Below are 47,490 nucleotides of genomic sequence, written 5' to 3' on the forward strand. Positions count from 1 at the left end.
AGCTTACGGTATACTCAAATCGGCCATCTGAATTCGTTTCACCCACGGACTTACCCGACACATAGGTAATAGTCACATCCTTAATGGGCAAGTCATTTTCGGCTTCAAGAACCACACCCGAAATTAGGGTCGGCGTAGCACCGAATGCTACGACAGCAAAAAATACCACAGACAGAAAAACGATAAGGCGTCGAATACTCATACTAGTTAAATTAGAAATTTTATATTTCGGTATACCATGCTCAAGATTTATTTAGTACAGATGGAAGCGGTTTTAAACGATAAAACCGCAAACTTCAGGAAAGTCCGTCAACTATTAGACGAATGCAATCCCAGGGACGGCCTTATCATTCTCCCTGAAATGTTCGCCACAGGGTACATTCCCGAAGAGCCTGCCAAATATGCAGAAGACTTCGGCCATGCAGATGCAGGACTCACCGCCAACTTCTTGAGCACACTGGCCGACGAAACTGGATGTGCAGTCCTTGGCGCTGGAATTTCTACAGTTCCCAATAAAGGTCAGAACGCCCCCCTGATGCAAAACCATTCCAGCCTTTATCTGCCCGGTCGCAAAGAGGAAGCCGCCTGCTATAACAAGCGAAAGCCCTTCTTCCCCGAAGTGGATTTCATCCCTGGCGATTCCGTTAGCTTATTCAAAATAAACCAGTGGAATGTCGCCGCCGCCATCTGCTACGACCTGCGTTTTCCGGAACTGTTCCGCGACGCCGTAAAAGCCGGGGCAAGACTCATTACCATTCAGGCAGCCTGGCCCGTCATTCGCAAGGAACACTGGATCACCCTGCTGAAAGCCCGCGCCATCGAAAATCAGGTTTATGTAGCCGCCGCAAACCAATACGGAAATTCCATGATTATCTCCCCCACCGGCGAGGTTATCGCCCAGGGAGAAATGGGAGAAAAAGTGATCCAGGGGACCATTTTATCGGCTCCGCAAGAGGAATACCGCAAGGCATTTCCCGTCCTGAAAGGAATAGTCTAAATTGGAATGATTTAAATCACAATATCAAAACAACGTCATTTTCGGCAACTCATTGAGTATCAACAACTTACAGAATCTTTTGAAAAATTTTTCTTTGAAAATGTGATGTAGATGACAGCCAAATGTCAAAAATTAATTGTATCTTTCTTCATGTAAAACGGATATCAACGTCAAAAAAGAGAGAGAGGTGCATCATGTCAAACGAAAATAAGTTGCAGTATGTCAAGGCGTTGATTAAAGCAGGAGTTACCCGCGAACTGGTCCTCAAGATTACCTCGATTTCTGGCTACCAGTATTCTCAAATTCGCCGCGAACTCGCCGCCTAAAAAGCCAAGGCAATTTAGCTTCAAAAAATGAAAATAATCCTTGTTATACCCGCGCAGCCTGCCACCCTAAATCAGGAACGGCAGGCTGTGCTTTTATCATGCTTTCGCGACGGATCCCTGCTTTTAGAAGGCAAGGACGGAAAGAAACCAGCCCAGTTCTATATGTCTATCAAGGACAATTTTCCCTGGAGCGAATTTCTGAAGAAGATGATGGTGGCCTGGCAGTTGAGCGACTACTCAGGCGTTCCCAACGAGTTTAAGCCACTGAAGAGAATTCCTCAGTTTGTTTTAGACGAAATATTGAACGAGACTCAGGAAAATCAGCTGAAAGTTCTTGCCGCCCTAAGGCAGCAAGGTTACTTCGGGACGCTCCCGCAACGCAAGGACAAGTAGGGAGTCCCTGAGACCCGAGGCACAGAGACCCTGAGACCCTGAAATAAATTCAGGGTGACGTTCTGGGTGACGTTTGGATTCTAAAGGATCAGCATGCCGTCGCCGTAGCTGAACAGCTTCAGGCGATTTTCTACAGCCATCTTGTAGGCGGCCAGAGTGTTTTCGCGGCCATAGAAAGCAGACACCAGCAAGATTAGGGAACTCTTGGGCCAATGGAAATTGGTAAGCAAGCCGTCTACGATCTTGTAGCGATAACCCGGATAGAAGAACGCGTGAGTGACACCGCTCTGGGCACGGACAACGCCGTTGTCGTCGGCGATGGTTTCTACCACGCGGGTACTTGTGGTACCCACGGTAACAACGCGGCCACCGGCGGCTTTTGCCTCGTTAATGATGCGAGCATTTTCTTCTGTAAGTTCGTAGTGTTCACCGTGCATCTTGTGCTGAGTGAAATCCTCTACAGAAATATTCTGGAAGGTACCGGGTCCCACATGCAGTGTAACTTCGGCGACCTTGACGCCCTTGTCCTTTAGAGCCTGCAGCATCTCTTCGCTAAAATGGAGGCTTGCCGTAGGAGCGGCAACGGCACCGGAATACTTGGCAAAAATAGTCTGGTAAGCCTTCTTGTCTTCTTCGTCATCGGGGCGGTTAATGTAGGGCGGCAGGGGCACGTGTCCCTGGGCATTCATCACCGCTTCCAGTTCAACGGGCGTTACGGCAAAGCGCAGAACACGGGAACCGTCTTCGTTGATAGATTCTACAGTGGTCTTAACGCCAGCGATTATCAATTCGCGGCCCACCTTAAAAGCCTTACCCGGGCGAACCTGAGCCTCGTAACGGGCAGAACCATCTTCGGCAGGAATCATGGCCTGCACCAGCAAGGTTTCTACTTCGCCGTCATGCATGGTCTTTCCATAAAGGCGGGCAGGAATCACCTTGGTGTTGTTCACCACCAGGCAGTCACCGGCCCTGAAAAGATCTACGATATCGGCAGCCTTCATGATATGACGTTCACCACCGTCCTTAGGGCAATGCAAAATGCGAGTCTTGCCCTTGCCCGCCGTGCGGCTGGCAATCAGTTCGGGAGGAAATTCAAAACTGTAGTCAGAAAGATTATGTTCCATGGTTACGCATCCATTTCGGCCAAAGCCTTCAGCAAACTTTCACGAACCTTATTCTTGAGGGATTCCGGCTTAAGAATAGAGATTTCCGTAGAAACACCCATGAGCCAAGTAACAAAATCAGGGGTGATGCGGAGTTTTACATCCACAACCATATTGCCGTTCTTATCGAGACGGCGGGTTGCTTCCGGGAAGAAGTGGGAACGTTCAAACTGAGTCTGAAGCCACTTGGTCTTGACCAACAGGGAAACATCTTCAGGAGTGATTTTAGAATCGGTATACTTGGCGAAAGCATACTTATAATGGATCTTCGCATCGAAGGGTAGCTTAGGTGCGGGAACATTCGTAATCGTCACGTTGGAAATTTTTTCGAACATGAAGTTCTTGAACACCTGAGTTTCTTCATAAGTTTCATCTGCGGCTATCAGATACAGGGTATCCATACGCATAATGACCTTGATAGGATTCACTATCTTCGTCTCTGGTTTTTCAGAAGAGGCGGAGTGAGTGTAATTTATGCGGATCATGGAACCATCGTGAATGGCTTTCAGCACCTTGTTCACCATGGAATCCTGCAATTTATTATCGCAGAAAGGACCGTAATCCAGAATGTAGTCCGGGTCCGTAGAAATGGCATCGGGTTTGAAGTCTTCGGGATCGGTGGTCTGCATGGAATCAATCACCTTTTCCAGCAGTTTGATAGTCTTCAAGTCGGCCGCGTTAGCGACAGAAAGGCTCTTCTTGACCTTTTCAAGTTGACGAACCACTTCCTGGTTGAAGTTCATCTCCTTGTCAGTTTGAATAACATAATAAGTTTCGCCATTTTCCTTAAACTTACGGAGTCCGCAGTTTTCCTTGGCAACGACATCCAGATGACGGAATACCGTACGAGGGCCGCAATTCAACAAAGAGGCAAGCTGTTTTACAGTGACCTTACTTTTTAGGAAGCCCTTGATATTATTGATTTTTTCGTAACCACTTGCCATAGGATTTCTCCAGTTACAGAAGTTTTAAACGGTTTTCAATGGAAGCGGTCTTTGCCTTCTTTACCACAGACAGGAACGCAGCCTGTTTTTGAATAACAGAACGCACATGACCTTCCAGCAGGAATTTTTTGTTCACGCAGGAAACCTTTACCACAGCCCCCTGCATAATGGAATGCAAGGCCAGATCCGTTTCCAGTTCCTTGCACAGCATTTCATTTTCAACTTGATCGGCAGGAATCACGGAAATGGCACAATGAAGCGCCAACACACCAGAAATTTCAGCCACCTTATTTTCCAGATCCCTGGAGTAATATTTTTCGTTGCAATAGGCGGAAACTTCTACATGGCCGAATAGGACCTTTACATCATAATTGAACAGGTGGACATTGGGTGATTCCAGCAAGGCGATAACCGCACGTTCAATTTGAGTATCCGTGATGTAGGAGTCCGTCTGGATTCGGGTAAAGTCAACACAACCACGCACCTTAGGGAGGCCGTTAATGCAAGCCTTCATGGCACGTTTAATGGAAAGGTTGCGGACCATTCCCTTAAGGTAAACCACACCCTGCCCCACTTCAATGGAAACCTTGGAAGCATCCTGCGGGAACACCTGTTTTACCTTGCCCAACACCGCCTGGGTAAGTTTATCGTTAGGCGCATTCTGAGCCTGCAACGGCAAGGTAATGAACAACAGGGTTTTGTCTTTTAACAAAACAGCCAGCTTGTCTTTTTCGCCATCGTTCACCATGCCCACGGCAACGCCGAACTGGTCGCGAATGGTATGGTAGACCTGATCTCCAAGAAGCGTGTGGGCACTTTGTGCCGGCAGCAACCGGTAACCATCCGTAGACTCTTCTTTCTGGATTGTCACCTTGGGGCATTCTACCTTTTTTTCGGGACCGCTACCATAATCCAGAACCATGATATCTTTTTCGGGGCCCTGGAAGACACTTTTTACAAGACCAGGCTTAAGACTCTTCTTGAAGTAGAGCCAGTTACCCGGAGCCACACGGTTATGCCCGAAAATCTTGGCGTAGTCGGAATTGATGTGTTCCTTTCGGCAGAAACAAAATTCGTTAGAAAAGGCAACAAAAAGGGCCGTGCAGCGGGTACAGCAGCACAGCACCGGAATATGAGGGTCCAAGCCCCCATAAGTGGTATAGTTTTCCTGGGCAAAAATATCGTGGTCCGTTACCTTCTGGCAACGGCAACAGAATAGCCTCTGACTGTACAACCTATGAGGAAACTGAACACGCATTGATTGAGTGGTTAGTGGTCAGTGGTTAGTGGTTAGTGGTTACTGTTTACTAACCACTGTTTACTAAACACTATTTGTTACCCCATGAGCGGGAGGGCTACGTCGATACGGCGGAGGGTTTCTTCCTTACCCAGGAGTTCGAAGAGTTCCCACAGGCCAGGACCAGCGGTAACGCCAGAAACTGCCAAGCGGGGAGCGCCCACCAGTTCGCCCACCTTGTGGCCGATGCGTTCTGCCAGAGCATAGAATTCCTTTTCGATGACCGGGGTCTTGAAATCTTCGATGGAAGCCAGCATGTCGCGGACCTGCTGGCAGAGAGCCTTGGAGCCGACCCCAAAGTGCTTCTTGGCACCCTTTTCGTCGTAAGTTTCCGGAGCCTTGAAGAAGTAGGTGGACATGTCAGCCAGATCCTGCACGAAGTGTGCGCGGGGCTTCAGGTTCTTCACAATTTCCAGGAGACGTGCTTCAGGTTCGGCGCTCAGGTCGAAGCCCTTGGCAGCCAGACCTTCCTTCATAATGCCGAGGAGCATGGCGTCGTCGCACATATGAATGTGCTGGCCGTTCATCCACTGCAGCTTCTTTTCATCGAAGGAAGCAGGCTTGGGGTTGATGCGTTCCAGGGTGAAGCAGTCAATCATTTCCTTGATGGTCATGACTTCACGGTCGTCACCCGGATTCCAGCCCAGGAGAGCCAGGTAGTTGACCAGAGTTTCGGGCAGGTAGCCCAGGTCGCGGAAGTCGCCCACGGAGGCAGCACCCTTACGCTTGGAAAGCTTACCGCCATTCTTGTCGAGAATCACCGGCAGGTGGCACCATACAGGAGGTTCCCAACCGAAGGCCTTGTACAGCAATTCGTGCTTGGGAGTAGAAGAAATCCATTCGTCACCGCGGAGCACGTGGGAAGTACCCATCAGGTGGTCATCGCAAACACTTGCGAAATGATAAGTGGGGTAACCGTCGCGCTTGATGAGAACCAGGTCGTCCAGCAGTTCATTCTGGTAAGAGATGTGGCCGCGGATCATGTCGTCGAATTCGGTGACGCCAGTTTCGGGAACCTTGAAGCGGATCACAGCCTTTTCGCCAGCGGCGATGCGGGCTTCAGCTTCTTCGCGAGGAATGTTACGGCAGTGGCGGTCATAACCGGTCACGGAGACGCCGGCCTTTTCCTGTTCGGCACGAACTTCCTGGAGGCGTTCTTCGGTGCAGAAGCAGTAGTAGGCATCGCCGGAGTCCAGCAACTTCTTGATCTGTTCGTTATAGATGTGCAAGCGTTCGCTCTGGAAGTAAGGACCGCAATCCTTTTCGCAACCCGGACCTTCGTCCCACTGGAGGCCAAGCCACTTCAGGTCGCGCATCAAGTCGTGCAGTGCAGTTTCGTTATAACGCTTACGGTCGGTATCTTCGATACGGAGGTAGAACACGCCGCCCATGGCCTTTGCAAAGAAGTAGTTGTAGATAGCAGTACGGGCACCGCCAACGTGGAGGTAACCGGTGGGGCTGGGGGCAAAACGTACACGGACGGGACGCTTGTTATTGCAGCAATCGCACATATTGTATTCCTTTTTTAGGGCAGCCGCGCAAGAGATCTTGTCACAGCTCCATAGTTTAAAATTTTCTATGTCAAAATTTAGCAATTTCAAAAAAACAAGATTTCCTCGCAGTCTCCCACGAGGCTAACAAAGCACCTACATAAAATGTAAAACCAATCCACGAGCAGACAATTTTAGCGAATATTTTTCCCAATTCCATCACGTTTCCCATTGAGCATCAACAAATTGACTCATATGTTTCTACATTTCACCTGCAATTTATTCATAGCGAATTTGTCTTTTGGCAAATCCGCGTAGCCAAAGGATCGATATGGAAGCTTTAACCGCTTTTCTTGATACCATCGATGGCTATGTTTGGGGAATTCCCCTCATTGTCGTCATCTTGTTTGTAGGCCTCCTCCTCACGGTCCGTCTGGGCTGCCTGCAGGTGGTAAACCTCCCCAACGCTCTGCGTTACATGCTCCACAACGAAAAGGGCGGCCAGGGCGAAGTCTCTAGCTTCGGCGCACTTTGCACCGCACTTGCCGCAACCATCGGTACAGGTAACATCGTGGGTGTGGCAACCGCTATCGGCACCGGTGGCCCGGGCGCACTCTTCTGGATGGAGGTAGCAGCCTTCTTCGGCATGGCCACCAAGTACGCCGAAGGCGTTCTGGCCGTGAAGTACCGCAAGATGGACAAGGACGGCAAGGTTCTTGGCGGTCCTTTCTACTATATCGAAACAGGCATCAAGGAACGTTTCGGCTGGAATATGAAGTGGCTGGCAGTGCTCTTCGCCATCTTCGGTGTCTGTGCAGGCGTCATGGGCATCGGCACCATCACCCAGGTGAACGGCATTACCAGCGCCATGGCTCGACTCACTCCTAACGCAGCTGAATTCGTGAACATCGGCGGAAACTCCGTCAGCATCACCACCGCCATCGCAGGCGTTCTGGTCACCGCATTCTCCGCCTTCGTGATTATCGGCGGTCTGAAGCGCATTGCCAAGGTTTCTACCTATATCGTTCCTGTCATGGCAATCCTCTACATTCTCGCTTGCATGCTCTTGCTCATGATGAACTTCGCTGCTATTCCCGAAGCGGTCCAGACCATCGTCCGCGCAGCCTTCAACCCCAGCGCCGTGACCGGCGGTGTGGTAGGCACCATCTTTATCGCCATGCAGAAGGGTATCGCCCGCGGTATCTTCAGTAACGAAGCTGGTCTCGGTTCCGCACCTATCGCAGCGGCCGCCGCAAAGACCAACGAACCGGTCCGTCAGGGCCTGGTCTGCATGACCGGTACTTTCTTCGACACCATCATCATTTGTACCATGACCGGCCTTGCCATTGTGGTTTCTGGCGCTTGGGATCCGAAGCTTGGCCTGGAAGGCGTGAACATCACCATGGAAGCCTTCTCCCGCGGTCTCGCATTCTTCCCCGGTGGCGCAACCATCGCTCCTTACTTCCTGGCAATCGCTCTGGTGTTCTTCGCATTCACCACCATTCTGGGTTGGGCCTACTATTCTGAAAAGTGCCTGCAGTACCTGATCGGCGGCAAGAAGAAAAAGGCAATCCTCGCCTACCGCTGGATTTATGTTGCTGCAATCTTCGTCGGTCCCTACCTGACCGTAAGCGCCGTTTGGACTTGCGCTGACATTTTCAACGGCCTCATGGCATTCCCCAACTTGATTGCCTTGATTCTGCTGAGCGGCATCGTAGCTCTCGAAACCAGGGACTTCCTGGATCGCTTGCACGACGGCAAGGTGGGCGAATAAAAATCAATGATTCAATAGCGCAGAAACCAAGCGCTAGAATTAAAAAGAACAGATGGCGACGAACCATCTGTTTTTTTTTACTGTCAGTTAATCCTCGTAGTGTCCCTTACAGGAAATCACGTCGACGACGTCTCCATTAACTCGGTACACCAAGCGATTCACATCATCGATTCGACGACTCCAGAAACCGGATAGTTTACCTTTCAAAGGCTCCGGTTTGCCGATTCCATCTTCGGCACTTCGTTCAACATCCTTAAGGAGTTGATTGATTCGTTTCAGGGTTTTCTTGTCTTGGGACTGCCAGTAGAGATAATCTTCCCAGGCTTTATCAAACCAGTTCTTCTTCATCATCCCCCCCAACTTCAATCAGTTCATGAACAACCCCCTTCCCAGCCTTAATGGCCGCAGCGCCTTCTTCCAAGAACTTCATATTGCTTTCGCTATAGAAGGGATCCGGAAGGGAAATTTCGAAAGGGATGCGATTCTCCCTGAGAACCGCCTTGACGAACAAGTTGAGGGCAGAGGACGTAGACAGCCCCACCTTTTCGCAGAACTTGTCGAAACGTTCCTTGTCCTTGGTTTCGATTCTTGCGGAAATTGTAGAAAGGGCCATAATTAAACCTCCATTTTCCGACAATGTAATACATTCGCTTGCATTTTGCAAGCCATCACAACATTTTACTGATATTTCAGCCATCCTTTTCCTTTTTCACGTTATGATTTCGCAAATCAAGCCTTGTTATGGCCTGAAGCAAGAAAGTGTTCCTGCTATTTTCTATACACGTTTTTAAAGGGAAAAATGTTTCACATTCTTGCGTAAAATGATTGTAAAAAAACTAATTTGAAGCGCACAATTACCAATCTCCTTTCATAGGCGGTCACATGGACAAGAAATTTGCAGTGGTTCTCCCGGCCGGTGGCCTGGGCAAGCGCATGGGCGGAAACATTCCCAAGCAGCTGATGCTTTTGGGCGGCAAGCCTGTTTACCGTTATTGCCTTGAGACGTTCCTGCAGATGGACGAAATTGCCGAAGTGGTGATGGCTGTACCTGTCGACTGGAAAAGCCATTTTGAAGATGAACTTTTCGGGGCAACATCAGGCAAGAATAGCGCAGGCCTCACTCCAGAAATGCGAGCCAAGTTGAAGATTGTTGTAGGCGGCGCAGAACGTTGGCAGTCCGTAGAAAATGGAGTCAACGCCCTGACCAGTTCTGCGGAATACGTTCTCGTTCACGACGTCGCCCGCCCCTTTATTAGCAAGGAAATCATTCTTGACGTTTGCAACACCTTGGTGACCAAGGGGGCATGCCTTGTGGCAAAGCCTGCCGTAGACACCATCAAGATCGCAGCAGACGGCCGCGTTGAAAAGACCATCGACCGCAATACCGTCTGGATGGCACAGACCCCCCAGGCAGCCCGCATCGACGTTCTTAAGTCGCTGTACAAGCGTATCGCTGCAGAGCCGTTGAACTTTATTCCTACAGACGAAGCCAGCATTTTGGAATTCTTCGGAGAAACCGTCTACATCGTCAAAGGCGCGGCCGCCAACGACAAACTGACTATGCCCGAAGACTTCGAAATCTTCGCCGCAAAGCTGAAGTAACAAACAGGATTCTCATATTATTTTATTACATTGGTAATTCAGTATATTGGAGTTTTGGGAAACTCAACCTTGTTGGTGAATTAGGATATGAACATTTTAAGAGTCGTGGCATTTATCGGCGCGTTGGCAGCATTTTCCATTGCCAGCCAAACCGTATCCATTTTTGTGAAAGACCCTGCAGAATTAGAGAATCTTCAGCAGAACTTGGAAAACATCAAGACCGAATTAGGCGAAAGCAATCCTCAAATTGACGAGCTGTTGACCCGAGCATCCAAGATTGCAGAAATGAACAACCGCTGTTCCATGATTTCCATCAACGACGTGCTGGACGAGGAATGCGGACATTTCTATTCCGTGGACCTGCCCGAATTCGAAGCCCAGTACATGGAACTGACAGGTGAATTAAGCTTGAACGCCGTTAAGGTTGGAAACACCCTGGCAGAGCGCACCGAACAGATTCAGGTCTGCGCAAACACCCTGGGCGGAATTCTCGTTTCCAAGGAAAAGATGTTACGCATGGATGGCGAAATCGCATTGGAACCTTTGAATCTAGAAGGGGCCTTTGACGCGACCTATGATTTCAACCTATACTTTGATGCAGAGCGCATGAAGGTGCAGCAAAACCTGCTGGAACGCTGGGTGGAAAAGTGCAGCGAAGTCGTAGTCCGTCAAGCACACGATGAATTCGCACCCCTATTCGTCGATCGAATCAAAGTAATAAATGACTCTCTAGAAAAGAACAAAGCCAATATGAAGATCGTGCTGGAACCTGAATACCTGGATTTTTATCTGGATATGAACAGACCGGTTGCGGGTTCCTACTTTCTAAACGGAGCGCAGATCTTTAATGTTGAATCCCTACCCTCCGGCAGAAACTTCTCGCACATCATCGTCAGTGCAGTAGACAAGAAAGTGAACCTGCCCCTGGGAACCGACGGCAAAATGCAGAACTTTAGAGGCCGTGTGGAATTCACAGCCGCCTACCAGGAAAAGGACCTGATGGGCCGCTGGATTTGGGGAAGCCAGAAGGACATTCGACGCGCCAAGGCGAAGGGAGATATTTCCTCTGAAATTGTTATGGGTGATTCCACAAAACCTGCACCAGTCGTCAAGAAGTTGGCTTCCATTGACACAACTGCACTCATCACTTCTGTAGCAGATTCCGCAGTCCAGGAAACACCGAAGGATGTTGCCGCCAACGATGCCGCCAAGGACGCTTCCGCACAGGACAAGGGAAGCAAGAAATCCTGGATTCCGCCCGCTATCGCAGGGGCTGTCATGATTGGCGGTGGTGTAATGGCCGCAGTCTTCAACAGCAAGGCCAAGAAGGAAAGCGAAAAGAAAACGCTTACCCGTAAAGAATACGACGACCGTTGTGATAAGATTGAAAACGCACAGACGTTGCGCGCCGTTGGTTTTGGTATAGCCGCCGTGGGCCTTGTAGGCATAGGCGTCACACTGCTTTTCTAAGGAGAGGATGATATGAAATTGAATAATCTGAGCAATCCCTCCCGTGTCATCCTGAGCAACCTCGCCCGCGTCATTCTGAGCAAAGCGAAGAATCCAGTCCTTGCCGCCTCCCTCGTCGCATTTGCAGCCTGTTCCGACTACCTGGAAGACTTCCAGGACAAGTATGACGACGGCAATGCCTTCGCCGAAATAACCAGCGACAGCGACAATGGTGACGACGACGGCAGCAGCGACAGCAAACTCAGTTCTTCCAACGGTGGCGACAGCGACGTCGAATCTTCCGACAGCACGGACAGTTCCAGTTCCGCTGCCGACCCAGGCAGTTCTTCTTCTGTTGCAGAATCCAGCAGCAGTGCTTTCAAGCCTTGCACCGGCACCGTGATTTATGACGCGGAAGAAGATTCGGTGTATAATAGATTTGGTCGAAAATTTATTACGTTTGTCCAAGAGTATGGCTCAGATTGGAGCAAAACAAGTCCAGACGGAGTAACAGCATATCTTCCTCAGGAGGGCTTATTAATAATGCCTTTGGTAGAATCCCCAGATACCATGAATATTGAACCTTGGGGTGGATTCTGTGTTGAATACACTGGTTCAGGAGTTCTACATGCTAACGTCGTCGATGGGAGTAGCGCTAATAAACCTATTTTGCTTTACAAAGAGATGCCTAATACAAATGGCGAAAAAAGTTCATTCACATGGTCATGGAATGAAAATGTAGGTTTGATGGAGAAACAAGAAGACAATGGCAGCTCAGAAGGATTTTCAATAGAAAAGGTAGAATCAATCAATTTTATCAGCTATTTGGGTAATAGTTCTATAACCATTCATAAAATCACAACATTGAAGCCCAATGTTTCTATTGACGAATACTTAAAATGCGACGGCTCGACTATTACACCACAACATATCGAATACTGGTCGTCCTTAGGTTCTTTTCAGGAAAGAACATATCTAAAACCCGGTAGTGAATACAATATTACTTTATTAGGAAACAACACTGTTCTTGTGAATCATCCAGACGATCAGGTAAGGTTGGCCCAAGCCAAAGGTTTCTGTATAGAATATTCTTCAGACAAAAATTTCTTGTTATCATTTCACCGCTACGAGACGAACGGCACACTTACAAATGATAGTGCAAATGTCTCCATTTACAAAGGGGAGAAAAAGATTTCTTACATACTATGGCAGGATTTAGAAAGAAGATTTGGTAGTTTTTCTTCAACTAATATACATTTACTAACATTCAGTGCTAAACAAACCGAAAACGACACAACAAATATATTAATCAGTCGAATGACTCTAATCAATTAAAAAAACAAGACAAGTCAGTATATAAAAAAGGGACTGATGAAGAAATCATCAGTCCTAATTTTTTTCGATTCACACTCATTTCCATCTTCGAGCGTTAATTCCAGTACCGATCAGCATTAAGAAAATGATGGGAATGTATTTACAAAACAGTTAGCTTTAACTAACTTTAAGTCATCGGAAGGAGGGTCACATGTCAGCCTTATCTCAATACCATGACTTAATCTTGTGCGTCGTTTCCGCCCTGGAAGCAAGAGATTCCTACACCAGTTTCCATTCCTCCCGCGTAGCGGAAATGGTGGAAGCCCTTTGCAGGTTTTTAGGCATCACCGGCGATCAGGAAGAACTATTCCATATTTCGGCACACTTGCATGACGTTGGGAAAATTGGCATACGCGACGACGTTCTTTTAAAAGCAGGACGATTGAATGATGAAGAATGGGAAATCATGAAATCCCATTCTTTGCAAGGTTACGAAATTTTACGGAAGGCAAAGCTATTTGAGAACGTAGCTATCATTGTACGCGGACACCACGAACGCTGGGACGGTAAAGGTTATCCCGATGGACTGTCCGGCGCAAACATTCCCCTGGGTTCAAGAATTATCGCAATCGCCGATTCCATCGACGCCATGATTTCGGACCGTCCCTACAGAAAGGGCATGGATGTGTCCATCTGCAGAAGCGAAATAGAAAAGAACGCCGGAATCATGTACGATCCCGACGTGGTTAAAGTCGCTTTGGAAAATTGGGATGATTTAATTAAATCGGGCACTGCCGTCTGCGCCATGCAGAGTTAAGTTCCAATTTTAGTCATACTTTTGGCACAAATAGCCATGGTAGAAGCATTGTGCAAAAATGCCGACGTGGTGGGAGAAAGGAATCCGAAGAATCCACCCGCAAGCAAACCCGTATTAAAGGCGACGATGAACTTATAGTTGGATTGGATTCGATCCATCAGCTTTTGGCTCAGAACGCGAAGCTCAGCCAAGTCTTCCAGATTTTCCCCTCGGAGAGTAACGTCCGCAGTTTCCCGGGCAAAGTCGGAAGCATCGCTCATGGCAACAGAAACGTTTGCCGCAGCCAAAGCGGGAGCATCGTTAATGCCATCCCCCACCATAATGACGCGTTTGCCTTCTGCTTTCATCCGTTCCACGTAATTGTGTTTGTCTTCGGGCAAAACTTGTGCGTAGAACGTGTCTATTCCCAGGATTTCAGCGGTACGTTCCGCAGCCTTCTGGCTGTCGCCGGTGATCATGACCACATTCTTGATGCCCGTTTCTCGCAGGCGTTTGATAGCGACGGCAGCCTCTTCTCGCGGAGGGTCGCTAATGCACAAGACACCAGCCAACTTGCCGCCAATACCCAAGTAGATGACGGATGCGGCACCGCCCACTTCTTCGATGGTCGCCTGCTGTTGTTCCGTCACGAGAACCTTTTCGTCTTCAATAACAAAATGCCTGCTACCGATGACAGCCCTCTCACCTCTAAGGGTTGTGGCAATACCATGAGCCACAATGTACTTTACATCCGCATGCTCTTCGGCATGATCGATGCCACGTTCCGCGGCACCATTTACAATAGCGCGGGCCATGCTGTGAGGGAAATGTTCCTCGATGCAGGCAGCTATCTTTAAAATTTCTTCTTCGGAACGACCACCAAAGGCAATAATCTTCTGAAGCTTCGGTTCTGCCTTGGTCAAAGTTCCCGTCTTATCGAAAACGACAGTATCAGCCAAGGCAAATTCCTCAAGATACTTGCCACCCTTTACCGTCATATTTCTATCGGCGGCCTCACGCAAGGCTGAAATTACGGAGATAGGCGTAGAAAGTTTAATGGCGCAGGAATAATCCACCATCAAGATGGAAACGGCCTTGGTAATGTTCCGGGTAAACAGAAGAGTCAAGCCAAATCCCAGGAAACTGAAGGGGACGATGCTGTCAGCCAAATGCTCTGCGCGGCTCTGAATGCCAGCCTTCAAATCTTCGCTATGGTCAATGAGCTCGATGATTTTCTGAATCTTGGTGTTGTCATTCACCGCACGGACTTCCACGACGATGGAACCTTCGTCTAGGAGGGTGCCCGCAAATACTGTCTTTCCCGCATTCTTCAACACAGCCTTTGATTCGCCCGTCATGGTGGATTCGTTCACTAAAGCTTCGCCTTCTACAACTGTTCCATCCACAGGAATCATGGCACCATCGCGGATTCTCACCAAGTCACCCGGCACCACGTCCTTCAAGTCAACTAAGGTGTCCACGCCATTTTTAACCACCCAGACTTTGTCCACTTTTACAGCAAGGCTGCCCGTAAGCGCTGTGCGGGTGCGAGCCTTGGTGTAATCTTCCAATAAGCCAGAAACCCCTAGCAGGAACATAACCGTACCTGCGGACTCATAATTTTTCTGGAGCATGGAGGCTCCAATGGCGGCACCATCCAGAACTTCGACGGTCAACTTACCTTCTGCAAGAGTGAATAATCCCTTAGCCACATATTTGAGGCCGCGGAAAACCGTTATGGCCGTTCGAATCGGCAAAGGAACAAACCAGCGCATCAGATAGCGGCGAGCTATCATTTTGCACAGGCTGTTCTGGAAATTGTCATCCAGGGATTGCAACTGGTAATCCGTATCCGGATCCACTTCGGGCAATTCCCTCGGTTTTAAGGCAGTTACAAAATCCAGAATCATCTGGCGATTTTCAGCAGTTATTTCTGCAGATTCATCGCTGCCATAGTTCAGCAAAAGGCTTCCATTGGCACTATGGATTACCGCAGACTTTACGCAAGGAATCCCCACGCAAGCCTTATGGATACGGCCTTCAAACTTAGGTTCAAAGGCGTAAGGACCACAGCGAAAACGGATACGCCCCGGCCGATCGTATGCGATTCTGAATTTCATAAACTTACCTACACAAGATGACTTGACAAGAAAAATTACTTGTCCAAGCCTGCTTCGGACTTGGCGTCGTTGCAAATGTCGTTAGCTTCGTCTTTCATATCCTGGAAGGCAGCCTTGGCATCGGCAGAGAACTTCATGCCGTGAGCAAGGCCAGTTACAGCAAGTTCACGAGTTTTCTTTGCCTTGAGCACTTTCTTGGTAATAGCGGAGCCAACAGCACCAGCAACCACCAACCAGAACTTTTCATTTTTGAAGATAGACATAGGTTACTCCTTGTTAATTTTTAACTAAGTTAGACACTCTAATTTTGTTAGCCAATTTAACTTTGTTAGACCAGCTAACTTTTATTTTAAGCCAAAGCTAAAGCCTTGCCCTGTTCCTGACACTTAGCCTTTGCGTCGTCATCGGGAGCATTTTCAACAGCCAAGGGTTCATCCACAAGGTTCAAGCCCGCGGCAACTGCATCCTCTTTCCAGGGAGTCATATATTCGCCGCCGCCCCAGCCGTATGAACCGAAAAGAGCCACCTTCTTGCCAGCAAGAGCAGGTTTCATCTTTTCATAAAGAGGCTGAAATTCGCTGTCTTCCAATTCTTCGGCACCCATGGCAGGGCAACCTAGAGCAAACTTTTCAAACACCGCTGCAGAATCTGCAGAAAACTCGGTGGTATGAAAAATTGAAACGTCTCCGCCGACAGCTTGTGCGCCAGCAGCAATTTCCTTCGCCATCATTTCGGTATTTCCGGTTCCGGACCAATAAATAACTGCAATTTTACTCATTTTATTTTTCCTTTTTTTTAGTAAATCAACTTGCGACAGTCAAGCGTTCCAAGGAAGCACCCTGTTCAAATCGAGTCCAAAGAATCTCCTTGCATTTTTTAAAGACCTCAAAAATATGCATGGAATTTTGAACGTCGTTATAAACCTTCCAACAGCCTATTTGCTTGTAATTTCTGCCTCCGTTGGCGATAAAATCCCGCACATCATCCAAGGGATATCCCAGAAAAACCCCTACTTCATGGGGAAAACAAACAGATTTCATCATGCGCTTTCGAAACGATTTTAGCAAGGAATCCACATCGAATTTCGCATACCCGAATCTTTTCAGGAAATTCTGGATTTCACAAGAACAGGTAAGAGATCTAAGCGCACAATCCCTATAGACATAGATGTAATAACAGCCTCTTTTCTCTGCAACAACCTTGACAAAAACGCCTTTAGGATTCAAAACCTTATTCCAGCGGGAAAGAAGATTGCATAACAGAAGGCCGTCGGCAATTTCAAGGCAGAATAAATTCCCCACCTTTACGCCAGCTAGTGTAGGCGCACATTGCCGAACGAGACATGAATCAAACATTCTAGCCATAATTAGATTAGTCTAACTTTAATTTTTTGCCAAATATATCCCGCCCGCGGCATTTACCGGGGCGGGAAACCCTCCAGCTCAATGAGGTAACATAACTTTGAGCTGGCGGAGGTTTTATGGCATTTTCTTAAAAGGCGAAGACGGTTTCCACACCAAGCTGCAAGCTAATGTCGTCATTGTCGCCGTAGTCATCACCCAGGGGCTTATTCAGCATACCGAAGCCGGTAATTTCAAGACCTTCTACAGGGGCAAAGTAAAGACGGAGGCCTGCAGCAAAGGAACCCAAATCCTCATCGCTATCCAAGGTGTTGCTGTGGTATTCCAGCGGGATTCCCAAGGTAAGAGCGCCCACCAAATTCAGGCTGGGTTCCACATAGGCAAAGAAGTATTCCGGGATTTCTTCACCGTGATCGATGGGAGCATCTTCGTCAAAGAGAGCGTAGAATGCGGTTGCCTTGATGTTAAAGCCACCCACTTCAAAAGAGGGTTCCACCAGGAAGGCATGAGTTGCACCCGGTTCATCTTCACCAAGGGCATCCACATGGAGACCATACACGGCGTGGAATCCGAAGCCGCCAAATTTCAGGTTGGCATCCACACCAGCGTGGAGTTCATTGTGTTTCGGTTCCTGATAGGACTTGTAATCCACATAGGGGCGCAAAGTGTGTTCACCTAAGCCCAATTCATAAGCCAAGTGAGCGTCATAGGCGACGCCTACGCACGTTTCCTCACCATCTTCTTCAGCGCAAACTTGATTATCGTTGTCACCGCGACCAAAGCCGAGGCCAAAAACAAAACCATTAAAGTCAACTTCAACTCCTCGAATATCGTGTTCAGCCATACCAGCGGCATTGTCGGCAGGATCGTCGTAGCCGTAGTAGTTCAGGAAAGCTCCCTCAGAAAAAGTCAAGTCACCGGCCTTGACCACAAAATTTTCGCTCTTGGTGTACTGAACGAATGCGCCATTGTAAATAGCGGCAGGATCAGTAGATTCGCCATCCGCTTCTAACTGCACCTCTGCAGACCACTGGTCATTAAACTTCACACCCACATTAAAATCAAAAGTAGAGGCATAGTTATGGGACTTTGGACCATCGCTAAAAAGATCGCCGGTGTAGGCATCGAATTCCACTTCACCAGAGAAAGAGACTTCAGGGCCCTTAGATCCCTCGACTTCGCTCGGGATGACAGTCGATCGCTCTTCGGCGTGGGCGGAAACTGCGGCGAGGGAAACAGCCATAAGGCCAAATGCTAAACGAGATTTCATTATTACTCCTTAGGGTAGATGTGTGTGATTTAAAAATCTTCTTGCCAAATTTTTGCAAATATCGTGCCATTGAAAAACACCTTGTTTTAGGCGATTTTCCTTACATAGCATGAAAAAAGAGAAAACTTGTTTACGAAAGATTGTCGTGTTTAAAATTAAAATATTAGACTAGTCTAACTCAAGGTTTGTAAATTAGGGCCGTTGGAGGAGACACGTTCCAACGGCCCCGATTTACGTTTTTGATTTAATAGCGATTCTCGATTCTTTTTCGCTAGTCTTCAAAACGCTTCTGCTTGTTTGCCTTGATACCGAAGAGCTTCAGGAAGATTCCAGTACCGATCAGAACAATGACTGCGGTAACGATCCAGTGGGTTTGTCCGCCAACAGGTATCTGGTAGAGCAGCACTGCAATGGCCCAGGCAAGAAGCGTTTGAACCGTAGCCATAAGGATTCCAAGACCCAGACCGATTTCACGAACCACAACGCCCATGGCAGCAAGGCAAGGTACATAGAGCAGGATAAATACCAGGAAGGCAAACACCTGCCAGTTGAATCCATCGTGACCACCGTTGTGGAAGTAGGAGCGGAGGTTTGCATAGATGTCGGCGGTTTCGCTCAGGTCGCCTTCTTCAAGAGCCCCCATGGCATCTTCATCCAATTCGATACCGGCAGCGGCAAGCTTTGCAAATACAGCTTCGCGAGTCTTTTCGTCCTCCTCTTCTTCGCCAAAGGTTTCAATGGCAGCAAATTCTTCGCAAGTGAGAGACTTAGATTCAAGAATCTTGTCCAAAGTTTCCTTCTTAAGTTCAGCAGCAGCCTGGCCTTCCAATTCCCCAGAGGTACCCAAGATGTCGGTAAGAGATCCAACCACTTCGCTGAGGTTTGCAGGGATAGAAGAAACTGCTTCAATGAATGCAGCCTTGAGATCAGGAGCACCATCTTCCTCTTCTTCGGCGGGGCATTCATCGACACCGGCGATAAGAGGCTTTTCTTCTTCGGCGGGAGCTTCTGCAATCGCAGCGACTTCGGCGGGAGCTTCTGCAACTGCGGCGGTTTCGGCAGGTTCCGCACTGGATTCTTCGCTTGCGCTCAGAATGACGCTAGGAGAGTCGCTCGGAATGACAGCGGAGGATTCGCTCGGAATGACACGGGATGCGGTTTCGCCTTCGCTCAGAATGACGTTGGAGTCAGCAGAAGCAGCAGTGCTGTCGGTAACAGCCACACTTTCTCCTTCTGGTGCCGGGGCGGTTTCAACAGCCGGGGCTTCCTCAGCGACAATTTCTGCGGCTTCAGAAGGTGCAGCGGGTTCAGCCTGAGGGCCTTCCACCGCTTCACTCTTCGGGGCCATGGCGTAGAGGGAGTTCATGGTACCGATAACGGCTTCCTTAGCCAACAATCCGGTAAAGAGGGAAACGGATGCGGGCCAGTTGTCTTCTTCAACGCCAAAGGGTTCAAATACAGGCGTAATGGTCTTACCCACAGAAGAAAGCAAACTGTTTTCGGAATCTGCGTTACCGGCGGTAAACTTGCCATCCACATAGCCAAAGGCATTGAGGAAGCCAAGAACGGCCACAGCGATAGTAATCACCTTACCGGCGCGAAGCACGTAGTCCTTCAGCTTGAGCCAGGAATGAATCAGCAAGGACTTGATCTTCGGCAAATGATAGTTAGGAAGTTCCATCACGAAATTGCTGGACTGACCCATGAACAAGGATTTCTTCAGGAACAGACCGTAAATGATGGCGAACACAATACCCACCAGGTAAAGCAGGAACACGATGGTTCCAGCCTGCTTTCCGAAGAAGGCTGCAGCGAACAGAGCGTACACCGGCAAGCGGGCGCCACAGCTCATGAAAGGCACAAGGAATATGGTGAGGAAGCGCTCACGCTTACTTTCAAGAACGCGGGAACCCATAATGCCGGGAACGCCACAGCCAAAGCCCACCATCATAGGGACAAATGCACGACCGGGGAGCCCAAGGAATCGCATAAAGCGATCCGCCACGAAGGCGGCACGAGCCATGTAGCCAGAGTCTTCCAGGAAGGTCAGGCACAGGAACATGAAGAAGATTACCGGAATGAAGGTAGACACGGTCTGGATACCGGCGCCAACACCATTGGCAAGAACTGCAGAAACCCAGGCGGGCGCACCAATCACATCGCTAAGCAAATAGCCCAGGCCATCCACAAAAATGGCACCGAAAGAAATATCAAAGAAATCAATAAAGGCGCTACCGATGGTCACGGCCACCCAGAACACCAGGTACATCACCAAAAGGAAGATGGGAAGAGAAAGCCAACGATTCAAAAGGATTGCATCCAACTTATCAGAATGCGTTTTCTTGGCGCGATCACCAACGATTACCGTACCGGCGATTTCGTGGGCCATGCTGTAGCGGGCATCGGCCATGACGAATTCAGATTCTTCGCCAAGCTTTGCAGTAACTTCATCCCTGTTCAAGGCAACACCGGCAGCAGCAAACTTGTCTGCATAGCTGTTACTGTTACCCAGGTACATCAAGGAAACCCAACGGGGTTCTGCGTCTAGCAACTTTGCCACAGGAGCGACCAGAGATTCCAATTCCTTCACCACATTCTCCACCTTGTCACCATAGGTGAGACCGGCAGGGATGGCAATAGGGCTAGAGATAACATGGGCCATCTGGCTAATGAAATTGGTAATGCTCTTTTCGTTCACCGCAGAAAGAGGAATGGCGGGAACCCCGAAACGCTTGGAGAGTGCTTCAAGATCAATATGGAGACCGCGCTGTTCAGCGATATCCATCATGTTCACGGCGATGACCATAGGCTGCTGCATATCCACCAGCTGGGTGGTCAGGAACATGTTACGTTCAATGTTCGTGGCATCGACGATGTTTACAATCAAATCGGCTTCGCGAGTGAGGAGGAAATCGACAGCGGCGCGTTCGTCCTCGGAGTTTGCGAAAATGGCGTAAGTACCCGGAAGGTCCACCACACGGATGTGGCGAGCGCCCAGGTCGAAGAAGCCTTCCTTCTTTTCTACAGTGACGCCAGGCCAGTTGCCTACGCTTTGGCGCGAGCCAGTCAAGGCATTAAATAAAGCAGTCTTACCGCAGTTCGGGTTACCTGCAATAGCGATTGTAAACGGTTTTGGTGACATGATATTCTCTTTTCTTTAGAATCCCGCGGATCGGGTATTAGATTCTCTTCAGGTTCAACACATTGCCTTCTTCCCTACGGAGGGAAAGGCGGTAGTTCAAGACACTCACTTCAATGGGATCCCCCAGAGGAGCAATCTGCATCACTTCCAAAGTGACGCCGCGGACAAGGCCCATGGAAAGGAGCTTGGACTTATAACGGGCATCGCCTTCGTTGTAGCCAACAATTTCCACCTTGTCGCCTTTCTTAAGTTCAGAGAATTTCGGCTCGACGTTCCACTTCTTGGTTTTACCGTCGCAGCCACAGCCGCAATTACAGCTCATTTTTTGTTACCCTTTGCAACCTTCAACTTCTTTACAGTTGTGATTACAGTTTCCGAAGGCTTCATGAAGTCTTCAATTTTAGACAGAGTCTCTGCCGACAGGATATGTTCCATACAGCAAGCGTCCTTATCAGCAATAGCTTCAGAGACACCGAGACGAATTAAAAAACCTTTCAAAAGAATGTGACGATTCAGCACATCGGCAGCAGCCTTGCGACCTGCATCCGTCAATTCAATACCGCTATAAGGTTCCTGGGTGACCAAGCCAAGCTTTTTCAATTCCAGGATGGCCTTTGCCACAGAAGGCATTTTAACCTGCAGGGCAGCGGCGATGTCTTTTACGCGAGCGATGCCATGAGCCAGGCGCAGCATGTGCACCATTTCTAGATAATCCTCTAGGCTCTGGCTGAGCTTTACGTGTTCGTTTTCCATTGTTACCTCTTTTTGTTAGCCAGAACTAAATTTAGTAAGCCTAGGCTAATTAGTCAAGGCTAAATTTGATAAAAAAATTATCTTTAACTAACTTTTGTTAAAAATCAGACTTTTACACACCCTACGTCCCCCCAGTATCTAAAATGTGTTCGTATTATTTTATTACATTCACACAAACAAGCAGACGGTTTTTAGTTAAAGCCGCCTGGGCTTGGCGGTTTCTAGGATATGAACTTTTTGAACATTGCAAAACTTATGGTCATACTGGCAGCAGCCTCTTTTGCTAGCCAGACCACATCCATTTTCGTTAAGGACCCGGCCGAACTGGAAAACCTCCAGCAGAACCTGGAAAACCTTAAGACAGAGCTGGGCGAAAGCAACCCTCAAGTGGATGATTTGCTGAATCGAGCCAGTAAAATCGCAGAAATGAACAACCGTTGTTCCATGATTTCCATCAACGACGTTCTGGACGACGAATGTAGTCACTTCTACTCGGTGGACCTTCCCGAATTCGAAGATATGTATATGGAAGTGACCGGCGAGGTGCGCCTGAATTCCGTCAAAATGGGCAACACCCTGGCCGAGCGAACCGAGCAGATCCAGGTTTGCGCTTCTGCACTTGGCGGCATTCTCGTTCCCAGGGAGCGATTGCTAAAACTGGACGGCAAAGTGGACCTGGAACCCCTTGATCTTGCAGGGGCCTTTGACGCGACCTACGACTTCACCCTGTATTTTGACCCCAGCCGACTGAAGCAGCAGAAAACTCTAGTGGAACGCTGGATGGAAAAATGTGGCGACGTGGTGATTAGAAAGGCCGGCGATGAATTTGCCCCCTTGTTTGTCGATCGAGTCAATGCCGTTAACGACTCCCTTGAAAAAAATAACGTCAACATCAAGATTATCCTGAATTCCGAAAAGCTAGACATTTACCAGGATTTAAGCAAACCCGTTTCTGGAGCCTATTTCTTGAGCGGAGCCCAACTGTTTGATGTGGCAGCCCTTCCCTCCGGCATGGATTACGCTCACTTCGTGGTAAACCTTCGCGACCAGAAGGTGGAGCAGCCTCTGGGTACTCAAGCGAAATTGCAGAATTTTAGGGGACGTGTGGAATTTACAGCTGCCTATCAAGAAAAAGATTTGATGGGACGCTGGATATGGGGAAATCAAAAAGAAATTAAACGAGCAAAGGTCAAGGGCCAGATTGCCGCCAATGTAGTCACTGGCGACACATCCAAGCCCGCCCCCGTGGTAAAGAAGTTGGCTTCTCTTGATACCACGGCATTGATTGTTTCTGTAGCGGACACTGCAGATGTCAACGAGCAAGAAGATGAAGCCGCCAAGAACGCCGCCAAGAACGCCGCCAAAGACGCCGCACAGAACAACAGCGGTTCCAAGAAATCCTGGATTCCTACAGCCGTTGCAGGCGTGGTGATGATTGGAGGCGGAGTCATGGCCGCCGTATTCAACAACAAGGCCAAAAAAGAAAGCGAAAAGGAAGCGTCTACCCGATCTGAGTATGACGACCGTTGCGATAAGATCAAGAGCGCCCAGAACATGCGCGCCGTCGGTTTTGGCATAGCCGCCGCTGGCCTCGTAGGCGTAGGCGTAACGCTGCTTTTTTAGGACGGAGAAGAAAGATGAAGTTTTTTAGCGTAGCAAAGGACCTTGCCGTAGCCGCATCGCTTTTTGCGTTCGCGGCCTGCACCGACTATCTGGAAAATTTCCAGGACAAGTATAATGACGGCAACGACTTCGCAGAAGTGGTAAGCGGCGACGACACTGATTCTACAAGCAACAACGGTGATGTCAATTCCGCGGGCGGTAACGGCAGCGAAACCAGCAGCGCAACAGATAACGCAGCCGGTTCAAGTAGCAGCAACGCAAACAACGGTTCCAGCACTTCAAATGGAAACACCTCTTCCAGCAGCGAGCAGAAGACTGGCCTAAACGATGAAGGTTGTACGGGCACAGTCATTTACGACGCAAATAAAGACGTCAACAAAAACGTTTTTGGCAATCCGATAGAAGCGGACGACAGCGTCGGTTTCATAAAGGATGTCGGAGCAACCGCAAAAATCTACTATAGCACAAAACTTCACTCATTAAAAACAGACATTGCCTCCTCGGACAACTCCTCATCAACAAGGAACATTACATCGTGGGAAGGCCTCTGCATTGAATACGCCACCGATGGTCCTGCAAACCTATACCTAGGCATTGAAAACAACTACAGACTACAAGTGCTACCAATAACTAACGGCGAAAAGAAATCATTCAAATTATCATGGGAAGACCCCAAGAATAGCAACAACATTATAAAAGGTAATTTTTCAACAGACAAGATAAAATTTTTCTCCTTCGAGAACGAAAAGTCAGACCCAACAAATATAACCGTCTCTAAAATCACAACACTCGCCAAAGTCAGTTTGGAGGAAAACTCCTCCACGGAGCAACACTGTACAGGTACGGCTATTTACGAAAATGGCAAATACAAATTGGGACAAGTTTTCGATGCAGATAATGTTGTTAACTTAAAAGATCTAACCATCAATAGTTCTAATAATCAAGTGTTCTTTTACCTTGATTCAGTTAAATCAGCCCTTTTGAATAAATACAGCATAATACACTGGGACGGTCTATGCGTAGAATACTCAGCGACAGCTGATTTAGCCGTTACTGTACGCGATGCCGAAAAACAACAAGACCAAAACAATCATCCTCAAGTATTGAAAATTTACGACACAACACAAGGATTACTACAGTCCAGACAATTTTATTGGAACGAATGGTCTGAATCCAACGGCTATTATAGGAATAACATCATAAATTCCTCAAGCGTGATTTCATTCAGTCTCGATGATCCCAATTCTACGGGATCAGTCAAAATCAACAAGATTACCACAATCGCCAACGTGCCCGAAGACAGCCTTTTGAAGCCAGCCACTTGTGGCGGCAAAGAAATTTATAATGCAAAAAAGAAATCAAACTCTTCCTTACAAGGATACCCATTACAGATCTCAAGTACAAATCATTCAGAAAATTCCACCAAGGACGGACTCGACCTATTTTTTTCTAACGATACGACCGAAAACTACATTACCATACCTGTAGCGGATGTTTTGAGCGAAAAGACAATCGATGCGAGAGAATGGAAAGGTCTCTGTATCGAATACACTTCGGAAGACTCCTTATCTTTACAAATTTCAAAGTTAATCTCCTCTGGGTGGAAAGTGGAAAATTGGGAATCGGCCGCGATTCCCGAAAGGGAAACATCTCATCCACTTATGGTACCTTTTGAGAAATTTCAAAATTTCAAAACAGCGGGTTTCAATACGTTCTTAGAAGAAATAAACGAAATCGCCCTTGTACGGAAAAACGATCATAAGACTTCTTCCAAAGCAACCATTTACAAAATCACGACAATAAACCCCAACGTCACTATACGTAATCACTTTTAATAATTTCAACCCATACGAAAAGAGAACAAAATGAAAACTTTATTTACAAAGATGTTATTGATCGCAGGCCTCGCCGCCTCTGCAGCCCTCGCCCAGGAATCCCCCGCAAAGAAGGGTCATGATGCAGGCGTTGGCGTTCGTGTCGCTTTTGATTACGACATGATGTACGGTTTTGAAGAACCGGATGACGACTTCACTGACGACCCCACAGGCTTCGGTTTTGAAGCGGGTCTTACCGCACGCGTTGAAATGGTAAACAATCTGTACTTCGTTCCGGAAGTGGACTTCAATTACAGCAGCACAAACCACAGCGCAGGCCGAAATGAAAGAACCTACTCCAGCATGAATCTGGAAATCCCCCTGATGTTCCGCGGCGTTGTAGCAGAACGTTTCTACGTGAATGCAGGTGCCCAGCTGAATCTCCGTCTCGCCAGCAACGTAGATGCCCCCACATACCACACCGACCCGATTACCCACAAGGAAGTCAAGGAAGAAATGGATGACTTCGAACAGGGAGCTTTCAGCTTCGGCATTGTGGCCGGTGGAGGAGTTTTCGTAATGGACCAGGTTAGCATTGATTTGCGTTTCTACATGGGCATGTCCGAACTGTTCCCCGACGCCGATTACATCGGCGGTGGATTCAGCAACATGGATGAAATCAAGCACCCGTCTTCCATCGATATGGCTGGTGCAAAGATGATGAGCATCAAGCTCGGCGTTAACTTCTGGTTCATCTAATCCGTTGTTTTTTTCAGCATGAAACTGCTAACCGATTTTTCGTATAGCGAATGCCTCCCCATCGTGTCTAACGACGCCATGAGGGCATTAGATAACGACACAAAGGTCTACAACACCCGAAACGATTTCGCATCGTCTGCCGATGCTTCCAGAATCAGTAACACCCCCATTGGAGCAGGTTACATCTTGATGAAGGAGGCCGCCCAAGCCCTCCGTGACACAGTGCTGGATTTTCTGAAAAAGAAAAAAATGCACAAGAGCGTTGCGGTCTTTATTGGCGGCGGCAACAATGGCGGCGACGGTCTTGTTCTTGCAAAGCTCTTGATCGAAGACGGCATTCCTTGCACGGTCTATTCTCTTGCAAAGCCCGATGCCTTCAAGGACGAAGCTCGCATGGCCTGCGATGATTTTATATCGGCAGGAGGCAGACTTCATTCCTGTGAGCAGCTCCCCCTAGCACCCCACTTTACCCTAATAGTCGACTGCATGCTGGGTAACGGGGCCTCCGGAGAATTACGTCCCGCCTTCGCACAAGCGGTAAACACCATCAACAGCTGGAAAATTCCCGTATTGGCTGCAGACGCCCCTACCGGTTATGATTCCCAGCAGCACATAATGTGCGACCCCTGCATCCACGCTGCAGAAACATTGCAGTTTGGCCTCCCCCGTCTGGACGCCTACACCTCTGCAGGCGCCGCCGCTTTCGGAACCGCACTTTTGGCACAGCTCCCCTACCCCGACGAATTGATCCGCAGGGTAGACGCAGGCGTATTCCTGGCCAACGAAAGCATGATTCCCGACCTTCTGCCGGAACGCAACGAAATCGGCGACAAGCGCGCCCAGGGAACCGCCATGATTATCGCCGGTTCTTCCAATATGCCCGGCGCAGCAGCCCTTTGCACCGCATCGGCTCTTAGAAGTGGCGCAGGCCTTGTCACCTTGGCCACACCCAAGTCTAACTTGCGCACACTGCAGGCAAAGCTTAGCGAGCCCGTATTCTGCGGCCTTGGAGATGACAGTTGCGATTGTCTTTCTGTAATGCACCTGATGCACCTTCAGAGCGTCGCCTCTAGGCAGACGGCCATCGCCATCGGCCCTGGCATCGGAACCACCCAGGAAACCCAGGACGCCGTCCGTATGTTCCTGACAGGCTTAAGCACCCCGGTGGTCATTGACGCCGACGCCATTAACGCCTGCGGTTCCGCATACTTCTGCATGGAAGGCGGCCCCGCCAACGCCATCATTACGCCCCACAAGCGCGAATGGGAACGCAACTTCGGACCTCTGCCGACCAACGAAAGTTACTACCCGGAATACTTGCGTCATTTCGCCATGCAGTTCCAGCTGACTATCGTGCTGAAGGGTTCCCCCATTTACGTCGCCCTCCCGGACGGTCGCGTATATGTGATTCCCGCACGCAACTCCGGCTTGGCCAAGGGCGGTAGCGGCGACGTGCTTACAGGCGTGATCGTCTCTCTGCTTTCTCAGGGCATGCCCACTGGCGAAGCAGCCGTTCTCGGTGTGCTGATTCATCAAAAGGCAGGCCGCCTGACCCGCGAAGAACTGGGGCCATTCTCCATGCTCCCCAGCGACGTTATCAAGAACTTGTACAGAGCTTTCTGTTAGAACATTCTACTTTCGAACCATGGCCGAAAAAACTTTACTCTTGCTCGACTCCTACGCTCTCGCGTTCCGCATGTTCTATGCCTATTCCCAGAACCCGCTTAAAAACAGCGCTGGCGAAGATGTGTCCATGATGCATGGCTACTGGGGCGCCGTCCTTAGGATTCTTGCAAAGCACAAACCCACCCATTTCGCCATCGCCCGCGACGTGGCTCATACAAAAACGTTCCGCCACGAACTGTACCCGGATTACAAGGCCAATCGCGGCCCCATGCCCGAAGAAATGGCCGCCCAGATGCCCCTGCTTGGAGAATCTCTGGAGGCAAGCGGCATTCCCCTTTTGTCGGAACCGGGTTACGAAGCGGACGACGTGATGGCAAGTACCGCCGTGGCTGCCGCCGAGGCCGGTTTTGACCATGTGCTGATTATCAGTAAAGACAAGGACATGAGCCAGATCGTGAACGAAAAGATTCATTTGTTCCATCTGGAAAAAGGCGCTGACGGTATTGACTTCGGTCCGGAACAGGTTCTGGAAAAGTACGGCCTTCCGCCTGAAAAAATCCGCGACTATCTGGCCTTGATGGGAGACGCCAGCGATAACGTTCCCGGCGTTCCCAAGGTTGGCCCCAAGACCGCCATTACCCTGCTTGAAGAGTATGGCGACATGGATAATATTTACGCCAACATAGACAACATCAAGAAGAAAGGTCTGCACGACAATCTGGCCAACAACAAGGAACAGGCATTCCTGAGCCGCGAACTGGTAACGCTTCAGACCAAGCGAGCCTTTAACGGAAATTTGGATGCCCTGGAATATAACGGCATCCATGTAGACACCTTGGCCGACATGTTCAAGGAGCACGAAATCAACAGTCTGTTGAGATTGCTGGAAAAAGTTCCGAGCAAGACTGGTTTTGTGAAGCCGGCAGACGCCGACAATGCCGCAGACGAAACTACTGGAGAAAACAAGGAAGTAATCCGTGTCGATTTCGATTTGCCCAAGGATATTCTCCCCACCTACATCTGCGTAGACTCCACTGAAATCTTTGAACAGATGAAGGCCGAGTTTGCAGCCGCCCCCCTGATTGGCGTAGACACGGAAACAGACGGCCTGGACCCCATGCAGTGCGGGTTGGTTGGATTATGCTTGTCTGCAGATGAAGCCAAGGGCTATTACATCCCCCTGAACCATCACGACGAAATCGGGTTCCCCCTGCCCGTGGCCAAGGGAGCCAACTTCGACATCAACGCCGTTAAGCAGTGGTTCGTTGAGATTTTTAGCCAGGATGAATCGGCAGAAGTTCAGCACACCTTTGTGTTCCACAATGCAAAATTTGACCTGCACGTTCTGGCCCGCGCCTTTGATTTGACATTACAGCAGATCGAGAAAGCAAACATTATAGACACTCTCATTGCCGCCTGGATGTTAAGCCCCGGCGAAAATGGACTGGGTCTGGATAACCAGGTGATGCAGCGACTGCAGCACGAGATGATTCCTATCGAGAATCTCATTGGCCGCGGCAAGAACCAAATTACCTTCGACCGCGCTCCCATTCCCCAGGCCACCGAATACGGCGCCGAAGATGCAGTTTACACCTTGCGCCTGTGGGCTCCGCTGCAAAAGCAGCTGCAGAAGTACGATTACGAAAAGTACTTCTACCAGCAAGAAATGCCCATGCTCAAGGTTCTGTACCAGATGGAAACCGTAGGCATCGCCGTTGACGTTCCTAGCCTTAAAACTCTGGAATACGAACTGCAACGCCGCATCGAAAATCTGGAAAAGGAAATCTGCGACATGGCTGGCTGCGAATTCAACATCGGCAGCCCCAAGCAGTTGGCAGAAGTCCTGTTCGACACCTTAGGCATGCGCCAGGTTAAAAAGCGCAGCACCGACGCCGCCGTACTGGAAGAACTTTTCTACGAAACCGCCAGTCCCTTTATTGCAGCCATTCTGGAATACCGCGAACTGAAGAAAATGCAGAGCACCTACATCAGCGTGCTGCCCACTCTGGTAAATCCAGAAACCAGGCGCATCCACACCAGCTTTGTGCAGTGGGGTACTGCAACAGGTCGCCTCAGCAGTCGCGATCCCAACTTGCAGAACATTCCCGTGCGTAGCGAACTGGGCAAAAAGATCCGTGCGGCCTTTGTTCCCCAGGATCCCGAGAACGTAATTCTTGCAGTGGACTACTCCCAGATTGAATTGCGCATGCTGGCTCATTTAAGCGGTGACGAAGCCCTGATTGATTCCTACCGCAACAACATCGACATTCACGCCCGTACCGCCGCCGCCATCTATGGCGTACCTCTGGAAAACGTCACTAGCGATATGCGCCGCGATGCCAAGGTGGTGAACTTCGGCGTGCTTTACGGTATGACCGCCTTCCGCCTGAGCCGCGATCTGAAAATTCCCATGGGTCAGGCCAAGGATTTTATTACCGGCTACTTCGACATGTTCCAGGGCGTTCAGATGTTCATCGAGAGCACCAAGGCCAACGCCCACCGCGACGGCTACGTTGAAACCCTTACCGGCCGCCGCCGCTACATCGCAGGCATCGACAGTTCCGACCGCATGGAATCCCAGATGGCAGAACGCATGGCCGTAAACACTCCCGTGCAGGGCAGCGCCGCCGACCTGATCAAGATTGCCATGATCCGCATCCAGAAGCGCATTAACGATGAAGCCTTGCCTCTGCGCATGATGCTGCAGGTCCACGACGAACTTGTTTTCGAATGTCCCCGCGACCGCGTCGACGAACTTTCCGCCATGGTCAAATCCGAAATGGAAAACGCCATGAAACTTCAAGTTCCCTTGGTAGCCAGCGTAGGCTTTGGCGAAAACTGGCTTATCGCCCATTAAAATTTGCCCAGCACTAACCTTAAAAAAGAGGAATATATGGCCAACGAACCCCAAAAGAAAATGTCTAACAAGACCGCCATCGCATTGATTATCGGTCTGCTGGTTTTGTGCAACGCCATTGTTCTGCTGGCACGATAACATGTCCGCAAACATGAAGTTGCTCCCGGCAATTTTGACGGCTTTGTTTTTCGTCGCCTGCAGTGACGATTCTTCTGCAGACGTGGGCTCGATTCCCGAACCGTCTTCTTCAAGCGTTGAAGTTCCCGCCCCCGAATCCTCCAGCGACAATACGCCCGCCGAACCAGAATCCTCCGCAAACGAAATTCAGTGGAATCGCGCCAACTTGACCTGGTACGAATCCTACCCTGATGAAGGCAGCGAAGAGTGCATTGAATATAATGGTTGCGAATGGGCAGGTTGGTTTGCAGGTCTAGATGAACAACAGACCCCAGAATGGGTGGCCGAAAACAACATCATTGCCGTTCACGAAAAGGACTGGAATACATACAAGTTAAAGACATTCCGATTACGTAAAGGCGGTCACGAAATTGACGCCGTAGTGTACGATATGTGCTCTGACGCAGACTGCGACGGTTGCTGTACCAGGAATGCAGGCGCTCTCGGATTCCTCATCGATATCGAGGTCAACACGAAGGCCCGTTTCGGAGGGCAAGGTTCCGGCGTTGTGGAATGGACTTGCCTCGACTGCAATCCATAAGCATCATAGACTTATCCCGTTGAGTAAATTTCAACTTTTATAAAAAGGGTAGACGTTTTTTTTCGTACGTTCCACCCTTTATTTATATAGTTTGGTATTTGTTGTTAAAAAAAAGGGTTGATTATGAAAAAGAGTGTATTGGGAGCAGCTCTTGTAGCAGCGTTTGGTTTTGCCCAGGCAGAACCGCTTCCTACCGCCACGGAAATTTTTGAAAAGATGGGTTTGGGAATCAACATCGGCAACACCATGGAAGTGCCGGTAAATCCCACCTGGTGGGGAAACAAGTTCCCTACAGAAGCTTATATCGACACAGTAAAAGCCGCCGGCTTCAACACCATCCGCATTCCTTGCGCCTGGTATAGCCATTCCAACGCCATGAGTCGCGACTCCAGCACAACAGATATTGTCCCCGGAGGCAGCGCCAATGAAATTGCTTCTAGCTGGATGGATTCCGTACAGACCGTTGTCGATTACTGCATGCGTGCAGGCCTCGTGACCATCTTGAACATCCATTGGGATAGCGGCTGGTTAGAAGAAAAACTGAACGACGCCGATAAAGAAAAGGTTAACGAACGTCAGAAAGATTTCTGGACACAGATCGCCACCCGCTTTAGGAATTATAACGAAAATCTGCTTTTTGCCAGCGCGAACGAGCCCGCTACGACCGACGGCAACTACCAACATGAAACAGAAATCCTGATGGATTACCATCAGACGTTCGTAAATGCAGTTCGTGCAACAGGTGGAAATAACGCAAGCCGTACCTTGATTATTCAAGGACCTTCCACTAGCATCGACCGTTCCGTAGAAGTCTACCCGGCAAACAAGATGCCTAAGGATGTAATCGATGGTCGACTCATGTTCGAAGTGCATTACTATGATCCGTCACCGTACACCATTGTAGACGAGCCAGTAAACTGGGGCGCCACTGTGGAACCGCAATATTACTGGGGCGAAGAAAATTACGCCACCGGCGCAGACATCGTTCATAACTGCGGTTACAACCCCTGGGGTGGCGCTATGGGAACCCCCTGCAGCGCCGACGATGCCATGAAGGCCTTCAAGAAGATGAAGGAAAACTACGTGGACAAGGGAATCCCCGTAATTATCGGGGAATACGGCGCCAATGACCGCGTGAATATTCTTGAAGGTGATGACTATGCAAGGCACCGTAAGGGACGTATCGGCTGGTACACCGCCGTAGCCACGGCCGCTCTAGAAAACAAGGTTGTTCCCATCGCCTGGGATACCGGCCACGAAGGCAAGAATAACATGACCATCATTCAGCGTCAATCAGTTGACGCAGCGGTCTTCGATGTCGAGATACTGAACGCCTTGCGAAAGGTCTACGGCATGGGAGATTACGTGAACACAGGCATCACCCACGTCGATGACTTCACCAGCGAGAATACAAACAAGATTCGCACGAAGCCCATTACCAACATCAAGGCACCTACAGGCGACAACCGTATTTTTGACATGAACGGAAACCTGGTTCGCGGCAAATTGCGTCCCGGCTCCTACATATCAAAACAGGGCGGTACAACCACCCGCTTTAACGTAAAATAGTCCGACAAGTTTTCTTTCCTCACCAAAAGAAGCTGGCGAATTGCCAGCTTCTTTTTTTTGTTAGACGTTTTCTGTCGGCTTTAAACCGCCAAAATTTTCGCTCTGAAAGTCCAGTTTCCAAGATGCTTCTTGTTCAGGAGCAAATCCTCGTAGACGATTTCCCTAAAACGGTTCCGTGAATAGAATTTGGCATTGTTCTGGGAATTGGTAACCAGGTAAAGGTCGCCGCCACCATTTTTGGCAATGTAAGAGAAAATGCCTTCTTGCAGCATGCGGGATCCGTAGCCCATTCGCTGGCATTCAGGCGCCACGGCGAAATTGCTCAGGTGCCAGTGTGGTTCCTTGATGCTTTTGCAATGACGTTCCAGGCGGTCCATCATACTGGCATAACCCAGCAGGTTAAACATTCCTCCGGAAAATGCCGCCCGGAGCGCCCCGTTCTTCAGGTATTCCCCCAAAGTCATGGTCTTGTGCCAAGGAGCGTCCATGCAGGCACAACAGACGATACGATCGCCCTCGACGCCCACAAACAGCATTTTTCGCTTGAAATAGATGTTCACCGCCGTACGATGAATGGCCCAGGTAAACCTGCGGTAGCGTTTTTCGCACTTGGGGCGGTAAATATTGCTGAACTCGTAAGGCATAAAAGCCTCGGAGCACACCCTAATACATTCCTTTAGTTCTTCTTTTTTCGCTAAACGGAACTCCATATCCTAGCCCTTCCAATCCAGTTAAACCTAAAGTATGTTATTTATGGGCAGAAAAATAGGTCAAATTTCTTATTTTTCGCAAATTTCGCCATTTTTACATAGCGCGCCCCTGGTGTGACGTAGACCTCATCTTTTGATTTGGAACACATTTTATGGCTTACAGCCGACCGGAAAGGTAAACTTTCATATACATTTGTTGAAGATATTGCACCGCTTATTTTGACGCACATCAAAGTAATGGTCCCAAACAGCCATCCCCTATTTAACTTTAGCCTTGGTTGTTTGGTTTTTGGTTGGTTAAATGGGATTTTCCCGCAAAAAGGAGTAACGATGAACGTCTCTAGACTTTTGAGCCTGGTTGCAGGCTTTGGCCTCATGGCAAGCATTTCCGCTTTCGCCCTCCCCAAGGCTTCTGATATTTACCCCAAGATGGGTTTGGGTTACAACATCGGCAACACGATGGAAGTGCCCAACGATCCTACCAACTGGGGCAACATTGTGCCGAACAAGACCATTATCGATGGCATCAAGGCAGCCGGATTTAACACCGTCCGCATTCCCTGCGCATGGTACACTCATTCTACAAACGGCGTCATTGACGAAAATTGGCTCAAGACAGTCAAGGACGTAATCGACCTGGCTATCGCCAACGACATGTACGTGATGCTGAACAGCCACTGGGATAACGGTTGGCTGGAAGACAACGTTTTCGACGGCGCCCATATCGACCGCAACGGACAGAACAGCACTACCGACGCCAAGGCCATCGCCGAACTCCAGGGCAAGTTCTGGACCCAGATCGCCAACTATTTCAAGAGCTACGACGAACACCTGATTTTCGCCTCCGCCAACGAACCGGGCGTTAACGACCACCGCGGTTCTGGCGCCGCCTACACCGACAACGGTCAGCTGGGTTTTGGTGCAGACCGAATGAACATCCTTAAGGATTACCACGAAGCTTGCCTCAAGGCAGTGCGTGCAACTGGCGGCAACAACGAAACCCGTACCGTGATCGTGCAGGTTCCCCGTACTGAACACGACAAGGCCGACTTGCTCAGCGCCCAGTATCCCGAAGATCCGGCCGGTGCAGGTTACACCATGGCCGAATTCCATTACTACCCCTACCAGTTGGCCTTTATGCCCGCCGACGAAAGCTGGGGTAAGGTGTACTACTATTGGGAAGACCAGACCACCGGTGCTGACGCCGCCCATACTTGTTCCGGTTCCGCAACCGGTTCCAAGAGCGACATCGAAAAGACCTTCTCCAAGATGCAGAAGCTGTTCTCTGACAAGGGCATCCCTGTGGTGATCGGTGAAATGGGTATTGCAGGCCACTACACCCTTAGCGGTTCCGACCTGGAAATGCACCAGAAGGCTCGCGCCGCCTGGTACGGCTACACCGTGGCAACCGCCAAGAAGCACGGCCTCGTTCCCGTTGTGTGGGATACCGGCTTTGAAGGCACCTCCGCCAAGATCGAAGACGGCTCCATCAACGTGAACAACTTTACCATTATCCGCCGTCAAGCAGCTTACGGTTCCGATCTGGGTTCCGTTGTTGACAAGCAGGTCATGAACGCCATGGTCACTCAGTTCGCCGCTGCAGAAGAATACACCCCCGCACAAAAGATTGAAGTCAAGGAAGGCGACAAGGCACTTTGGGTTACCTACAACACCAAGATCAGCACCGCAAGCGAAACTGGTACCGTCCGCCTCAACTTCAACGGTGGCGTAGACTGGTCCCAGTACACAGCAATTTCCTTCCAGCTCCGCACCGAACCTGTTTCCGTCATTGGTTGCGTCGGTGATTCGACCAAGGGTTGCAATGGCTACGCCTGGACAAGTGTCGACGCCTTTGGCATGAGCACGGCAGCAAGCAGCTGGTCCGACTTCCATCTGGGAGCCATGGAAGACTTCAAGAGCGTACTGAACACTGTTACCATCAAGCTGGTTGACGCCGATGGCGACAAGGCAGACGGTCTCAAGTTCAAGGACAAGTCCAAGGTGACCGCATTCGGAATCAACATTTACGCCACCCAGCTCCAGGGCACCATGTACCTGAACAACATCGTCTTGATCAAGGCTGACGGCACTTGCGATACCCTCCAGAGCTTCGACGCTGATTTGCCGGATACCGATGGCATTGCCAAGGCTCAGCTCATTGTCGCCAACGCAGACGGCACCGGTCCCGAATTTGTTGCAGGCATCAAGGCCGTGGCCGCTGTCAATAGCAAGATGTTCGTGAACGTGCAGCAGGGTTATGTGAACGCCACCTTTACCGCAGCCAAGGCAGGTGAAGCTTCCGCCAAGTTGATCAACGGTCTGGGTCAAGTTATCGCCTCCCAGAACTTCACCGCCCATGCAGGGGCCAACACGGTTCAGCTCACCACCGGCTACCGCGGCGCCGCCATGTTGCTGGTCAAGCAGGGCAGCCAGAAGTTCATGCAGAAGGTCATCCTGAAGTAATGAACTAGGTTCGCAAAAAAGTACTGCATACCTTTGATTACGGCCCCTCCCTGGAGGGGCCGTTTCTTTATAAAGTATGCGTTGTAAATTCCGATACCCATGTTGAGAACTCTACACCGGCTTTTTCAACAGCGGCACGAAAAAACAACTAATGCTCCAATCCGGAATATAAATTGTCCTTAAATAAAACTAAGGAGCAATTATGAACTTCAAAAATGCATTCGGTCTCGCCTGCGCCACTTCTTTGCTGGCAAGCGCTTCTGCATTCGCAGCACTTCCCAAGGCCGCCGATCTGGCAGGAAAGATGGGATTCGGTTTCAACATCGGTAACTCCCTGGAAGTCCCCAGCAACCCCACAGCTTGGGGCAACCCGTTCCCCACCCAGGAACTGCTGGATTCCATCAAGGCTGTTGGATTCTCTACCGTCCGTATCCCCTGCGCTTGGGATTCTCACGCTCCTAACGGTGTCATTACCGAAACCTGGCTGGACTCCGTAAAGACCGTCGTTGATTTCGCAATCAAGAACGACCTCTATGTGGTACTGAACATCCACCACGAAGGCGAAGAAGGCTGGTTCCAGACTCACATCGGCGAAACTGTAGAAGCCGCAGTCGACACCAAGATGAAGAACTACTGGACCCAGATTGCAAACAAGTTTAAGGATTACGACGAACACCTGCTTTTTGCTGGTGCCAACGAACCGGGCTCTAACCTGGGTGATAATGACTGGAACGCAGCCCATGCTCAGACCTTGATGCATTACTACCAGACCTTCATTGACGCTGTCCGCGCTACTGGCGGCAACAACGAAACTCGTACCCTGATTATCCAGGGTACCAACACCGACATCGACAAGTCTGTCACCCACATCAAGCCCAACATGCTCCCCACCGACAAGCAGGCAGGCTACATGATGTTCGAAGTCCATTACTATAGCCCCTACCAGTACACCATCATGCCCAGCGAACAGGACTGGGGCGCACCTGGTGGCGAAAAGATTCTGACCCAGTATTTCTACGGTGATTACCAGAGTGCCGATGCCAAGCGCAACGCAGGCTACAACGCATGGACAAATTCCGTCGACGCTACCGTCAGCACCGGCGCCTACGTCGACAATCAGTTCCAGAAGATTGCCCAGGCTTACGGCATCCCCGTCCTGATTGGTGAATTCGGCGCCAACATCCGCTACCCGGAACTCAGCGGCGAAGAACTGCAGAAGCACATCGAAGGCCGTATCCAGTGGCACCGCGACGTGGCCAAGGCCGCCAAGAAGAACGGCGTCATCCCCGTTATCTGGGACATGGGTAACGAAAGCACCGAAGCTTACGACAATATGGCTTATCTCCGTCGTCAGTCCGCTCCCATGGGCAAGCTGCTTGACGCAGGCGCCATCAACGCCATCCGCGAAGTTTATGGTCTCCCCGCCATCAGCGGCGCCTCTACTCCCAGCTCCTCCCAGGTTGTGGAAGGCGACAAGGCTGTTCACATTTCTTACAAGACCGTACAGTCTGACACCAGCGAAGCAGGTACCTTCCGTATCGACCTGAGCGGTGCAAACTGGAGCGACTATGTGGCCATTTCCTTCGACATGCGTGTCGCCGGTACTGTTGCAGGCCCCTGCCTGGATCAGACTCGCGACGGTTGCGGCGAATACGGTTGGGCAAGCGTTTCCCTGTTCAACATGTCCGGCAACTGGAAGTGGAAGGAAGTCAGCCTGGGCAACGTGGATTCCCTCGCTGCACTGGGTCTGAAGAACTACAAGGTTGAATTTGGTGAAAGCGCCAACCAGATGGCTATCGTCGACGCCAAGGGCATGAAGGCTATCGGCATCAACATTTACGGCACCCAGTTCACCGGCGACATGTACCTGGACAATATGCTCCTGTGGAAGGCCGACGGTACTGTTGACACCCTGAACAACTTCGACAAGAAATCTGGCACCTTCGATGGTATCGCAAGCGGTTCTCTCATTGCAGCAAACGCAACCGGCGACTGGGGTACATCTACTACTGCCGCCATCAAGAGCATCGCCGCTACCAACAACAAGGTGATGGTCACCGCCCAGAACGGTCTCGTTACCGCCACCTTCAACGCCCACAGAAGCAGCCAGGCTTCCGTCAAGTTGCTCAACAGCCTTGGTCAGGAAATCGCCTCCAAGAACTACACCGCCATGCAGGGCCTCAGCACCGTTCAGCTGAAGACTGATTACCGCGGCTCCGCTCTCCTGGTCATCAAGCAGGATAACGTGAAGTATGTTCAGAAGGTAACCCTGAAGTAAGCGGTAACGCTTCTAAAAAACTCAAAATCCTTGCGCGACTCAGGAGTGTGTTCCGCAAGGCGGGTCGGTAAAGTGGCGACATAGCCGACCCGGAGATTGTCGCCAAAAATTTGGTCCCTTGGTTTGGGAAGACGGTCGCAGACGTGCGGCCGTTTTTTTATCCGTCCAGTCTGAAGATTTCGTCTAGCTGTTTGTCGTCCATGTCGGCAAGCCAGGTTTCGCCGGCGTTCACCGTCATCTGGGCAATAGCCTTCTTGGATTCCAGCAGGGCGTTGATCTTTTCTTCGAAAGTACCCTTGGTAATAAAGCGGTGGACCTGCACATTGCGGGTCTGCCCGATTCTAAAGGCACGGTCCGTGGCCTGGGCTTCGATAGCCGGGTTCCACCACAAGTCATAATGGATCACCTGGGAAGCCGCCGTCAGGTTCAAGCCCGTTCCCGCCGCCTTCAGAGAAAGAATCAGCACCTTGGAATCAGGATTTTCCTGGAAGTTCTTCACCATGGCATTACGCTGGGTCTGGGAACAGCCGCCGTGATAGAAATCCACCTGCAGCCCCATTTCTCGCTGAATCACTTCCTGGAGCAGGTCGCCCATTTCGCGGAACTGGGTAAAGATTAAAGTCTTTTCGCCCTGTTCCTGGATAGAGGCCAGCAGGTCCAAAAGCATACGGAGCTTTCCGGAATCTTCCACCTTGCCCTCCCCCACCTTCAGGAATGTTCTGGGATGGTTGCAAATCTGCTTTAAGGCCATAATCATCTGAAGAATCAGACCCTTGCGCTTGAACAGGCTGCCACCCGCCGGCACTTCGGCCATTTCCAGGACATCCGCCGTGGAATCGTCCATAGAAATGACGGATTCCCCATTCATAGCCGCCAACTGGGCCATAAAATCGTCCAGGGTATGCTTGTAGAGAGCCGCCTGGCTCTTGGTCAGTTCGGCGTATTCGTCCTGCTGGATCTTATCGGGCAGGTCGCTAATGATGGTCTTGTCAGTCTTCATGCGGCGAAGCATAAAGGGGGCGGTAATATTCTTGAACCGTTCGGCCACCGCCTGGTTATTGAACTTCTGAATAGGAGTCTCGTACTTGTCGCGGAACTCGGCCTGACCCGGCAAAAAGCCGCGGTTACAGAAGTCCATGATGGTCCAGAATTCCAGCAGACGGTTCTCCACAGGCGTACCGCTCATGGCAATTTTCATGGGAGCCTGCTGGGCTCGCAACAGACGGCTCTGTTCACTGTCGGCATTCTTGATATTCTGGGCTTCGTCAATAATCACCACCTGCCAGCGCATGTCACGCAACTTCTTGTGATCCAGGCGGTAAGTGGAATAAGTGGTCAGCAAAATATGGTGCTGGAACTTGTCCAGTTTGCGTCCCGGGCCGTGATAAGTATAAACGGAAAGCTCCGGCGCAAAGCGGGCCACTTCCATTTTCCAGTTGCACAAAAGGCCTGCAGGCACAACCACCAGCACGGAGCCGGGGCCAGGGATACCCTGTTCATCAAACCACCCCCGGGGTGTAATCTTGCCTTCCTGCTTGATCTTCAGCAAGAAGGTAATCACCTGGAGGGTCTTACCAAGACCCATGTCGTCGGCCAGGATACAGCCAAAGCCCATTTCAAGATTCTTATGCATCCAGGCATAGCCTCTTTCCTGGTAGGGTCGCAATGTGGCATTCAGACCTTCGGGTAACGTAAGGGAAGTATCCGCACGCCATTCATCCAGCTGGGCCTTCAACCCGTCGGTCATGGTAATGGGAACTTCGTCGCAGCGGCCCGTCAAGGCAGCCTGCAGCAGACGTGCCGTAGAGAATATGGTCTGTGAAGATTCTTCTTCCGAATCCTCAGACGAGCCGTTTTCCGAGCCTTCTGCTGTGCCCTCACCCGACGTATCCACCCCAGCGGCACCAGCCTTTCCAGAAGCCTTCTTGTCTTGCAGTCGCTGTTCCAGTAGCTTCAAGTCGTCTTCGCTGTATTCCACATACTGGGACTTCATCTTCAGAAGACCGCCGGCGTTCTTCGCCAGCTTCAAAAATTCCTGGGCAGAAACAGTCTCGTCGCCAAGGGCCACTTCCCAGTCAAAGTCCAACAGGTCGCTGGCCTTAAAGGCGCCAATGCCAAGGCTACCCTTAAGCCTCATCTGGGCCTTGGGCTTGGCAATATTCAACAGCGACTTGGGCAGTTCTGTCTTGATGCCGAATACTTCAAACTTCTTGATTCCATAGGTAACGAATTCCTTTAATTCGGCACCTTCCAAAATCAGCGTTTCCGACCCGCGATTTTCCAAATAAACCTTCATAGGCTTAAAGGTTTCGGCCACGCAGTTCAGCACATTCATCAACGCCAGAAGCCTCGGGTCGTTAGCGGCAAAAAGGTTTGCCAGGGGCGAGCGCACCTTGGTCTCGCCATCCTCTTCCACAAACACTTCCAGGCCAACAGCCTTGCCCACTTCACCGCAGACAAACACAATCTGATTGTTGAAATCCAGGGAGTTGTAAACCGAGAACCACTTCTGGATTTTTGAGGGGATCTTCAGGCCGCCGGCAGCCAGGCGCCCGGATTTGCAGTCGAAGAAAAATCCCAGCAAGTTGTCGTGAACGCTTTTCTTGCTGCTCTGGGCCGTGCGGGAAAACCGCAAAAGTCGACCGATAAAAATGGAAAGGATATGTTCGGCAGCCTGGGCCAACTCCTTGCGCACCGGCACCTTTTCAGGCGGGTTCCCGGAATCGTCTTCAGCCCCTTCCTTGGCCACCATCTTCTCGTCAAAGGCGAAATCGTCGGGCACGAACTTTTCCAGTTCCATGACCACATTCAAGACGTCGGGGAGCATTTCGGCAGGGAGCCAGCGGACTTGTGCCGTAAAGCTGTTGACCCAGAACACCTGGGGGTAAATGGCACCGCAACGGACAAGGTAATAGGCCACCGTCAAAAGCTGGTGCAGGTAGCGCACCGTCACATGGTTATGCCACACGCAACTCTGGTTCAGGCGGCACAGAGCCCCCATGATGTTCTCTACCGCAAGGCCAGAGGCCACCACGCGGTCTTCTACCAGCTGGTCAAAAGTCCAGGACCAACCCTTGGCATGGATAACCTGCAGCCGTTCCTTTTCCATAAGGAAGGTGCGGGCGTGATAAATGCCGAAGTCCTGGGCGAACTGTTCGAAGGTTTCGAAATGATTGTAAAAGCTGCGGCACCGTTCCAGTTCGTCGACAAAGCTCTTCTTGAAGTTTCCGCCGGGGCAGAAATCCGGGAAGTTGGTGAGCATGGCCGGCAGCACATGGGAATAGTCCCGCCAGTCCTCAAAACGGAACATGGGAACGCGGGGCGTCTCTTCGCGGAATCCGGGAAACACATGGACCAGCGCCCGCTCCATGGGCACATCCGTTTCCACATTCTCGGGCTTGTAATCCTTCAGGAACGTCAGGTCCAGACCGTGAATCTTGAACAGCACCAGCGGGTCGGCGGCAATCTTTTCTGCCATTTTCAGAAAGGTGGAAATCACGTACTTGCAGGGCAGAGCATCCCTGCAATCGCAGTTCATGTTCACCCGGCTGGCCGCGTCAAAAAGAGTGAGTCCACTTTTTTCAAGCAGGATCTCGATGGAAGGGTTGATGGAATCGTGGGATATGGCCACCAGGTCTGCAGGCTGCTGCTTCAAGAGCCCTACGAAAATATCGGCCTGTTCCTTGGGGAACTTGGGAAATACGATGTAGTTGTCGTGGGAGCCCCCATTGGGGCCCTTCACCTCGGAACGCACACGATTATCCATCACGTCTAGCGACGTGACTTGACCCCTCGCCACATATTTAAGGGCAACCTCTACATCATGGGACGATACGCCGGCAAGCAAGGTGTCGAGCCACTTCTTGCTCCACCACGTCCCTCCATAAACTCCATATTCCATAACGAGCGCAAATGTAATAAAATTACGGCACTTTTGTGCAGCTCTTCGCGCTCTACTTTCTGAATTTAGCCAAGGTCTGCTTCAGCTGTGCTACGTTAATAGGCTTTGCCAGGTGGCCGTTCATGCCCACTTCCTTGCACTTCTGGGCGTCTTCTGCAAAGGCGTTAGCAGACAGGGCAATAATGGGGATCAGGTTGCCATCCTTCTTTTCAGACAGGCGGATCCTCCTGGTGGCGTCATAGCCGTTCATCACAGGCATCATCAGGTCCATCAGAATCAAATCCAGGCTACCTTCAGGGGTACGTTCGAAAACCTTTACCGCCTCTTCGCCATTGTTAGCGCAAGTCACCACCAGGCCCATGTCTTCCAGGAAGTTCTGTGCGATTTCCATATTCAGGGCGTTGTCTTCCACCAGCAGCACACGCATGCCTTCCACCGACACATTCTCGGTAGAAACCTCTTCCCTAGCCAGGGGATTGTGGTTGATCTTGAAGGGGACCGTCACGGCAAAGCGCGTACCCATGCCCTCTTCGCTATGGACTTCGATATGGCCGTTCATCTTGTCTACCAGGCGCTTTACAATAGCCATGCCCATGCCGGATCCCTGGTAGGTGCTGCGGGCGTCGGAGTGCTCCTGGGCGAACGGTTCAAAGATATGCTGAACAAAATCGCTGCTCATGCCAATGCCCGTATCATCCACGTGGAAGCAGTACACCACCTGGTCTTCCGTTTCGCTAATCATCTCGGAATGGCAGAACACGGAGCCGCCGTGCCTGTTGTACTTGATGGCATTGGTCAGCAAGTTCAGAAAAATCTGACGGACATACAGCGGGCTTCCAATAAGATCCCTATGCTTCAGGCTTACGCCGCAGTCATGATCCAGGGTCACGTTATTTTCGACAGCACGCAAACCGGCAATGGTGTAGACATCCGACAGCAAGTCATAAAGGTGGAAGGGTTCCTCGGCCAGAACCGTGTCTGCATCTTCCAGCTTGCTCATTTCCAGAACGTCGTTCAGCAAGGAGAGCAAGTGGTTGGCCGCCGTGCGGGATTTCTTGCGGAACTCGTCGCGGGCCTCGCCCTCGATTTTCTTCATCTCGTCCAGTTCCAGCAAACCAAGGATTCCGTTCAGGGGAGTGCGGATATCATGGGACATGCGGGTCAAGAAGCTGGACTTGGCGGCGCTGGCACGTTCCGCCTTCTGGGCTGCGGCCTTCAGCTGAGCCTTGTAAACTTCTTCACGGGCCACCTCGTCGCTTACAGAGCGGATCACCCACAGCACACTGATACAGCGGCCATTGTCATCACGTTCCATGGCAATGAACTGACCTTCACCCCAGCCAATGTATGTACCCTTGAAGCGGACACTAATGGACTCGCGGCCACCCATGCGCAAAGGCAAGGTATCCAGGTTGGTAAAGTCGGTAATAACCTGTTCGTAGCCGGGCTCCACCATCTGTTCGCTCATGACCTTGAACTTTTCACGGGCATCCCCTTCCTGACCGATGAAGCTCTTGATGGCATCCACATCGGTGTGTCCCAGTTCGCGGAACTTGCCCGACGTTAAATCCACATAGTAAACACAGAAGTAAGCCCGTTCCAGGGCGGCAAAAACCTTCTTGCGGAATTTATCTTCATCCAGCAACATGGTCATGCGTTCCTTTTCCTTCTTTTCCTGGGTAATATCCAGGCCATACAGGATGCATTCCAGGTGTGAATTTCTGGGATTCATCAGCAAACGGACATGAATACGGCAAGGCGACAAGACCTCGTCCACAATAATGTTGTATTCCTGGTCAAAGGAAATATTACCGTCTACAAAGAACTTCTGCAGTTTTTCGCAAGAATAGTTCTGCACAAAGCGGATCTGTGACGCCTCATCGGGAATAAAACGTCCCATGTAAGCAATCAACTGGTCTACGGAACGGCAGTTCCTAAAGCTTTCTACAGAGCGGGACTTCCCGTTCAGGCCAAGCACCACGTTATCGGTTACATCCAGGTGGAAAATTCCAAACGCATCGGGAATGGAAGCGAACAGCAGGCTCACCTGGCTTTCATAAAGCTTCTCGGTACGGCGGATGTTGGTAATGTCCCAGGCGTACTCGATAAAGACCTTGCGTCCCTTCCATTCCGAAACCACGAACTTCTGCGACAGCACGCGCTTGCCCACTTCAAGTTCGTCTTCCTTGATCTTTTCGCCATCCATCTTTTCCAGCAGACAGAACGGGCAGGGGTTATCCAGACCCACCAGATACTTATGGCAGACCGCCCCCGACACAGAGGCTCCGGGAATAAAGGCCAGGCTTCGTGCAACAGGGTTCGCATACAGAATCTCGTGAGTCACATAATCGCACACGATAATAATCTGGTTCGAATGCTCAAAAACCTGCTCAAGAATCTCGGAACTGTCAGCCATTTCTCACCTCTATAAAAATGCGGCAAATTACAAAAATCTTACATCACGAAATATAAACAAAAAAAAAGTCCCCCGGAGGGGACTCTCCAATCTAGACCGCAAACAGGGCCTATTTTCGTCTAGAAGATTGAATTAGGAAGTCTGCTTCTTGTTCACGTGGGCTTCTACCACGTTGATCACGTAGTCGCCCAGGTGTTCACAGGCATTCACCACATCCATGTAGTGCACCGACATCTGGTAATCATACTTCTTGTCGTTGATGTCCACTACGTTGCGTTCCTTCAGGCTCTTGCGGTAATTGTTGATTTCATTTTCCACATTGCGGGAACGGTTATAGTCGGCACCGGGCTTGCCCTCTTCCACCTCGATCATATAGTCCAGAGCCACATTGCACAGTTCAATCATGTGGTTGATGTGCTTGTACTGATCTTCGGTAAAGTCGTCCTTGCTACGGAACTTGTGGTTGATGGCGCGGGCCATGTTGTAGCAGGCGTCGCCGATACTTTCCATTTCAGAAATTTCACGGAGCATGGAGCGGATGTTGCTCTTACTTTCAAGGGAGAGTCGGCCTTCGCTGACCTGGTTCAGGTACTTGGCGATTTCCACTTCCATGCTGTCACTGATGCCTTCATACTTTTCGATGCGGCTGAAGATCTTGGTAAACTCGTTTTCGTCCTTGGTAGTCAGAAGGTCGGGCACCATATTGAACATCTTCTTGCAGCGCTGGGCGAACAGCACGATTTCCTTGCGGGCTTCGAACAGAGAAAGTTCTGCGGTGCTGAGGATACCGCCGGTAATGAACTTCAGACGGAATTCGTCGTCGTCGGCCTTGTCCTTGATAATCTTGCAGATGAGCTTTTCCATGGGCTGGATGAACCAGATCAGGATCAGCACGTTGCACACGTTAAACATGGTATGGAAGCCTGCCACCGCAAAGGTAACGCCATCCTGGGCGGCCTTGACTTCTTCGGGAGTAGAAGGCTTGATAGAAGGATCGAAACCCACCAGGCTGCAAACCAAGTTGATGAAGGGATGGAACACGCAGAGCACCCACACCACACCGAACAAGTTAAACAGCATATGGGCAAGGGCCGCACGGCGAGCCTGGGTCGAAGCACTGAGGGCAACCACGTTAGAAGTGACGGTGGTACCGATGTTCTCGCCCATCACCAGAGCGATACCCTGGTAAATTTCGAGAGCGCCGCTGGAGCAGAGGATCAAGGTGATGGCCATGACTGCGGCAGAAGACTGCACACACATGGTCATAATGCTACCGATCAGCAAGAACAGCAAGGTGCTGGCAAAGCCCCACTGACCGCAGGACTGCACAAAGCTCTGCACCGCCGGGATGTCGCCCAGGTGCATAGAGGCACCCGTGGTTCGCAGGGTGGTAATGGCGAACAGCATGAAGGCCAAGCCGAACAGGAATTCACTAAAGCTCTTGGTTCCGTTCTTCTTGGAGTAGCCCAGAATGATGCCCAGTACAAAGCAAGGGTACACCAGGTAGAGCATGTCGAACTTGAACCCCAGCACCATGATCCAACCAGAGATGGTGGTACCGATGTTTGCGCCCATGATAATAGAAATGGCCTGCTTCAAAGTAAGCAGACCAGCATTAACGAAGCTCACGGTGAGCACGGTAGTAGCGGTAGAAGACTGGATGGTGGCAGTGACTGCGGTACCGGTGGCCACACCCATTACGCGGTGTTTAGTCATGGTACCCAGCATGGTACGCAGGGTGTTTCCAGTGAGTTTCTGAAGACCTTCAGACATGGTCTTCATACCGAACATCAAAAGTGCAAGACACCCAAGAAGGGTGAGCACAGCGAGTTTCATGTCCACAGCGGGCATATATTTTCCTATCTAGCCCATCCACAGGGCCGAGTTTTGCGCCGTTATCGGATCGTCATCACTGCTTTTCAGCTAGTCCGAGCTCGCGGCGTAGTTGTTCATCTATCAGTGTATGGCCAAATATAGAAAAAGGCGAGTAAAGCACAAGTGCTTGCACTTGTATTTTTGAGCCGTACTTTATGCGATTGAAATCGCCATATAGAAATTGGGAAAAATTACACAAAAAAACACCCGACATCACAAGATGCCGGGAGTTGCGGTCCATTCAAAATATTCTGCGTTAGGACTGCAGTTCCGCTTGAATCCTAAGAACATCGTCCACGGAAACGCTATTATCTTCGGCGATTTCTTCAACGGACAATTTGCCGCGGTTTTGTACGGGGGTCTAACAAAGTCCCGAGCAGCACACGCTTTTTTACTGTAAAATGATTTTTCCAAACATTTTGACTTTACAATTATTTTACAAAAATATGCGTAATTTTGAGGCATCATCAACATGTGTGGAAGCATTTAGGCAGCCTTGCTAGATGATTCTCTCGATTCCGATTCCCATTCGTAGGCTATCTGTACATCTACATAGGAACAGCTCAGCATTATCAGCGACAGCATGTTGTTCATGTTCCTGAAGCCATAGGCAGTCCGTATCAGTAGCTTTATCTTGTTGTTCGTCGCCTCGATCCTTGCGTTTGACACGCCCAGCCTGATTGTGTTGAG

The 47,490-nt window shown here is 50.2% G+C and carries 37 protein-coding genes (1 of these 37 running past the window's edge); 17 read left to right on the plus strand and 20 right to left on the minus strand.

Annotated elements, in window-relative coordinates; translation table 11 throughout:
• On the minus strand, window positions 1-202 hold the beginning of the coding sequence (locus tag BUB73_RS04540) for a peptidase associated/transthyretin-like domain-containing protein (RefSeq protein WP_073283901.1). The gene continues 2,144 nt to the left of window position 1, outside the view; only the first 202 of its 2,346 coding nucleotides appear in the window; it begins with the start codon at window positions 200-202; its stop codon lies beyond the left edge, outside the window.
• A 36-nt stretch (window positions 203-238) separates the two neighbouring features.
• Between BUB73_RS04540 and BUB73_RS04545 the strand changes: the two genes are divergently transcribed.
• The 3 genes from BUB73_RS04545 (at window position 239) to BUB73_RS04550 (ending at window position 1,716) form a co-directional block, all read left to right on the plus strand.
• Window positions 239-997: a nitrilase-related carbon-nitrogen hydrolase gene (locus tag BUB73_RS04545; RefSeq protein ID WP_073157272.1), complete on the plus strand. Its 759-nt coding sequence runs from the start codon at window positions 239-241 to the stop codon at window positions 995-997.
• A gap of 194 nt (window positions 998-1,191) precedes the next feature.
• Window positions 1,192-1,323: a hypothetical protein gene (locus tag BUB73_RS17815; RefSeq protein ID WP_254917571.1), complete on the plus strand. Its 132-nt coding sequence runs from the start codon at window positions 1,192-1,194 to the stop codon at window positions 1,321-1,323.
• Window positions 1,324-1,410: 87 nt separating this feature from the next.
• The gene (locus BUB73_RS04550) at window positions 1,411-1,716 is read left to right on the plus strand and encodes a hypothetical protein (RefSeq protein ID WP_139258212.1); all 306 of its coding nucleotides are present in this window, start codon (window positions 1,411-1,413) and stop codon (window positions 1,714-1,716) included.
• 80 nt (window positions 1,717-1,796) lie between these two features.
• On the opposite strand, the gene queA is transcribed toward BUB73_RS04550, so the two are convergent.
• The 4 genes from queA to gltX all read right to left on the minus strand — a co-directional run bounded on the left by queA (window position 1,797) and on the right by gltX (window position 6,631).
• Window positions 1,797-2,840 carry a tRNA preQ1(34) S-adenosylmethionine ribosyltransferase-isomerase QueA gene (queA, locus tag BUB73_RS04555; RefSeq protein WP_073283904.1) on the minus strand — a complete coding sequence of 348 codons (1,044 nt, stop codon included), beginning with the start codon at window positions 2,838-2,840 and terminating at the stop codon, window positions 1,797-1,799.
• Between the two features lie 2 nt (window positions 2,841-2,842).
• Window positions 2,843-3,823: a WYL domain-containing protein gene (locus tag BUB73_RS04560; protein ID WP_073235524.1), complete on the minus strand. Its 981-nt coding sequence runs from the start codon at window positions 3,821-3,823 to the stop codon at window positions 2,843-2,845.
• Window positions 3,824-3,836: 13 nt separating this feature from the next.
• On the minus strand, window positions 3,837-5,081 hold the full coding sequence (locus tag BUB73_RS04565) for a BON domain-containing protein (RefSeq protein WP_083539639.1): 1,245 nt from the start codon (window positions 5,079-5,081) through the stop codon (window positions 3,837-3,839).
• Between the two features lie 77 nt (window positions 5,082-5,158).
• Window positions 5,159-6,631, minus strand: coding sequence for a glutamate--tRNA ligase (gltX, locus tag BUB73_RS04570; RefSeq protein ID WP_073283911.1), 1,473 nt, complete (start codon window positions 6,629-6,631; stop codon window positions 5,159-5,161).
• A gap of 310 nt (window positions 6,632-6,941) precedes the next feature.
• Here gltX and BUB73_RS04575 point away from each other — a divergent pair, with 310 nt between their 5' ends.
• Window positions 6,942-8,384 (plus strand): alanine/glycine:cation symporter family protein, encoded by a 1,443-nt coding sequence (locus tag BUB73_RS04575; protein ID WP_073283914.1) that lies wholly within the window; start codon window positions 6,942-6,944, stop codon window positions 8,382-8,384.
• An 87-nt stretch (window positions 8,385-8,471) separates the two neighbouring features.
• Here BUB73_RS04575 and BUB73_RS04580 read toward each other — a convergent pair whose 3' ends face one another.
• Together BUB73_RS04580 and BUB73_RS04585 are read right to left on the minus strand one after the other, a co-directional pair.
• Window positions 8,472-8,732 carry a Txe/YoeB family addiction module toxin gene (locus tag BUB73_RS04580; protein WP_073283984.1) on the minus strand — a complete coding sequence of 87 codons (261 nt, stop codon included), beginning with the start codon at window positions 8,730-8,732 and terminating at the stop codon, window positions 8,472-8,474.
• A complete protein-coding gene (locus BUB73_RS04585) occupies window positions 8,713-8,997 on the minus strand; it encodes a type II toxin-antitoxin system RelB/DinJ family antitoxin (protein ID WP_073157293.1) in 285 nt (94 codons plus the stop codon). The genes BUB73_RS04580 and BUB73_RS04585 overlap by 20 nt, the downstream gene beginning before the upstream one ends.
• 269 nt (window positions 8,998-9,266) lie before the next feature.
• Between BUB73_RS04585 and ispD the strand changes: the two genes are divergently transcribed.
• The 4 genes from ispD (at window position 9,267) to BUB73_RS04605 (ending at window position 13,566) form a co-directional block, all read left to right on the plus strand.
• Window positions 9,267-9,986 (plus strand): 2-C-methyl-D-erythritol 4-phosphate cytidylyltransferase, encoded by a 720-nt coding sequence (ispD, locus tag BUB73_RS04590; RefSeq protein WP_073283917.1) that lies wholly within the window; start codon window positions 9,267-9,269, stop codon window positions 9,984-9,986.
• 87 nt (window positions 9,987-10,073) lie between these two features.
• On the plus strand, window positions 10,074-11,456 hold the full coding sequence (locus BUB73_RS04595) for a hypothetical protein (RefSeq protein ID WP_073283920.1): 1,383 nt from the start codon (window positions 10,074-10,076) through the stop codon (window positions 11,454-11,456).
• A gap of 12 nt (window positions 11,457-11,468) precedes the next feature.
• Window positions 11,469-12,770 carry a hypothetical protein gene (locus tag BUB73_RS04600; protein WP_073283922.1) on the plus strand — a complete coding sequence of 434 codons (1,302 nt, stop codon included), beginning with the start codon at window positions 11,469-11,471 and terminating at the stop codon, window positions 12,768-12,770.
• Between the two features lie 190 nt (window positions 12,771-12,960).
• Window positions 12,961-13,566, plus strand: coding sequence for an HD-GYP domain-containing protein (locus tag BUB73_RS04605; RefSeq protein WP_073283925.1), 606 nt, complete (start codon window positions 12,961-12,963; stop codon window positions 13,564-13,566).
• Here the strand turns inward: BUB73_RS04605 and BUB73_RS04610 are convergent.
• The 8 genes from BUB73_RS04610 to BUB73_RS04645 form a co-directional block, all read right to left on the minus strand.
• The gene (locus BUB73_RS04610) at window positions 13,563-15,665 is read right to left on the minus strand and encodes a heavy metal translocating P-type ATPase (RefSeq protein ID WP_073283928.1); all 2,103 of its coding nucleotides are present in this window, start codon (window positions 15,663-15,665) and stop codon (window positions 13,563-13,565) included. The genes BUB73_RS04605 and BUB73_RS04610 overlap by 4 nt on opposite strands.
• A 35-nt stretch (window positions 15,666-15,700) precedes the next feature.
• Window positions 15,701-15,928 (minus strand): DUF1490 domain-containing protein, encoded by a 228-nt coding sequence (locus BUB73_RS04615; protein WP_073157310.1) that lies wholly within the window; start codon window positions 15,926-15,928, stop codon window positions 15,701-15,703.
• Window positions 15,929-16,014: 86 nt separating this feature from the next.
• A complete protein-coding gene (locus BUB73_RS04620; RefSeq protein ID WP_073283930.1) occupies window positions 16,015-16,443 on the minus strand; it encodes a flavodoxin in 429 nt (142 codons plus the stop codon).
• 25 nt (window positions 16,444-16,468) lie between these two features.
• Window positions 16,469-17,029: a DUF3793 family protein gene (locus tag BUB73_RS04625; RefSeq protein WP_073157315.1), complete on the minus strand. Its 561-nt coding sequence runs from the start codon at window positions 17,027-17,029 to the stop codon at window positions 16,469-16,471.
• Window positions 17,030-17,156: 127 nt separating this feature from the next.
• The gene (locus tag BUB73_RS04630) at window positions 17,157-18,296 is read right to left on the minus strand and encodes a hypothetical protein (protein ID WP_073283934.1); all 1,140 of its coding nucleotides are present in this window, start codon (window positions 18,294-18,296) and stop codon (window positions 17,157-17,159) included.
• Between the two features lie 271 nt (window positions 18,297-18,567).
• Window positions 18,568-21,438: a ferrous iron transport protein B gene (feoB, locus tag BUB73_RS04635; protein WP_073283937.1), complete on the minus strand. Its 2,871-nt coding sequence runs from the start codon at window positions 21,436-21,438 to the stop codon at window positions 18,568-18,570.
• 37 nt (window positions 21,439-21,475) lie between these two features.
• Window positions 21,476-21,760: a FeoA family protein gene (locus tag BUB73_RS04640; protein WP_073283939.1), complete on the minus strand. Its 285-nt coding sequence runs from the start codon at window positions 21,758-21,760 to the stop codon at window positions 21,476-21,478.
• Window positions 21,757-22,191 (minus strand): metal-dependent transcriptional regulator, encoded by a 435-nt coding sequence (locus BUB73_RS04645; RefSeq protein ID WP_073157320.1) that lies wholly within the window; start codon window positions 22,189-22,191, stop codon window positions 21,757-21,759. Before BUB73_RS04645 ends, BUB73_RS04640 begins: the two co-directional genes overlap by 4 nt.
• Before the next feature lie 228 nt (window positions 22,192-22,419).
• Here BUB73_RS04645 and BUB73_RS04650 point away from each other — a divergent pair, with 228 nt between their 5' ends.
• The 7 genes from BUB73_RS04650 (at window position 22,420) to BUB73_RS04680 (ending at window position 33,157) form a co-directional block, all read left to right on the plus strand.
• Complete coding sequence (locus BUB73_RS04650; protein ID WP_073283942.1) at window positions 22,420-23,814, plus strand: hypothetical protein; 1,395 nt, start codon at window positions 22,420-22,422, stop codon at window positions 23,812-23,814.
• Window positions 23,815-23,828: 14 nt separating this feature from the next.
• Window positions 23,829-25,649: a hypothetical protein gene (locus tag BUB73_RS04655; protein WP_073283944.1), complete on the plus strand. Its 1,821-nt coding sequence runs from the start codon at window positions 23,829-23,831 to the stop codon at window positions 25,647-25,649.
• A 30-nt stretch (window positions 25,650-25,679) separates the two neighbouring features.
• Window positions 25,680-26,387: an outer membrane beta-barrel protein gene (locus BUB73_RS04660; RefSeq protein ID WP_083538158.1), complete on the plus strand. Its 708-nt coding sequence runs from the start codon at window positions 25,680-25,682 to the stop codon at window positions 26,385-26,387.
• An 18-nt stretch (window positions 26,388-26,405) separates the two neighbouring features.
• Window positions 26,406-28,013 (plus strand): NAD(P)H-hydrate dehydratase, encoded by a 1,608-nt coding sequence (locus tag BUB73_RS04665; protein WP_088658561.1) that lies wholly within the window; start codon window positions 26,406-26,408, stop codon window positions 28,011-28,013.
• Between the two features lie 19 nt (window positions 28,014-28,032).
• Entirely contained in the window at window positions 28,033-30,870 is a 2,838-nt protein-coding gene (gene polA, locus BUB73_RS04670; protein WP_073283946.1) for a DNA polymerase I, read from the plus strand.
• A 139-nt stretch (window positions 30,871-31,009) separates the two neighbouring features.
• Complete coding sequence (locus tag BUB73_RS04675) at window positions 31,010-31,588, plus strand: hypothetical protein (RefSeq protein WP_073283949.1); 579 nt, start codon at window positions 31,010-31,012, stop codon at window positions 31,586-31,588.
• Window positions 31,589-31,711: 123 nt separating this feature from the next.
• The gene (locus tag BUB73_RS04680) at window positions 31,712-33,157 is read left to right on the plus strand and encodes a glycoside hydrolase family 5 protein (RefSeq protein ID WP_073283951.1); all 1,446 of its coding nucleotides are present in this window, start codon (window positions 31,712-31,714) and stop codon (window positions 33,155-33,157) included.
• Window positions 33,158-33,237: 80 nt separating this feature from the next.
• Here BUB73_RS04680 and BUB73_RS04685 read toward each other — a convergent pair whose 3' ends face one another.
• Window positions 33,238-33,867, minus strand: a complete 630-nt coding sequence (locus BUB73_RS04685) for a GNAT family N-acetyltransferase (protein WP_083539640.1) — start codon at window positions 33,865-33,867, stop codon at window positions 33,238-33,240.
• Window positions 33,868-34,197: 330 nt separating this feature from the next.
• On the opposite strand from BUB73_RS04685, the gene BUB73_RS04690 reads away from it, so the two are divergent.
• A complete protein-coding gene (locus BUB73_RS04690; RefSeq protein ID WP_073283956.1) occupies window positions 34,198-36,330 on the plus strand; it encodes a glycoside hydrolase family 5 protein in 2,133 nt (710 codons plus the stop codon).
• Window positions 36,331-36,532: 202 nt separating this feature from the next.
• Window positions 36,533-38,608, plus strand: coding sequence for a glycoside hydrolase family 5 protein (locus BUB73_RS04695; RefSeq protein ID WP_073283958.1), 2,076 nt, complete (start codon window positions 36,533-36,535; stop codon window positions 38,606-38,608).
• Window positions 38,609-38,765: 157 nt separating this feature from the next.
• Here BUB73_RS04695 and BUB73_RS04700 read toward each other — a convergent pair whose 3' ends face one another.
• The 4 genes from BUB73_RS04700 to BUB73_RS04720 all read right to left on the minus strand — a co-directional run.
• The gene (locus BUB73_RS04700) at window positions 38,766-42,509 is read right to left on the minus strand and encodes an SNF2-related protein (RefSeq protein ID WP_083539642.1); all 3,744 of its coding nucleotides are present in this window, start codon (window positions 42,507-42,509) and stop codon (window positions 38,766-38,768) included.
• A gap of 52 nt (window positions 42,510-42,561) precedes the next feature.
• Window positions 42,562-44,925, minus strand: coding sequence for an ATP-binding protein (locus BUB73_RS04705; RefSeq protein ID WP_073235465.1), 2,364 nt, complete (start codon window positions 44,923-44,925; stop codon window positions 42,562-42,564).
• A gap of 132 nt (window positions 44,926-45,057) precedes the next feature.
• A complete protein-coding gene (locus BUB73_RS04710; protein WP_249269288.1) occupies window positions 45,058-46,776 on the minus strand; it encodes a Na/Pi cotransporter family protein in 1,719 nt (572 codons plus the stop codon).
• A gap of 510 nt (window positions 46,777-47,286) precedes the next feature.
• On the minus strand, window positions 47,287-47,490 hold a 204-nt coding region (locus BUB73_RS04720), incomplete at its 5' end, for a transposase (RefSeq protein ID WP_139259115.1).

The sequence above is a fragment of the Fibrobacter sp. UWH6 genome (genome assembly GCF_900142465.1).
In the GTDB taxonomy this organism is placed as follows: Bacteria; Fibrobacterota; Fibrobacteria; order Fibrobacterales; family Fibrobacteraceae; genus Fibrobacter.

Coding starts and splice junctions, on each gene's coding strand:
- BUB73_RS04605 (WP_073283925.1), top strand. CDS start 12,961: ATGTCAGCCTTATCTCAATACCATGACTTAATCTTGTGCGTCGTTTCC.
- BUB73_RS04650 (WP_073283942.1), top strand. CDS start 22,420: ATGAACTTTTTGAACATTGCAAAACTTATGGTCATACTGGCAGCAGCC.
- BUB73_RS04615 (WP_073157310.1), bottom strand. CDS start 15,928: ATGTCTATCTTCAAAAATGAAAAGTTCTGGTTGGTGGTTGCTGGTGCT.
- BUB73_RS04655 (WP_073283944.1), top strand. CDS start 23,829: ATGAAGTTTTTTAGCGTAGCAAAGGACCTTGCCGTAGCCGCATCGCTT.
- BUB73_RS04705 (WP_073235465.1), bottom strand. CDS start 44,925: ATGGCTGACAGTTCCGAGATTCTTGAGCAGGTTTTTGAGCATTCGAAC.
- BUB73_RS04585 (WP_073157293.1), bottom strand. CDS start 8,997: ATGGCCCTTTCTACAATTTCCGCAAGAATCGAAACCAAGGACAAGGAA.
- BUB73_RS04595 (WP_073283920.1), top strand. CDS start 10,074: ATGAACATTTTAAGAGTCGTGGCATTTATCGGCGCGTTGGCAGCATTT.
- BUB73_RS04690 (WP_073283956.1), top strand. CDS start 34,198: ATGAACGTCTCTAGACTTTTGAGCCTGGTTGCAGGCTTTGGCCTCATG.
- BUB73_RS04560 (WP_073235524.1), bottom strand. CDS start 3,823: ATGGCAAGTGGTTACGAAAAAATCAATAATATCAAGGGCTTCCTAAAA.
- BUB73_RS04565 (WP_083539639.1), bottom strand. CDS start 5,081: ATGCGTGTTCAGTTTCCTCATAGGTTGTACAGTCAGAGGCTATTCTGT.
- gltX (WP_073283911.1), bottom strand. CDS start 6,631: ATGTGCGATTGCTGCAATAACAAGCGTCCCGTCCGTGTACGTTTTGCC.
- polA (WP_073283946.1), top strand. CDS start 28,033: ATGGCCGAAAAAACTTTACTCTTGCTCGACTCCTACGCTCTCGCGTTC.
- BUB73_RS04575 (WP_073283914.1), top strand. CDS start 6,942: ATGGAAGCTTTAACCGCTTTTCTTGATACCATCGATGGCTATGTTTGG.
- BUB73_RS04620 (WP_073283930.1), bottom strand. CDS start 16,443: ATGAGTAAAATTGCAGTTATTTATTGGTCCGGAACCGGAAATACCGAA.
- BUB73_RS04680 (WP_073283951.1), top strand. CDS start 31,712: ATGAAAAAGAGTGTATTGGGAGCAGCTCTTGTAGCAGCGTTTGGTTTT.
- queA (WP_073283904.1), bottom strand. CDS start 2,840: ATGGAACATAATCTTTCTGACTACAGTTTTGAATTTCCTCCCGAACTG.
- BUB73_RS04685 (WP_083539640.1), bottom strand. CDS start 33,867: ATGGAGTTCCGTTTAGCGAAAAAAGAAGAACTAAAGGAATGTATTAGG.
- BUB73_RS04710 (WP_249269288.1), bottom strand. CDS start 46,776: ATGCCCGCTGTGGACATGAAACTCGCTGTGCTCACCCTTCTTGGGTGT.
- BUB73_RS04630 (WP_073283934.1), bottom strand. CDS start 18,296: ATGAAATCTCGTTTAGCATTTGGCCTTATGGCTGTTTCCCTCGCCGCA.
- BUB73_RS04625 (WP_073157315.1), bottom strand. CDS start 17,029: ATGGCTAGAATGTTTGATTCATGTCTCGTTCGGCAATGTGCGCCTACA.
- BUB73_RS04660 (WP_083538158.1), top strand. CDS start 25,680: ATGAAAACTTTATTTACAAAGATGTTATTGATCGCAGGCCTCGCCGCC.
- ispD (WP_073283917.1), top strand. CDS start 9,267: ATGGACAAGAAATTTGCAGTGGTTCTCCCGGCCGGTGGCCTGGGCAAG.
- BUB73_RS04580 (WP_073283984.1), bottom strand. CDS start 8,732: ATGAAGAAGAACTGGTTTGATAAAGCCTGGGAAGATTATCTCTACTGG.
- BUB73_RS04665 (WP_088658561.1), top strand. CDS start 26,406: ATGAAACTGCTAACCGATTTTTCGTATAGCGAATGCCTCCCCATCGTG.
- BUB73_RS17815 (WP_254917571.1), top strand. CDS start 1,192: ATGTCAAACGAAAATAAGTTGCAGTATGTCAAGGCGTTGATTAAAGCA.
- BUB73_RS04645 (WP_073157320.1), bottom strand. CDS start 22,191: ATGGAAAACGAACACGTAAAGCTCAGCCAGAGCCTAGAGGATTATCTA.
- BUB73_RS04545 (WP_073157272.1), top strand. CDS start 239: ATGCTCAAGATTTATTTAGTACAGATGGAAGCGGTTTTAAACGATAAA.
- BUB73_RS04640 (WP_073283939.1), bottom strand. CDS start 21,760: ATGAGCTGTAATTGCGGCTGTGGCTGCGACGGTAAAACCAAGAAGTGG.
- BUB73_RS04700 (WP_083539642.1), bottom strand. CDS start 42,509: ATGGAATATGGAGTTTATGGAGGGACGTGGTGGAGCAAGAAGTGGCTC.
- BUB73_RS04610 (WP_073283928.1), bottom strand. CDS start 15,665: ATGAAATTCAGAATCGCATACGATCGGCCGGGGCGTATCCGTTTTCGC.
- BUB73_RS04600 (WP_073283922.1), top strand. CDS start 11,469: ATGAAATTGAATAATCTGAGCAATCCCTCCCGTGTCATCCTGAGCAAC.
- BUB73_RS04695 (WP_073283958.1), top strand. CDS start 36,533: ATGAACTTCAAAAATGCATTCGGTCTCGCCTGCGCCACTTCTTTGCTG.
- BUB73_RS04675 (WP_073283949.1), top strand. CDS start 31,010: ATGTCCGCAAACATGAAGTTGCTCCCGGCAATTTTGACGGCTTTGTTT.
- feoB (WP_073283937.1), bottom strand. CDS start 21,438: ATGTCACCAAAACCGTTTACAATCGCTATTGCAGGTAACCCGAACTGC.